Below are 48,071 nucleotides of genomic sequence, written 5' to 3'. Positions count from 1 at the left end.
TGTATGTTATTATGTTACCAGTAACAATTAATAAGTGATCATCAAAGATACTAATAATCTTTTTAATAATAAATATTTTCTATGTAATTATAATAAGGATCTAATTATACAGGAAATATGTTTTTTTACGACCGAAGTCCAGTCAATAGTTGACATTCCTTCTTTTAAAAAGTGTCCTTTTTATCCGGGTTTTCATAGAAATTGGAATGCTAGTGATTACTTTTTATTCAGACTTTTGTTCTTTGGCTTGAATATGCTGTTTAAATTCTTTACAAGTGACAAAAGAGTATTTTTTCTTTAGTAAAAAGGAAATCAAGTCGTCAAGTCGCCTAACCATTCCTTCTCCTGAATGGTTGGTCATAATAAACGGTAATTTCCATTCTTCTTTGTGGGCCTTCAGATTGGTAAACTCCCAAGGATGGAAATAGGTGATGGCGTATCCATCATGTTTTAATGTTCGATAAAACAGCCAGCGGTAAACTTTAGCAGGTAGATTATGATAAGTCAACCAAAACAACGGGAGGCGGAAAGCCGGAGTAACGGACGCTGGGAGCTGCAATACTTTTTCTTTATAAAAATATGTGCGTGGTTTATCCAGATGGTTGTATCTTCCAGGAATGAAAGTCGGATTCAAAGATGAATTGTATGTATAACCGGCGTTTTTAATATCCTTCTCATCGACCGGCATCATGCGTGCCATGCGGAAACCCTCTACTGGTTGTCCGGTCAGTTGTTCAAGAAATTCGCGGGAACGTTGCAGGTCGGTTTTCTCAAATGAAGAATGATAATATCCGTGTGAAGCGATCTCATGTCCACCCTGCAGTATATTCTGAATAATTTCAGGAGCATGGGTTGCAAAATTAGCTGTGCAGAAGAAGGTTGCATGTACCTGATATTTGTCCAGACAGGCTAATATTTTTCTGGTGCCTTCGATAGAAACCGCCATCTGTTGTTCGAATGGCAAGTTTATTCCATGTTCTTGAGGAACATCAAATTCTTCAATATCAAAACTGAGTAAAATCATTTGCTGAATAAAATTGAAAGAAAGTTTGCCATTTCACGCTTTAATACATTGAAACCCATATCAGAAACGGTTAATCCGTCTCTGATACGTGATTGTACGGCTTGTATGTTTATTTTTTTCTGTTGCCCTTTATATATAAATTCGGTATCGAACAGGAAACTGTTAACTTTTGTTGATAAAAAAACCGTTTTTCCAGTCTGGTTGAATCCTTTCAATCCTCCCTGCGTATCGCGTATTTTTAAGCGGAGAAAAATAGCATTGCACAGATGGGATGATTCAGAAAGGAACCGGCGGAAGGGCGGCAGGTTTTTCTGATAGTTCCTGTCTCTTGTAGCGACAACTATATCGGCACCTTTGAGCAGGCTATTGATTACCTCCTTAAAAGAGTCGTCGGTATAAGGAAAGTCGTAGTCTGTATATATGATATATTCAGACCGGGTCTGTTGTACCGCTTTGCGTAATGCGTATCCTTTCCCTCTGTTAGGGCGATAATCGATTATCTGGATGCCGGGGATTCCTTGTTCCAGCGCGGCAACGGTTTCCGGTTCATATCCACGTCTTGAACCGTCACTTACAATAAGCAAGTGGAAATCTATGGGACTAAATAAGGATTGTATCTCTTTGAATTTCCCTATAACCTTTTGTTCCCATCCTGGCGGTGGGTTATAGCATGGTAGAATAATATCTATCTCAGTTCTGTCATTCATCTTCTATTTCTTTGTCAACACATAGGTAAACAACCGTTGCTTGTAAATATCGGGTACAAAGATATGACAATTAATTATTTATATTTGCATTTAAACTAATTTGTACGCATCTTGACAGATCTTAGCAGTATTGGCCTATAAAACAATTTATAGAAATAAGTTGTATCTTTGTCAACCTTATAGAATAGAAAGGAATAATTGAGTAAATGGAAAATATAAAGCTCGGAATTATAGGTTTGGGATATGTCGGATTGCCGTTGGCACATTTGTTTGCAACCCGGTATCCGGTGATCGGTTTTTGATATCAGGCAGGATCGGGTAAATGCCCTAGAGAATTAGGTAGCTTAATTCAATTTTTGTAGTCTGTTGTATTGATATCATCTTTTTCTTAAACGACCTCTTATCCTTGATTGGAGAGTCTGAGTTTATAGTAACAGTGTTTACAAAACTAGATAAAGTTTTGAAACATTCCAATTAATTGAAATGATATTCCCTAAAAACAATGGAATATATTATCTTTGTTCCCTCTAGACTGCTTTCCTATAACTGGCAGTTTTTATAGGTATGGAAAAGAAATCAATTGTTTTGGTAACAGGTGGAGCCGGCTTTATCGGTTCGAACTTATGTGAGTTTTTACTGGATGAAGGTTCTCAGGTTGTTTGCCTGGATAATTTCTCTACAGGGAAACCGGAAAATATTCAGAAACATTTTACAAATCCCTCTTTTCGATTGGTAGTAGGCGATATACGGAACCCGGAGGATTGCCGGAAAGCTGTGGAAGGTGTCGACTATGTGTTGCATGAAGCGGCTCTGGGATCGGTTCCTCGGTCCATTAAAGATCCGGTTACTACAAATGCTGTAAATATCAGTGGTTTCTTGAATATGCTGGTAGCAGCCCGTGATGCAGGGGTTAAACGTTTTGTTTACGCTGCAAGTTCTTCTACGTATGGTGATTCTGCATCATTGCCAAAGGTGGAAGAGGTTATAGGAAAACCGCTGTCACCCTATGCCGTGACTAAATATGTAAATGAATTATATGCGGATGTATTTTCCAAAACCTATGGAATCGAATGCATCGGACTGCGATATTTTAATGTGTTCGGACGGAGACAGGACCCGAATGGAGCTTATGCTGCCGTTATTCCTCTTTTTGTGAAACAACTGATCGATCATCAGTCGCCTGTGATCAATGGAGACGGTGAATATTCCAGGGATTTTACCTATATTGAAAATGTAATCCTGATGAATAAGCTGGCATTGACCACTCAGAACAAAGAGGCTGTAAATACGGTATATAATACGGCTTTCGGTGAGCGGACCACCTTGAATCAGTTGGTTGGTTATCTGCAGGAATATTTGAGTGAGTTTGATCCGGAAATAGCGAAAGTAGAAATTAAACATGGTCCGAATCGTTTGGGAGATATTCCACATTCGCTGGCCTCTATCGATAAAGCTAAAAGATTGTTGGGATATCAGCCTTCTTTCAGTATGAGAGACGGCTTGAAGGAAGCTGTTCGTTGGTATTGGCAAAATCTGAAGTAATCAGCAGAAAGGAAGAAATTATGGGAAATATAAAAATAGCAGTAATCGGATTGGGTTATGTCGGTTTGCCGTTGGCACGCTTGTTTGCCACCAAATATCCGGTGATCGGTTTTGATGCGAAAGAGAGCAGAGTCGTTGAGCTAATGTCCGGTCATGACTCGACATTAGAAGTGGATGATGCTATACTGCAATCAGTGCTTGTGAATGATTTGCAAAGTATGACCGGGAACGGGCTGTATTGTTCCAGTAAACTGGAAGATATTGCGTCCTGTAATTTTTATATCGTATGTGTACCGACCCCGGTCGACCGTCATCATAGTCCCGACCTGACACCTTTGTATAGAGCCAGTGAGACTGTAGGAAAGGTGATCGGTAAAGGTGATATAGTCGTGTTTGAATCGACTGTTTATCCAGGTGTGACGGAAGACGAATGCGTGCCGGTTATAGAGAAAATATCCGGTCTGAAGTTCAACGAAGATTTCTTTGCCGGTTATTCTCCCGAACGTATCAATCCGGGTGACAAAGAACATACTGTCGAGAAAATAAAGAAGGTAACTTCCGGTTCTACTCCGGATATAGCTATCGTGATCGATGATGTTTATCGTTCCGTTATTACAGCAGGAACTTTTTGTGCCTCCAGTATAAAGGTGGCAGAGGCAGCTAAGGTGATAGAAAATTCACAACGTGATATCAATATTGCTTTTGTGAATGAACTATCGAAAATATTCAATCTGATCGGTATCGATACCAGTGAAGTCCTGGCTGCTGCTGCGACAAAATGGAATTTTCTACCTTTTAAACCAGGTCTTGTCGGTGGTCATTGCATTGGTGTCGATCCTTATTATTTGGCGCAGAAAGCCCAGGATTACGGATATCATCCGGAAATCATATTGGCTGGCCGTCGTATGAATGACAGTATGGGAGAATATATTGCCAATCAGGTTATCAAGGCTATGATCCGGAAGGATATACCGGTACGTAATGCCGAAGTGCTGGTATTGGGGATTACCTTTAAAGAAAATTGTCCTGATGTACGCAATACCAAAGTGTTTGATGTTGTGAAAGCGCTTCAGGATTACGATATCCGGGTTACTGTATACGATCCCTGGGCAAAACCGGAAGATGTACGACGGGAGTATGGTTTGGAAGTAATGAATACTTTACCCGGTAAAAAATTCGGTGCGGTTGTCCTGGCTGTGGCACATAAAGAGTTTATGAATCTGGATATTCATTCTTTGATACAGGAGAATGGTGTGGTTTATGATGTAAAAGGTTGCATCGACCCGAAATTGGTAGACGATCGTTTATAAGGGGAAAAATATGGAGTACCAGATTAATCCGAAGTATGCCTATTTGGAAAAAGAGATATTGTCTGTCCCTATACGCTTTGACAAGGAAGGAGAATTGATCTATAAGGGACGAAATATACTTAAGGTATTAAATATAGGAGGGATACGTATGTGTATTAAATCCTTTAAATATCCCCATATCATCAATAAAGTGGCTTACGCCTATTTCCGGAAGTCGAAGGCTGAACGTTCCTATCTGTATGCCAATCGTTTTGTTGAACTGGGTATTGGGACGCCTGAACCGGTCGCTTATATTCTTTTCCGGGACAAGGTGGGATTGACATATAGTTATTACATCTCTCTGCAATTGGATGATGTATCTACTCTGCGCGGACTATTTTTGCTACCGAAAGAAGAGCAGATAGAGGCTTTCCGGGCTTTTACTCGCTTTACTTATGATTTTCAACAGAAAGGGGTCTATTTTATTGATCATTCTTTAGGTAATACATTAGTTAAAAAAGATGATGATGGAGTATACCATTTCTGGTTGGTTGACCTCAATCGTACGCAGTTTGAAGTTGTTTCTTCCTGGAAAGGATTAAAAAATCTCTCAATGCTGGAACTACCGGAGTTTTTATTGCGGACTATCGGTGAAGAATATGCATTGCTCAACCATGAGGATAAGGAGGAAATGGTGAAAAGATTGATCCTCTTTACAAAAGCTCATAACGAGCATGTAAAGAGGAAAGGTTTTATTCGGAATACACGTCGGATGATCAAACGTCGTTTGTTTTCATAAGGTACTCCTGTATCCGTAAAGCCAGCTGATGCCAGTCAAATTTCTGTACATGTTTATAAGCATTTTGTCCGAGGCGAGTACGTAATGCTTCATCTTCAATCAGTTTCTTTATTTTTCGACGGAACAGGAATACATATCGTTTGGTAAGTAGACCGGTTTCATTATCGATCAGTAAATCCTTTGTGCCAGCTTGGGTTGCAATTACCGGTAGCCCACAAGCCATAGCTTCGCAGACTGTGTTTGACCAGCCGGCGTGACGTTCTGCTGCTACGAACAAATCCCCCCGGTTGAATAATTCACTGTTCTTTTCAAAAGGATGATTTTGTATGAATTCAAAAGGGACAGTAGTTGAAAAGTTATCTATCAACTGTTGGGCTTTTTCGTTGACTGCCGTATCAAATAGCAGCAAACGAATGTTATATCCTTTCTTGTAGAGTTTCTCGCATGCTTTGATAATATATTTGGTACCTTTCACTCGTTCAACCAAACGTCCATATGCGACAATACAGAAAGGACGGCCTTTTACTGTGTAGCTTGTTTTCGAACTATAATTAGCAGTGTTTACCCCTCCCAAAGCCTTGAATGCTTCAATACTGTATTTCTTTTTATCGTGTAGATAAATATTAGTAGAGCAAGCAAATATCTCAATATTCTTCTGTTTTAAGATTGGACGGAGATTTTCAGTGATCCGGACATGGTAGAATATTCTGCGTTTTGTGTTCGCATTGATCAGCTCATTTAGAAACTTCGTTTCAGTAGTGAACAAGGCATCGATTTCATCTTTTTGTAAATCGGCAAAAGTTTTCGTCTCTCCTTTGAAATCATACCAGTCGGGTGACTTTCCTTCGATGGTATAAACAGTAAAGCTGTGTCCGAGTTCAATGAAAATATTTCCTAATTCCAGAAAACGTTTTACACCTCCGTATAATTTTGTATGGGGTAAAATAACTCCTAGATTCATATTTGTATAGTTAATTATATTTTATTTCCACAGTTTTTTAGCATGCCCGTTGTCTTTAAAAGCGGAAAGTGCTTTTTTCAGGCGACTACGGAAAATATCTTTTTGAAGTGATATTATATGGGGCTTCCCTACTAATTTTGGTTCAAAAGGTTCACCTCGGCGTAAAATATTCCGTATGAAAGATGCGGAAGTAATACCCCATTTAGAAAGGAATTGCTGACTTCCATTATTTTTCTTTACCCGACCGGTTGAAACCGATTCGAAATGATAAACACGACTTGCGGATAATCCTTTGAATAACCGGATACCAGCCATCCATAATTTAGCTGAAAAATCAGGGTCACTGTACATACCCGGTGAAAATTCAATGCTGTAACCGCCGACCAGGTCCCAGATATCTTTGTGTACAACATTGGGTGGCCAGGTAGAGCCAAACCAATCAGAGTGTGGTAAAAGTTGATATTTATCCAGCAATTCCTGTTCCTTAAATGTCTCTACGTTTTCTCCGAAATTGGCAGGAGCTATCACGCTTTTACAAAAGAAAGGACGAGGTTGGATCAAAGTAGCCGAAAGAAAGAATTTGTTATCCGGAAGTTGTTGTATTTCTTCCCATAGAAACTTGTCCCAATCAGGACACGCGTACATATCGTCATTCATATAAAGAATGTAGTCGGTTTTGACTTTGGCTCGTAATGAGTTTAGTGCCCAACAAACTCCGACATTTTCTTTATTATGTATATATTCGTAATTTTGTGTCTCTAACCAATCGGTAGTGCCGTCGGACCCTTCGTTGACATAAATCAGTATTTGATGCCTGTAAGTCGAGTTCTTTTCAATACTTTTCAAGCATAGTTTCAGATAGGCAAGATTGTTCCAGGTTGGAATAAGGATTGAAAAGAGTTGATCGTTTGGAGCCATAGATTCATGTACATAAGTTATTTCCTTCATTTCTGTTCACAAAGATAGGACATTTATCTTGAATCATATTTGAAAATATATTGTACTTTTGTTCATTTGATAAAAAGATATGATAATTTGAGGAAAATATATTGATGAGAATAAGCTTTTTTTAGTTTATGTTTATGCATACCAGGCCATGCCAATTTTTTACTGACCCATTATCAGGTGCTGGACGGTGGAAAATGGGCGGATGATTGCCTGTAAATGAAAGATTGATAAATATATTTATATGATTAGATGAATTCAATAAGGATATATGAATTGTTTGAGAAACTTCGTTATCATTATGAAGATGAGGTGATTGAATTTAAAAAGGCAGAGAATAATTTTGACTTTGATGATCTTGGTAAGTATTTTTCGGCTCTTAGCAATGAGGCGAATCTAAGAAACCAAGAATTTGCCTGGCTCGTTTTTGGAGTTCATGATAAAACCCGTGAGGTGGTAGGTACATCTTATAAAAATAGTTCAGTCTGTTTACAAAGGTTGAAACAAGATTTGGCGCAACATACAATTGGAAATAATACATTTCGTGAAATTTTTGATCTGCAAATAGAGGGAAAACGGATATTGTTGTTCCAAATACCAGCAGCTCCTAATGGTATTCCAATTGCATGGAAAGGGCATTTCTATGGCAGGCATGGGGAAAGTCTTGTCGCGCTTGATATGAATAAATATGATGAAATTCGTCGCCAAACTATTGTTGAAGATTGGTCCTCAATTATTATACCAGAAGCTACTATTGAAGATCTGGATAAAGCTGCTATTGTTAAAGCTCGCATCGAATTCAAAAAGCGAAATCCAAAATATAATGAAGAGGTAGACGAATGGTCTGATGCAATGTTTCTTAATAAAGCAAAGCTGACAAAAGGAGGGAAGATAACGAATGCGACCATTGTACTTCTAGGTAAAGAAGAATCCGAACATTTTATTAATCCCGCAGTGGCAAAAATTCGTTGGAACTTAAAAACATTGGATAATCAGGATAAGGATTTTGAGATTTTTTCTATTCCATTTTTACTGGCAGTAGAAGAAGTCTTTAAGAAAATTAGAAATTTAAAACTTCGTTATATATTAGATGAGAAAAGTTTGTTTCCGGAAGAGTTGTTGCGTTACGAACCTTTCAATATCAGAGAGCTGATTCAAAACTGTATAGCTCACCAAGATTATACAAAAGGAGCAAGAATAAATGTTGTGGAATTTGAGGATGATCATTTAGTCTTTTCCAATTATGGAAGTTTTATTCCTTGCTCAGTAGAAACTGTTATAGAAAATGATTCTCCGGAGGAGTATTATCGTAATCCATTTTTAGTAGAGGCTATGAGAAATTTGAATATGATAGATACACAAGGTGGCGGAATCAGAAAAATATTCAATTTCCAACGTAGCAGGCTTTTTCCTATGCCGGATTATGACTTATCTAATGATAAAGTGAAGGCGACTCTTACAGGACGAATTATTAATGAAGATTTTGCTCATATTTTGTATAACAACCCTAAGCTGTCTTTATCGGATATCATGGTACTTGATAAAGTACAAAAGAAACAGCCTGTTTCAGTAGAAGAATACAAAAAGTTTAAAAAGATGGGATTTATAGAGGGGCGTAAGCCTAATATTTACCTTTCCTCCAAAGTGTTGGCTTTGACTGATGATGAAAGATTAAAAGCTCAGTATATAAAGAATAAGAGTTTTGATGATAACCATTTTAAAGAGTTGATATTATCTTATTTGAAAGCTTATCATATCGGGACAAAAGCTGCTTTAATTGAATTATTAATAGATAAGCTATCAGATAGTTTGAGTGAGGAACAGAAAGTTAAGAAAGTGACAAATTTGCTTTCTGCCTTAAAGCGTGAAGGTAAAATCAAAAGTCTAGGATATTCTAAATGGGGTTTAGATTAGAATTCTAAATGATACTTGATTAAAAGAAACTTCTATTTAATTTATTGAATTTCAATTAGTTGGTGCTAGGATGTGAGTTGGTGATTTAGAATTCTGTTAGAATTCTTATTTCTTTAATAGACTGAGTTAATAATTAAAAGATTTTATGAAATGAAAACGAACATACTTTTTATTCTTCTGGGCTTATGTTTGTGTATGCCGGCTAATGCCGATGATTGGCGGGATAAAACACCTTTGTTGAAATATGCTCCCCGATATTTTGGACCGAATGCATTCCCATTTCCTGAGTTGATGGGGGGGAAACTTCCTTCACGGTGGGAGGTGGAATTGAGAGGTGAATATCATAAAATGACGGGTGATAAAACGAAAGATGTTTTTGCCCGTTTGTATATTCCAATAGCCAAAGGACGTGCAGGTGTATCGCTTTACGGAGTGATACAGGAATGGTATGAAACATCGCCGGAGGTTCGGGATGAGCGTAATGCGGTGGATGTGAAATCTCCGATTCCCTGTCATGGCGATTTTATATTAACCTGCCATTATCAGGTACTGAGCAGCGAGAAATGGGTGGATATTGTAGCAAATGCAACATTGAGAACAGCCAGTGGTGGCCGTCTGTGCGATGCCCGTTACACTGATGCAGCAGCTTACTGGTTCGACTGTAATATCGGACGTACGTTATGGCAGGATCCGGAAACAGCAGCTTCGATCCGTGTACAGGGGATGGCAGGTTTTTACTGTTGGATGACGAATGACCTGGTGCATCGTCAAAATGACGCTTTCACATATGCGATCGGGGCACAGGCTACTTTTCGTGGTTTTACTCTGAATTGCGACTATACAGGTATAAAGGGTTATAGAGGTGACGGGGATAAGCCGATGATTCTTCGTACAAAGTTGAATTATGAGATCAAGAAAAATATAATCTCTTTCGGCTACAAACATGGCATACAAGATTATCTGTACGACAGTTTTTCGTTGGCCTATATTCGCTGTTTCTGATGGAATAATAAAAATAAAGAACTAATAGCGAATATTTTATCTCATAGAAGGAATTTTTACCTAACTTTGTTACGCCCGTAACTGTTACGGGCGTAACAAGAAGTGATAAAGATGAAGTTTTATAATAGAACAAATGAATTAGCAGAGCTGCAGCGAATACAGGATTTATCGTTCAGCGATCATTCCCGCTTTACGGTAGTTACCGGACGGAGGCGTATAGGTAAAACAAGTCTTATAATGAAGGTGGTAGAGGGGTTGCCGACGATTTATCTTTTTGTCGGTCGTAAAAGTGAAGCAACGCTTTGTTCGGAGTTTATTCCGGTTATATCCCAATCACTTGATACTTTTGTTCCGGCAGAAATTCGTACGTTTCGTTCGTTGTTTCAATACTTAATGGAGTTGGCTTCTTCCCGGTCGTTTAATCTTGTGATCGATGAGTTCCAGGAATTTTATAATATCAATGAATCGGTATATAGTGATATGCAAAATATCTGGGATTCGTATCGGAAAAAGTCCCGTATGAATTTGATCGTTTCAGGTTCGATTTATTCATTGATGGAGAAAATATTCCGGAGTTCCAAGGAACCGTTGTTTGGCAGGGCTGACAATATTATAAAATTATCAGCATTCGATCTGTCTACCTTGAAAGAAATTATGTCTGATTACCGGCCGGAATATACTCCGGATGATTTGCTTGCCTTGTATACTTTTACGGGTGGAGTTCCCAAATATGTCGAACTATTCTGTGACAACAGGGCTTTGAGTGTAGATGAAATGATTTCATTCATGGTTCGGGAGAATTCCTCTTTTACGGATGAAGGGAAAAATCTGTTAGTAGAAGAGTTCGGGAAAAACTATGCCATTTATTTTTCTATTTTAAGTGCTATCTCCGGAGGAATCAATACACAGCCCGAAATAGAAGCGGCATTGGGAGACAAAAGTATCGGGGGACAAATCAAGCGGTTGATTGAAGATTACAATATCATCGTTCGCCAACGACCTATATTGGCTAAAGAAGGAAGCCAAACTGTAAGATACGAAATACAGGACAACTTTATCCGGTTTTGGTTCAACTATTTCGATCGGTACCGTTCATTGATAGAGATAAAGAATTTTGTTGGTTTGAGAACTATTATTCAATCAGATTATCCGACATATTCAGGTAAAATGTTAGAGAGATATTTCAAAAAACAATTTGCGGAAAGTTTTCAATACCGCGCAATTGGTTCGTGGTGGGAGACAAAAGGCAACCAATATGAAATAGATATTGTCGCTTTGAAACTGGAAAAGAATCAAGCTGTGGTGGCAGAAGTGAAACGTCAGAAAAAGAACTTTAAACCAGAGTTATTAGCTTCAAAAGTTGAACATCTGAAAAATAAACTTCTGCCTGGATATAAGATTGAAACATATTGTTTGTCATTGGATGATATGTAGGGAACGTTTGCATTGATTTTACGAAATACTTTCATCATTTTCGTCCGAAATCCGCCGGAATCTCTCCCCATTCGGATGTTTCCCATTTTAATATGGTGGTTGTATATGTGTTTGTATTCAGCCATTTCTCAGCTCGTTCGATCAGGTCGAAGATCTGTTCATTGACTGGTTCGCGTTCCAGCAATGTTTTGCATTTTTTCTTTTTTACCCAACTGATCGCATTACGGCTGTCCGAATAAATAGGAAGGTTACTTCCTTTCTGCTTTAACAGGGCCAGACCATGTACGAGCGCAAGGAATTCACCGACATTATTTGTTCCTTTCTTGAGAGGACCGATATGAAAGATTTCCTGCCCGGTTGCTGTATAAACACCCCGGTATTCCATATCCCCCGGGTTACCGCTGCAGGCAGCATCGACGGCGAGACTCTCATTGATCGGTTTCCCGACAGGAGCTTTCGGTGCCAGATTGGCGGCAGCTTTGGCTGACGAAGCGGCTTTCAGGTAATGAGTATATCCCTTCTCGAAAGCTTCGACGGCTTCTTCGCGAGTCTCGAACGATTTGTATTTTGCGCCTTCCTGCCCTTCTACCTGCATTTTGCACTCCGCCCAGTTGTCGTAAACACCCGGGTTTAGTCCTTTCCAAACTACGTAATATTTATTTTTCGCCATCTCTGTTTTCTTAGGATATGAATTGCAAAGGTAATATTTTGTTACTTTTCTATTGAAAGAAAAGTAATGAAGAAAAAAAACTTTACATTTGCGGTAAACAATCATATACGAAATGAAGCGTATTTTTTTGATAGGTTATATGGGAGCCGGAAAGACAACGGTCGGTAAAGACCTCGCCAAACGAATGGGACTCTCTTTTATAGACCTGGACTGTTATATCGAAGCCCGTTACCATAAAATAGTCGGGCAGATATTTGCTGAAAAAGGGGAGGAGGCTTTCCGTGATATCGAACGGCGGATGCTCCATGAAGTGGCCATGTTTGAAGACGTATTGATCTCTACAGGCGGCGGCGCTCCCTGTTTTTTTGATAATATGGAGTTTATGAACGAGACAGGGACCACTGTTTATCTGAAGGTCTCGGTGGAAGAACTGGCAAAGCGGCTTGAAGTCTGTAAATCGACCCGGCCCGTGCTGAAAGGACGTTCCGGCGATGACTTGATTGCATTTATAGCCGAAAGCCTGGAGAAAAGAACTCCTTATTATATGAAAGCTTCAGTCGTATTTGATGCCGAAGTGATGTTGACGGAGACGGATGTACATGAAATTTCGGAAGCATTGGAAAAAATATTATAACCTAATAACGTAAGTCAGTTGTCGGACTTGCCGACCGTAAAATCGTATTATGGAAGCAACAGGAGGCAAGCAGCCCCAGGGTGCGTATATTACCCAGGAGTTGTTGAAAGAATTAAATAAGATAAGTAATCGGTTACTGATTGGTATCCCTTGTGAACGGAAAGAAGGAGAAAAACGCTTGGCGCTTACTCCCGAGGCTGTTGACATGCTGACCGATCGCGGACATCGCGTATTGGTAGAGTCAGGTGCCGGTCTGGGAATCAATTACTCCGACAATCATTATTCCGAAGCTGGTGCCGAAATCGTCGCTACCCCGGCGGAGGTTTTCCAGGCGGATATAATTCTGAAGATACTCCCTCCGTTGCCGCAGGAGATCCTGTTGATGAAGCCCCGTTCAACTGTCTTTTCTATGGTTCAGCTGAATCTCTTTGCTCCGGAGGCCTTTGAATTGATGATGGCTAAGCGGATCACGGCTATAGCTTATGAACTGATGTCGGACGATCAGAAAAGGTGCCCTGTCCTGAATGTGATCTCAGAGATAGAAGGGACCGCTTCCATTACCATTGCTTCTGAATTACTCAGTAATACCCAGGGAGGAAAAGGGATTCTATTGGGAGGTATTCCCGGTGTATCACCTACTGAAATCGTGATCGTCGGGGCCGGAAATGCCGGAACTGTTGCTGCCCGGGCGGCATTGGCACTGGGGGCATCCGTCAAGGTGTTCGATGACGATATCAACAAGCTGCGTACTATACAGCAGGTGTTGGGGCAGGGATTGTTTACTTCCAATTTCCATCCGAACGTATTACATAATGCTTTCCGCACCGCCGATGTTGTGATCGGGGCAATGCGTTATATCAATACACGTTACCGTTATGTGATCGCGGAAGAACTGGTCCGGACCATGAAACGGGGATCGCTGGTGATCGATCTGCGTATCAGCCAGGGGGGGTGTTTTGAAACGACCTGTTGCCTTGCAAAATCCGATCCGACCGTGTTCGAGCAATACGGTGTATTGCATTATTGTATGCCTAATATCAGCAACCGGGTGGCACGTACCACTTCGATGGCTTTCAGTAATATATTTATACCCGTCTTCCTCGCTTTGGGAGATGCCGGAACAGTCCAGAATATGATAAAGGCAGATGATGGCTTTCGTTCAGGGGTTTACATGTATTGTGGAAAACCTGTAAACAATTACGTGTCTAATCATTTTAATTTATCATCAAATAACCTGGATCTATATCTTTCTGCTTTTTAAGTCTCAAAAGTTTTGAACTAGCCAAGTTTATTCTTTACTTTGCGGAAATCTAACTACAAACAAGCGATTAAGCTAATATAAGTAATTATGGCAGAACAAACAAAAGTAACAACGTTGGAAAAGGTTGTAATCCGTTTTTCGGGGGATTCCGGGGATGGTATGCAGTTAACCGGAACGATCTTTTCTAATCTGTCGGCTATTTTCGGAAATGAGATCTCTACATTTCCCGACTATCCGGCGGAAGTACGTGCTCCTCAGGGAACACTGAGTGGTGTATCAGGATTCCAGGTGCATCTGGGATCACGGAAGATCTTTACACCTGGTGATAAGGCGGACGTCTTGGTTGCCATGAACCCCGCCGCTTTGAAAGTGAACGTGAAGCACATCAAACCAAATGCAATTGTCATTATCGATACCGATTCATTCAAAAAGAGTGATCTGGACAAGGCTTTGTTTACAACTGACGATCCGTTCAAGGAATTAGGACTGAACAGTGTACAGGTTGTTGCTGCTCCGATCTCCACGATGGTGAAAGACGGATTGGCAGAATTTGGTCTGGACAACAAATCGGCTCTCCGCTCAAAGAATATGTTTGCTCTGGGACTTGTTTGCTGGTTGTTCGACCGTCCTCTGGAAGAAGCCATGCACATGCTCCAGAATAAATTCGCCAAAAAGCCGGTGATTGCACAAGCCAACATCAAAGCGTTGACAGACGGTTATAATTATGGTCATAATATCCATGCGTCGGTTTCTACTTACCGCATTGAAAGTAAGAAGGCCGAACCGGGATTCTATACAGACGTAAACGGAAACAAGGCTACATCCTACGGGTTGATCGCTGCCGCTGAAAAAGCAGGTTTGCAACTTTTCCTGGGTAGTTATCCTATTACTCCGGCTACTGATATTTTACATGAATTGTCCAAACGGAAAGATCTGGGTGTGATCACGGTACAGGCGGAAGACGAGATTGCCGGTATCTGTACGGCTATCGGCGGAAGCTTCGCCGGTTGTCTGGCTGCTACATCAACTTCCGGTCCCGGTTTGGCGCTGAAGAGTGAAGCGATCGGTCTGGCTGTAATAGCTGAGTTGCCGTTGGTTATCATCGACGTACAGCGCGGCGGCCCTTCAACAGGTATGCCGACCAAGAGTGAACAGACCGACCTGATGCAGGCTCTTTACGGACGTAACGGTGAAAGCCCGCTGGTGGTTGTTGCCGCATCTACTCCGACAGATTGTTTCGATGCTGCTTACTGGGCAGGTAAACTGGCTGTCGAACATATGACTCCGGTGATCCTAATGACAGATGCCTTTATCGCAAACGGTTCGTCTGCATGGAAATTACCTGATCTGGAAAATTATCCGGAGATCAAACCGAATTACGTTTCTAACTACCACGAAGAAAAACCGTGGAAGGCCTATCGTCGTGATAAAGAAAGCTTGGTTCGTTACTGGGCTATTCCGGGAATGGAAGGTTTCGCACACCGTTTGGGTGGTCTGGAAAAAGACTACGAAACGAGTGCTATCTCGACCGATCCGATCAACCACCAGAAGATGGTTACCACCCGTCAGGCTAAGATCGATAAGATTGCCGACTTTATCCCTGAACAGGAAGTGATCGGAGATGCCGATGCAGATCTGTTGCTGGTAGGATGGGGTGGCACATACGGTCACTTGTATGAAGCGATGGAAACGATGCAGGAACAAGGAAAGAAGGTGGCATTAGCTCACTTCAAATTCATCAGTCCGCTCCCGAAGAATACGGCAGAAATACTTTCCAGATATAAGAAGGTGGTTGTTGCCGAACAGAATAACGGACAGTTTGCCAACTATCTGCGTGGTAAGGTTCCCGGATTTAATCCGTACAGATTTAATCGCGTGAAAGGTCAGCCTTTCGTTGTTGCGAGATTAGTTGAGGAATTCACTAAAATATTGGAGGCTTAAAAAATGACAGATATAAAATTCGAACCGAAAGATTATAAAAGCGACCAGTATGTTCGTTGGTGTCCGGGCTGCGGAGACCATGCCGTATTGAACTGCTTACACAAAGCGATGGCGGAAGTAGGAGTGGCTCCTCATAATATGGCCGTTATCTCGGGTATCGGGTGTTCTTCCCGTTTACCTTATTATATGAATACATACGGTTTCCATACCATTCACGGACGTGGTGCTGCGATCGCAACTGGTGTGAAAACTGCTCGTCCCGACCTGAGTGTCTGGTTGATCACCGGTGACGGTGACTGTCTGGCTATCGGCGGTAACCATTTCATCCATGCCGTACGCCGTAATGTCGACCTGAACATAGTCCTGTTCAATAATAAGATCTATGGTCTGACTAAAGGACAGTATTCACCGACGTCCGATCGTGGTTTCGTCTCCAAGAGTTCTCCTTACGGAACGGTGGAAGATCCTTTTGTTCCTGCTGAGCTGGCTTTGGGTGCGCGCGGAAACTTCTTTGCCCGTGTGATCGATGTAGACCTGAAGAATACGACTGAAGTGCTGGCTGCCTCTGCCCGCCATAAAGGTGCTTCTGTTACGGAAGTATTGGTGAACTGTGTAATTTTTAACGACGGTATACACAAAAGTATTGTCGATAAGGAATACCGTGCCGACCGTACGATCTTCCTGCGCCACGGCGAAAAGATGATCTTCGGTAAGGAAGGTAATAAAGGTCTTGTCCTGGACGGACTGAAACTGAAAGCTGTCACGATCGGTGAAGATGGTTATACGATGGATGATATTCTGGTTCATGATGCCCATGAAAAGGATAGTACGCTTCATCTGATGTTGGCTATGATGTCGGATGATATGCCGATCGCCCTGGGGGTTATCCGCGATGTGGATGCTCCGGTGTACGATGAGGCCGTTCATCAGCAGATTGAAGAAGTGCAGTCAAAGAATCCTACCCGTACACTGAAAGACTTCCTGATGAAAGGGGAAGTTTGGGAAGTAAAATAAGAATTTACTGTTATACTGAAACAGGAGGGATGATCGTACGATCATCCCTTTTTTGTTTTATCCATCTTCGTCCATAGGAAAATGAAAAAGTTGATTTTTATCGGAAAAAAGTGAGTATAAATGATCGAAACCTGTGTTTTGAAAGAAAAACGTTATTGGAACAATGAATAAAGATTATACGAAATATACCACGGAAAAGCTGTTGGAAGATGATTTCTTTATCGAATCAAACACTTCTCCGACGCTGGATACGATCAATTTCTGGAAAGGACAGATCGCCGGCGGACTGGATGAGCAGGAATACCAGTTAGCAGTATTCTTTTTACGTTCCATCCGTGTAAAGAAAGAGCAAATGAGTAATGAACGACAGGATTTATTATGGACAAGGATCAAGGATTCGAACAAGATCCTGCAAATGCAACGTAATCGTCGCTTTCGTTCTTTTATATGGATGGTTGCTGCCAGTGTCACTGTTTTGATTATATTCTCTATTTCATATATATATACCAATGTAAACAAAACTCCGGATGTAGAAGCCATTGCCCGGGAAATGGCTGTTACTCCGGAAGCGGATGATATACAATTGGTTTTACCCGATAAGCAGATTCCGATCAGCGGACAGGAATCTCAGATCGAATATGATGCAAAAGGGACGGTGGTCGTTAATTCGGAAAAAATCGCAGATGCGTTTCAAAGCTCTGCTAACTCCTCCAAGCGATCATTGGAGTTTAATCAATTGATTGTTCCGAACGGAAAACGTTCTACCTTGATTTTAGAGGATGGAACCAAAGTCTGGGTGAATGCCGGTAGCCGGATCGTGTACCCGGTGGCATTCGCAGATAAAAAAAGAGAAATCTATGTAAATGGCGAGGTTTTCCTGGAGGTAGCACCGGATAAGAACAGACCTTTTGTCGTAAAAACGAAGGAGATGGATGTACAGGTTCTGGGTACTTCTTTTAATGTAATGGCATACGAAACGGACGAATCGGCATCGGTAGTCCTGGTGACGGGGAGCGTGCAGGTAGATACCAGGGATGATGAAGATTTCCGCCTGGAACCTAACAGGATGTTCTCTTATCATAAGGGAGAATGTGATATAAAGGATGTCAATGTAAATGATTATATCTTATGGAAAGATGGGTTATATACATACAGAAGTGAACATTTGTCGGTAATCCTGGATCGTTTATCCCGTTATTATGGGAAAAAGATCAGTTACAAGTCTGATGTGGCAGATTTAAGATGTTCAGGAAAGCTTGATATGCAGGAGGACCTGGAGGTTGTTCTGGATGGGTTGAGTCAAACAGCTCCGATCCTCTACAAGAAAATAGGTGAGGAGTATATATTAGTCAAAGTAGGTAAATAAATGATTGTGTATTAGGTTATTGTTTTTTGAAGCATATATGTTAACAACTTAAATTTGAAAGCCTATGGAAAAAGTTCGAATGGAATAATAATAGATCTGTAAATGTTTACAAAACCGGATAACACTGCCATGTTATCCGGTTGGATCTTTAAATTAACTAGTTGAAAATAACCATTTAAAAATCAATACAAAGATATGGTAAATAAACGATTCTCCAATTACTGGAGTGTTAAATATCGCATTATGAAAATCGCCGCTATATTCCTGATCTTGGGAATAAATGCAAGTTTGGCTAATGATACTTATTCGCAATCGACGACATTGTCTTTGAAAGCGAACAATAAGACTGTACAGGAAATCTTCTCTGAAATAGAAAAGCAAAGTGAATATGTATTTTTCTATTATGATGGTGTGTTGGATATTAACCGGAAGGTGAAATTGGATATCACTGATCAGACTGTGGAAGTTATATTGAAACAGTTGTTCGAGGGTACGGATAATACCTATGTTATAAAAGACCGTCAGATATTTATTTCTAAGAAAAAGGATACAGGTTTAATTGGTCCGTTGCCACTGAAAGCCCAGAACAAAAGTACTTTTCGGGGTAAGGTGCTGGATGACTTTGGTGAACCGTTGCCGGGAGCTGCTATCCTGGTTGCGGGAAGTACCCGTGGTGTGACGACTGACCTGGACGGCTCTTTCGAACTGGAAGTGAACAAATCGGATAAGTTAGTCATTTCTTATCTGGGAATGGAAGATCAGGAAGTAGTTATCGGTAACCAAAATGATGTTGTGATCAGAATGAAACCTAAAGTAGATGAATTGGAAGAGGTTACCGTTGTTGCTTACGGTAAGCAAAAGAAGGCTAGTGTGATAGGTGCTATATCTACCATTACTTCTGAACAGCTTCAGGTACCTGTGGCGAAGCTGAGTACAAGTCTGGCCGGGCAGATGGCAGGTATTGTAGCCATACAACGTACGGGGGAACCCGGTGCCGGAGCCGACTTCTGGATACGGGGTATCAGCTCTTTCGGGGCAAACAATACACCGCTTATCCTGGTGGACGGGATAGAACGATCGATGGATTTGGTCGATCCGGAAGATATTGCGACTTTTTCTATCTTGAAGGATGCGACAGCTACGGCATTGTATGGAGTGCGTGGTGCAAACGGAATTGTCCTGATCACGACAAAACGGGGAAGGGAAGCAAAACCGGCTATCAATGCCCGGGTGGAATATGGGATTTCCAATCCGACCGTAACACCTAAAATGGCGAATGCCTCCCAATGGATGGACTATTATAATGACATCACATTACAGGGAAATGGTCAATTGGCTTATCAACCGATGAAATATGATAAATATGTCAATCATACGGATCCGGATTTGTATCCGAATGTGGACTGGTGGGATACGACGTTCCGCAATATATCGAATAATATCCGTGCGAATGTCAATGTTTCGGGAGGAGGTAAAAGTGTCCGCTATTATGTTGCCGGTTCGTTTTATAGTGAGAATGGTATTTTTAAACCGGTGAAGAACCCTCAGTATGATCCCCAGGTCGGATACAAAAAAATCAATTTCCGGGCCAATGTCGATATTAATGTGACCCGGTTGACGGAACTGAGTCTTTCGTTGTCGAACCAATATGAAATTAAGAACCGTTTAGGGGTTGCAATGGAAAGTGTTTATGAGAATACATTGGCCGTTCCTTCCGTTGCTGTTGTTCCCGTATTTTCAGATGGTAGCTTGTCCCGCCCTATTGTAGGGACTAATCCTTATCTGGATCTGAACTATACAGGTTATTCTGCTGATTTCTGGAACAATGCTCAATCTTTGATCAGCCTGACACAGGATTTTTCATTTATTACTCCCGGTTTAAAAGGGAATGCAAAATTCTCATGGGATGCCCGTAATGAATCGACTCTGGATAAACGTAAGTCGCCGGTTACATACGATGCTCTGGGAAGGGATAAGGAAGGAAATCTGATTTTACATCAGAACCGCGACGGTAATGATTTTCTTTCCCTGGCTCGCTCTAACAGAGGGGCACAGACCTGGAACTTTGAAACATCGCTTACATACGATCAGTTATTTAATGATGACCATCGGGTGAATGGCCTGTTTTTATTCAATATCCGGGAATATACCAACAACTTCCCGACTGATTATATTGCAGCTTTTGCCAATAGAAATATCGGTATTGCGGGCCGTACAGCTTATTCTTTCAGGGATAAATATTTTGCAGAATTCAATTTTGGTTATAATGGTTCTGAAAACTTCGCTCCGGGAAAACGTTTCGGTTTTTTCCCTTCCGGTGCTTTGGGTTATATGATCAGCAATGAAGATTTCTGGAAACCCCTGTCATCTGTGGTCTCCTTATTGAAGATTAAGGGTTCTTATGGAGAGATAGGAAATGATAAGATCGGCGGTGATCGTCGTTTTGCGTATAATACCGAGATGCAGTATACGGGAGGTTGGAATTTCGGACGTGATCAGGCAAAGTGGATCGGAGGTATCGCAACCGGACATCCCGGTAACCCGAATGTATCCTGGGAAACTGCCAAGAAGACGGATGTCGGTTTTGAATTGGGACTGTTCCATCGTATTAAACTGAGTGCCGATTATTTTAAAGAAAAACGCGAAGGTATTTATATTCAGCAACAAAGTATTCCTTCGGTAGTCGGTATTAACGTGACGCAGTATGTGAATTTAGGTAAGATGCAGAATCAGGGGATAGATATGACGCTGGAATATGAACAGCAGGTAAATGATGAGTTATATATATCCGGACGTGGAAACTTTACCTTTAACCGTAATAAAGTATTGTATGATGATAAACCGAGTCAGCAATGGCCTTATTTGAATGATGTAGGTTTTCCGATGGATCAACATAGGGGGCTGGTTGCTATTGGTTTGTTTGAGTCGGAGAAAGATATAGCGAACAGTCCGACACAAACTTTCGGTCCGGTACGTCCGGGAGATATCAAATACCGGGATATAGACGGGAACGGGATTATCGACTCAAACGACCGGGTTCCGATGGGATATACGACAATCCCTGAGATCAACTATGGTTTCGGTGTGAGCCTGCGATGGAGACGTTTTGATTTATCCGTATTCTTTCAGGGAGCTACCCATGTAGGGCGTATGATCGGAGGAAGCCAGGTGTACGGTAGTGACGGCAGTATTCTGTCTCTTGGAAACTTCTATGAAGAGGTAGCAGAGAACCGTTGGACTGAATGGAATCCGGATCCGAATGCGAAATATCCTCGTATGTGGATGTCGGCCTTTGACAATAATAAGCAACAGTCTTCCTTTTGGTGGCGCGATATGAGCTATATCCGTTTGAAAAATGCGGAGATAGGATATTCATTACCTAAAGAACTGATACAAAAGATAGGTCTTTCGACGATACGTTTTTATATACAGGGTGTCAATCTTCTGACGTTTAGCGGATTTAAATTATGGGATCCGGAACTGAATACCGGAACCGGAGGACTATATCCCCAAATGCGTACGGCTGCCATAGGAATGAATGTTAACTTTTAATTATTAAGCATATGAAAAAATATAAGCATAGATATACAGTAATCAGTCTGTTATGCATGATCGGCATGTTGTTTACCGGTTGTGATGGTTTTCTGGATGTAGAGTTGGATAATCAGATTAAACTGGAGGAAGTATTCAATAAACGTTCCACAACCGAACAATATCTGGCACAAGTGTATGGCTTTGTTCCCCAGACATATAATTGGCATGAAAATGCTGTCGGTGCCAATATCCCCATGAGTGATGAAGCTCTGTTTTCCTGGATGTCCGGATTGGGGTATCATAGTTTTTTGAATGGGACATGGAGTGTCACGACTACCTCCTATGCGATCTGGAAAAATATGTATCAGGCCATTAATCAGGCTACCGTATTTATGAACCACGTAGATGAGTGTGTGGAATTGACCCAGAAAGAAAAAGATATAATGAAGGCGGAGGCTCGTTTTTTGAGAGCTTATTTCTATACACTCTTAATAGATCGGTACGGACCGGTTTATGTTTGGGGAGACCAGGATTCTGATTCCAGTATTCATGCGGAAGATGTTGATCGCCATCCGCTGGAAGCAAATGTGCAGTTTGTGCTGGAAGAATATGATAAGGCCGCAGAGATTTTACCTTTACAGATTACGGATCTCAGTTGGTACGGGCGTGTAACGAAAGGAGTTGTGTTGGCTGCTAAGGCCCGTTTCTTGTTGTATATGGCAAGTCCGCTGTTCAATGGCTGTTCTCTGTATAAGGGAATGCAGAATAAAGACGGAGAATTATTATTCCCGCAGTCACCGGACCTTGAAAAGTGGCAAAAGGCGGCTGATGCAGCTAAGGCTGTTATTGATCTGGGAATTTATGATCTGGTACGGAACACGACAGAAACAGATCCGTTTAAACGGGCAATCCGTTCGTATATGGCGATAACATTGGAAAAATGGAATAAAGAACTTATTTGGGGACAATGGCAAACTGATGGAATGTTCATTGTTGTTCGTTGTAATCCTCCCCAGTTCTGTAAGACCGGTTATGGTGGATATTGCCCTTCTATCCGTTTGGTCGATACTTATCCTATGGCTGCTTCAGGGCGCTTCCCTGTCACGGGATATAATGCGGATGGTTCTCCGGTTATAGACTCGAAATCCGGTTATGTGGAAGATGGTTTTAAGGATAGTTATAAACATCCGTTGGATACTTTCCTGCTTGTAAAAGCACATAACAGTTGTGTCGGGCGTGACGCTCGTTTTTATGCTTCTGTTTTAGCGAATGGATTCCCGTGGCTGAATCCGGCGATGAGAAAAGAGGCTGTTACATTTTTTGATGGAGGTACTTCTTCCTATTCAGGTAGTGGCGATTGCGTGAAGGTCGGATATTCCTGGCGCAGAATGACCGACCCGACTTTGAATACGGACCAGGGGAACTGGGGGCAATTGGTCGCTCCGATCTTTCGTTTAGGTGAGATTTATCTGAACTATGCGGAAGCCTGTAACGAAAAACCGAACCGGGATGAGGCCGAAGCTTTGAAGTATATCAACCTGGTCCGTGAACGTTCCGGTTTGAATAAACTGGAGGATGCTTATCCGGAAGTCAAAGGAAATAAAAACTTACTTCGTGAGCTTATACAGAAAGAACGTATGGTCGAATTGGCATTCGAGACACTCCGGCTACCGGACCTTCGCCGGTGGATGACCGCTAAAGATGTTCTGAACGGAAAAGTATGGACAAGGAATGTCGCTGCGAAAAATTATGAAGACTCATGGCACAGGACAACGTCTATCTGGGCTTCAGGAGACAGGGTATTCACAGACAAAAATTATCTGTTCCCTATTCCTCAGGAGCAATTGAATGAAATGCAGAATTTGACACAAAATTATGGTTGGTAATAAAAAATGAAGAATATGAAATTCAAATATAATATATTTCTGATGGCCTTATCGGTATTCTCGTTGTGGTTTGTTTCATGTGACGAATACAGGGATGCGGATGAATTGGATGATCAGCTTTATCTGCAAAAATCAGGGTTGCTGGAAGCTAAGGTCTTTAATTGGGGTACTTTTACCTATGAACTGCCTGTGATAAAGAGTGGTAAAGGAAATCATTCCGCAACCGTCCGCCTGTCGGTGGATGAATCCATTTTGGCTGCTTATAACGAAACGAACGGTACCGATTATAAACTGATGCCGGATAATTGTTATTCGCTGAAAGAGGGGAGTTTATCTTTTACGGAAGATGATTACAGAAAGTTCTTTCTGATTGATTTTGATCCCGCCTCCCTGACTGATCTGGGCAACGATGGTTTGCAATATGTACTGCCCTGTTTGTTGGTGACCGATAACGCGGATATTCGGATCGCAGAGGAGGATAAGGCGCAGATTCTGATCAAGCCTTCTGTTTATCAGCCTTATATCGGTTTCGAAACTCCGGGTATATACAGGACGGGATCTGAGTTCAGTATAAAAACGGATGATGATGATGTTCTGGTCATTTATCCTAAGGTACAGGTCAATTATTATAATGACTGGGATATTTCTTATGATGTTGAGGTCAATTCAGCTGCACTGGATGAATATAACGGTTCCCTGAGTGCAGGTGCCCGAAAATATAAATTACTGCCGGAAGGTGCGTATACGATAGATCGTTCGACTTGTATCCTGAATAAGAACCGGGATTATGAATATCTAAAGATCACATTGGAGGAGAAAGCATTTAAAGTAGATGAAAATAATTATGCTTTCGGGTACTATGCCCTTCCTCTCAAAATAGCTTCTGTCTCAAAGTACGGAATCGATCCGGAGGCGGATGTTACAATCTATCCGATCTCTATCCAGCCCCCGGTTATGGAGAAAACCGACTGGACGATAGAAGAGTGTAATTCTATTATTACGGATGAAGTCGAGAACGCTTCGTCGATGGATATACCGGATAATCTACTGGATAATAATAATAACACTTATTGGTGTACAAGGGCTATTAAGCCGATAGAATTTCCTTATTATGTCACTATAAATTTGCAGGAGAGTTGTAGTTTATATCGTTTGGGATTCCAGTTGCCGGAAGATGAATCACTGGGAAATATCAAATCAGGCTATTTTGAAGTTAGCACAGATGGTGAGACTTGGACAAAAATTGTAGATTGGAGCCGCAAAAGCAATCTGGAGAATCGTTCAATGGAACTGGATTTCTCAATGCAACAAGCCAATTATATCCGTTTTGTTATTACGGATGCATTTGAATATGCAGATCCGGCATTGGGTAAAGCAAGTGGTGCGGTTTGCCAGGTTGCAGAGATTAATGGTTGGGGTATTTAATAACAGATGTTATGTCAAATAGAAGAACTTTTATTAAACAAATGATGGCTGGAGGTATATTATTACCTTCAGCTCCCCAACTCCTGGCGGAGGGAAACTCTTCCGGAGTGGTTGGAAATGGGGAATCTGTCGGTTCCCGCGAGATACGCATTGCTTTAATCGGTAAAGGCGGAATGGGGACTGCTGATGCGAATTGTGCTTTACGGGTACCAGGGGTAAAGATCACGGCCGTATGTGATGTTTATGAAACGCGTTTGGAGGATGCTAAAAAACAGTGGGGAAATCATATTTTCACAACAAAAGATTATAATGATATTCTGAAACGCAGTGATGTCGATGCCGTACTGATCGGAACTCCCGACCATTGGCATCAACCCATTGCCATTGCTGCCATGAAAGCTGGTAAGCATGTATATTGTGAAAAACCGGTTATCCATAAAATCAGTGAGGCAGAAAAACTGATCGATGCGCAACGGGTAAGCGGTGTGTATTTTCAGGCCGGGAGTCAGGGTATGGCTTCTTTAGGGAATAGAAAAGCCCGGCAACTGTTGCGATCCGGGGCTATCGGCAAAGTCAATTTTATAGACGGGCAGTTTACGGGTGCTCCGGGAACATTGGGATATTATCCGGTAGCTGATAATGCTTCTGAAAAAACAATCTGGTGGAAACGGTTCTTAGGAAATGCACCTAAGCATAAATTCGATCCCCAACGTTTCTTTTATTGGAGGAACTGGAAAGATTACGGAACCGGCATTGCCGGAGATCTATTCGTGCATGTGCTGGCAAGCCTTCACTATATAACTGATGCTATTGGTCCGGAAAAAGTTTATACGACAGGTGGTATCCGGCATTATACAGACGGATACCGGGATACTCCTGATGTGATGCTTGCTTATCTGGATTATCCGGACAGGGAGGATCTGGGAGCATTCACCGTACAGTTGGGTGCAAACTATGTCGACGGTGTTTCCCGTAAATGGGGAAGTATGGACTTTCGTATTGTCGGTTCGGAAGGAACTCTCGATGTGGCATGGGATAAGGTCACTTTAAAAACGTTGCATAAGGCTGATACGGCCTTCTTGCAAGCATTGGAGCCGATAGGACAGGGGATCGATACGCCGGTTGTCAAATCGGAAAAGGAGATAGAATTCATTGCTTCATCGGATTATAAGGGTGGGCATTATGATCATTTTGAAAACTTTTTTACGGGTATCCGTAATAAAACCCCGCTTATTTGTGATGTCATGTTTTCTGTAAGATCTGCTGCTCCGGCTTTGTTAAGTTATGAAAGTTATGAACGGGGAGAGGCTGTTTATTGGGATGCTGAGAATCTGAAAGAAAGAAAAAATAAACTTTAAAAGGAGATTTGTCTATGAAAATTATAGGATATGCAGTCTTGTTGTTGCTAATAAGCTGTCCTTTGTTCGCATCGAATCCGGTTCTTCCATCGACAGCGGAAACAGTTGTTCCATACCGGTTATCGGAGCAGGAGAAGAAGGATGGTTACCGGTTGTTGTTTGACGGAACTACTCTGGATGGATGGATTAACAACTCTGATGAGTATATATTGGAAAACGGTTGTATTGCTAAAAAAGCCTCGGGATTCGGTAATCTTTATTCGGAGGATAGTTACTGTAATTTCGTATTGAAATTTGAATTTCAACTGACACCCGGAGCTAATAACGGATTGGGTCTTCGGCATATCATAGTTCCGGAAGGTTATTTGGGTATGGAACTTCAGATACTGGATAATGACGATCCTCAATATAAGGACCTGAAGCCCTACCAGTATCACGGAGGTTTATATAATTATGCTCCGGCCAAGCGCGGGTATTTAAAACCGGTGGGCGAATGGAATCAACAGGAAGTGATAGCCCGGGGAGCCAATATTAAGATCATATTGAATGGGACGGTCATTCTCGATACGAATATCAAGAAAGTGATTAAGGATATTCCGTATGATAAGGTACAGTCCGGATTGCGTAATTCATGTGGTCACATCGCTTTCTTGGGACACGACTCGGTAGTCAGATTCAGATATATCCGTATAAAAGTTCTCGATTGAGAACCACGCAATTGCTTATAAAACAAACGACAGATTACTGATGAATTGTTTTATAGGCAATTGTAAATTATATACTGATAAGAAGGAACAGGACAAATTGCATTTCTGCCCGTGAGAAAGTGGTACGCAGCTTTTTTAAAGACCTTTGTATCAGATTCTGGGTAGATTGGTAATTCATATCCATGATCTGGCAAATCTCTTCATAAGATAATCCTTCTACAAAACGATAATAGATGATTTCCTTCTGGCGTGGCGATAAAACCTCGAGCATCCGGATCATTTTCTCATTCAGGAATTGTTCTTTTTCATTTTCGATAATCTCATCCTCAATCGTATATTCTGCTGCAAAAACAGGTTCCAGCGAATCGATCTGACTGTATTTTATATCTTTTCTGAATATGTTGAATAGCTTGTTTTTCAAGGCAATGAAAAGGTATAGTTTGATATTGTCCGTAGACTGGAGATGTTTGCGGTTCTGAAATATCTTTACGAACACATCCTGTATACAATCTTCTACCAGCCCTTTATCAGAGGTAAAATGCATGCCATAAGCATATAATGCCTGCGAGTACTCTCTATAAATATATGTATAAGCTTCATCATCTCCACAAAGAAAATTCTCCCAGATTATCTGATCTGAGTATCTTTCTTTTGCAGTCACGGGGGTTGACTCAGTGTTTTTTCTCATAAGAATGCTACGTGGTTAGACCTTGTTCAGAATCAGAACACAAAAATTGGAAAAAACTACTCATCTTTTTCTGTAAATATATTCACTTTTTTCCAAGTGACTACTTTGGTTGACACTTCTGACGCAGATTGTAAAGTGTAGTTGACAAATAGACTACCCTGATTGTTAATTGCATGGAAAAGAGCAATTATTACTGAAAAATTTCCTTAATAGAGTATCAGCTATAAAAAAAAATATTACTTTTGTACCGGTCTTAACAAGGCGGGGTAACAGCAGGTTACAAACAGGTATTAGTTCTATTATTTTTTAATTTCGAGAGAGAGAAAAGTTATATAAAGTCAATCATTTAAATTATTATCAAGAATGGCTAATTTAGATTTAAGCAAGTACGGAATCACAGGTGTGACAGAAATTGTACACAATCCGTCTTATGAAGTTCTGTTCGCAGAAGAAACAAAACCAGGTCTGGAAGGTTTCGAAAAAGGTCAGGTAACTGATATGGGTGCTGTAAACGTTATGACTGGCGTTTATACAGGACGTTCTCCTAAAGATAAATTCTTTGTTAAGGATGCTACCAGCGAAAACACTGTATGGTGGACATCTGAAGAATATAAAAATGATAACAAACCAGTAGACGAAAAATGCTGGAAGGCTTGTAAAGAATTAGCAACAAAAGAACTTTCTAACAAGAGATTGTTCGTTGTTGACGCATTCTGCGGTGCTAACGAAAACAGCCGTCTGAAACTGCGTTTCATCATGGAAGTAGCATGGCAGGCTCATTTCGTAACAAATATGTTCATCCGTCCTTCTGCTGAAGAATTGGCTAATTTCGGTGAACCTGATTTCGTTATCATGAATGCTTCTAAAGCTAAAGTTGAAAACTATAAAGAACTTGGCTTGAACTCTGAAACTGCTGTTGTATTCAACCTGACTGAAAAGATCCAGGTTATCCTGAATACTTGGTACGGTGGTGAAATGAAGAAAGGTATGTTCTCTTACATGAACTATCTGTTGCCTCTGCAGGGTATGGCTTCTATGCACTGTTCTGCTAACACAGACAAAGAAGGCAAGAGTTCTGCTATCTTCTTCGGTTTGTCAGGTACAGGTAAAACTACATTGTCAACTGACCCGAAACGTCTGTTGATCGGTGATGACGAACACGGATGGGATAACGACGGTGTATTCAACTTCGAAGGTGGTTGCTATGCTAAGACTATCAACTTGAGCCAGGAAAACGAACCGGATATCTGGAACGCTATCAAACGTGACGCTCTGTTGGAAAACTGTACAGTAGACGCTAACGGCGCTATCGACTTCTCTGACAAGTCTGTTACAGAAAACACACGTGTTTCTTATCCTATCTATCATATCGAAAACATCGTTAAGCCGGTTTCTAAAGGCCCGCACGCAAAACAGGTTATCTTCCTGTCTGCTGATGCATTCGGTGTATTGCCTCCGGTATCTATCCTGACTCCGGAACAGACTCAGTACTACTTCCTTTCTGGTTTCACAGCTAAATTGGCTGGTACAGAACGTGGTATCACTGAACCGACTCCTACATTCTCAGCTTGTTTCGGTGCAGCATTCTTGTCATTGCACCCGACTAAATACGGTCAGGAACTGGTTAAGAAAATGGAAATGACTGGTGCTAAGGCTTATCTGGTTAACACAGGTTGGAACGGTAGCGGCAAACGTATCTCTATCAAAGATACAAGAGGTATTATCGATGCTATCCTGGATGGTTCTATCGACAAAGCTCCGACAAAGACTATTCCTTATTTCGATTTTACTGTTCCTACAGAATTGCCGGGTGTTGATCCGAAGATCCTTGATCCTCGTGACACTTACGCTGATCCTGCACAGTGGGATGAAAAAGCGAAAGATTTGGCTGCACGTTTCCAGAAGAACTTCGCTAAGTTTACTGGTAACGAAGCTGGTAAGGCTTTGGTTGCTGCTGGTCCGAAATTGTAATTTATTTGCCCGAGGTATTTCCTACCGAAGGTTAAGTATAAAAAATCAAAAAGCGCAGAACATTTTGTTCTGTGCTTTTTTTATATATCTATATTAATTTTATCATAAATGTTAGTTTGTTTTAAAATCTATTATTATCTTTACCCCAAATTATCCGTTATTGTGGGGTTTAAAGGTATAATGATAAAGCATTTATTATTGATTTTCGGAGTCGCATTGTTTTTGTCGTCGTGCGGCAAGGACGTTTCTTACCGAATAGAAGGCAAATTGTCTAATTTGGAAGATGAGACGTTGTATGCCGTTTTTGAAAATGACAATAACAAAGTCGTCGATACCATCACGTGTGAAAAACCCGGACAATTTTCTCTGAAACGGAACGAAGGCGACTTCAATACAGTTACAATCTTCTTCGATCATAAAAAAAGCTGGACTACCGCTTACCTGATAAAAGGGGAGAAAGTGACAATAACCGGTGATGCTCTTTATCCGGCCCTGTTACAGGTAAAAGGCGGACGGATCAACGATCAGTTGAACTCTTACAGGAAGAGTGTCAGTCCCTTACTGAAGGAACAGGCTGATTTGATAAAGATACTGACCAATAAGGGGAGTTATACAAATACGACAGAAGAGACAGATATACCGTCACGCCTGACAAATGTAAATCATACCTTGAGTGAGCGGGCGATGGAGTATATTCAGGAGCATCCGGATGAGGAAGCTTCAGCTGTTTTACTGCAATATTATTTCATGAATCCGGATGATACCCGTAAAATGGATGAATTGCTGGCCGTGTTGAGTCCGAAACTGAAAGATTTCTATCTGATACGTAAACTGCAGGAGTATAGTGCCAAGGCACAGCGTACTTCACTGGGTGCCGAAGCTCCCGGATTTAATGTAAAGAATGTATACGGACATACTGTGAGCCTGGATTCATTCCCTCAGCGGTATCTGTTACTTGCTTTCACAGCTCCTTGGTGTGATATGTGCCAGACGGAAGATCTGTTCCTGGATAAAGTTGCTATGAAATATCCGAAGGAAAAAGTGGATATGTTGCTGATCAGTTTGGATGACGACCCGCAGGAAGTTCGTAAACTGCTGTCAAAAGATAGTATCGACTGGAACCTGGTGACCGACTCTGCCGGACAGGCTACGATGCTGGTCGATTTATATAATGTAAATACACTTCCCCGCTGTTTCCTGATCGATGAAGACGGAAAGATCATCATGAAAACGGACAATGGTGTGGAGATTCAACAAACACTGGAAAAACTGATAGAGAAATGAGATAACAAATTATAAACATCCAACCAAAATCATTAATTATGTTAGTAAAATCTTATGCAGCCGCGGTGCAGGGCATCTCTGCAACTATTGTCACCATTGAAGTAAATTGTACGAAGGGGATCCAGTTTTTTCTGGTAGGTCTTCCTGACATAGCCGTCCGTGAAAGTCACGAACGTATAATTTCTGCGCTTCAGGTAAGTGGATACAAATTCCCTCGTAATCGTATTGTGATCAACATGGCACCTGCCGATATCCGGAAGGAAGGTTCTGCCTATGACTTGCCGCTGGCAGTCGGTATATTGGCCGCTGCTGAAGAGTTGGATGCTTCCCGGTTGGATAAATTTATTTTGATGGGAGAACTTTCGCTCGATGGGAGCCTGCAGCCGGTGAAAGGTGTGTTACCTATTGCTATCAAGGCGCGGGAAGAGGGATTCAGAGGATTTATTCTTCCTAAACAAAATGCGCGTGAGGCAGCGGTGGTCAATAACCTGGAAGTATATGGAGCTTCAACTATCAAAGAAGTAATCGAGTTCATGAGTGGAAAACGTGAACTGCAGCCGACTATTGTTAATACGAGGGAGGAATTTTATGCTCTTCAGGAACAATTTGAGTTTGATTTTTCAGATGTACGTGGGCAGGAAAATGTGAAACGAGCTTTGGAGGTGGCAGCTGCCGGCGGTCATAACCTGATCATGATCGGCCCTCCGGGAAGTGGTAAGTCAATGCTGGCGAAACGGTTATCGACGATCCTTCCTCCATTTACTCTGCACGAATCACTGGAAACGACCAAGATCCATTCTGTAGCCGGAAAGATAGGGGTAGAAACTTCCCTGATGATACAACGGCCGTTCCGCTCTCCGCATCATACTATTTCGAATGTGGCGATGGTAGGAGGGGGAGCTTATCCGCAGCCGGGAGAAGTAAGTCTGGCGCATAACGGGGTATTGTTCCTCGACGAATTGCCGGAATTTAACCGGAGTGTACTGGAAGTAATGCGGCAACCATTGGAGGATCGGAAGATCACGGTTTCGCGTGCTCGTTTTTCTGTCGATTATCCTGCCAGCTTTATGCTGGTTGCTTCGATGAATCCTTGTCCGTGCGGCTACTATAATCATCCGGATCGGCCTTGTCTTTGTCCGCCGGGAGCAGTGCAGAAGTATATGAATCGTGTTTCCGGGCCGTTACTCGACCGTATCGACATACAGGTGGAGATCATTCCTGTTCCTTTTGAAAAGATATCCGAACAACATCCTTCCGAACCCAGCATTGCCGTTCGTGAGCGGGTCGTTAATGCCCGTGCTATTCAGGAAAAGCGTTTTGCAGAATACGAAGGTGTTTATTGTAATGCTCAGATGACCACACCACTTCTGCATAAATATGCGGTACCTGATGCTTCCTGTCTCTCTCTTCTTAAAGCGGCTATGCAACGCCTGAGTCTTTCTGCCCGTGCTTACGATCGGATTCTGAAGGTCTCCCGTACCATTGCCGACCTCGATGCTTCCGAAAACATAGAGACCCGCCATCTCGCCGAAGCTATCAATTACCGGAATCTGGATAGGGAGAGTTGGGGATTATAGGGATGTCGTTGGTTTTATTAGCAGGAATTAATGGAGGGATAATCGGGTGAACTTGCTATTTATTTCTACCTGGATGTTACCTATGTACTTTTTTATTACCGGGTGGGCTGAAAATTTCCTTGCTAAATGCTACAACGAATGTATTTCCGGCAAGAATGTTCTTTCGTCGCGAGTTTTCACAGAACTTTAGTTATTTCGATATTCCTGCGGGCTGATACCGACATGTCGTTTAAAATATTTACCGAAAAAAGACATATTAGTAAAATTCAGCGAATAGGCAATGCTCTGTACGGAGGCTTCGGTTGATTTCAATTGCGCTTTGGCATCCATAATCACCATCGATGCGATAATTTCGAGGCAGGTTTTTCCTGTGACTTGTCGGATGGTGGTACTTAGATGTGCCTGTGTAATGCCTAGTTTTTCAGCATAAAAGGCTACGTTTCGTTCCTGGCTGTAATGTCGCATGACCAGTTGGGTGAAATCGTGTGTTATCTGTTCGCTTTTACACAGCACTGTTTTTTTTGTTCGGATATCTTTATATAAATCTCCCAGACCATAAACTAATGTAAGTAACATATGTTTGGTGACCTCTTTACTGATCTTTCCGTAAAAGGTAAGATATGTTTTGGCAAGTAAATCCAGGTGTTCCCGGATGATTTGAGCGACTTCGTCTTTTAGTGGGATAACAGGCGAGGTCTTTATTGTATAAAATATATCGACTGTTGCTTTAATGACGTTTGTCTCTATAATGAACTGGGAGGAATAACCTAAGAAATAGATATTTAACTCACCTGTCACTTTGAGGATCTGAAGGATGCTTCCCGGTAAAATCGTTACAAAATTGTTAGCTTTCACCCGATAGTTTGTCGTATCGATCAAAGCCTCAATTTCTCCCCCCATGCAAAGGACAAAAATTCCGGCTTTTAGCCGGCAAGGAAAATTGGTATACATATTCAGTATTTCACGACTGATATCTTTCCCGACAATCCAGTCTTCAGGAATATCGAGCTTCGGTAGCTCCTTGGGTATATTTGTATCCATTTGCCTGTTGTTTATATCGATGCAAATGTATTCATTATTTTTCAAAGGCTGATTCGTTTTCTTAAAAATAGAACACTAGAATAATATCTTTTTCTCCAATAATGTATATAATAAAGCGTGTTAGTTAATATGTTTTAAGACATATCTAAAAAAAAGAACAGTAAATCGCATAAATAGACCTTGTAAGGTTTTGTAATTCAAGGTTACTTTGCACCCGATAAAAAATGCATATAACACTAGTATTATATAAGGTTGTGAAAACAACCATAAAATTAGGTAGATGAGGGAAATAGAAATGAAGAGAAGGCTTAGTTCTGTGAGAACTATGGCGTTATTGTTTGGTATTTCCATATTATCTGCATGTACAGCAGATGATATGGGTACTTCGGGCAAAAAAGAAGGGAGTGGATTTGTTTCGTTAGACTTAAATGCCGATGCTACTTACAGTAAAACGAAAACTGCATCCGATCCGGAGAATGTCAATGACTATATTGTAAACATTCTTCAGGATTCAGAAATTGTTACCTCTTTCCTTTTTGGAGAGAAACCTGAAAAATTGGCATTGGATGCAGGTGATTATGTGGCTCAGGCAACATGGGGGACGCTGGTCCCGGCCGCTTTCGATTCTTTGTATGTGGAAGGAATAACAAACTTTTCAATTGAAAATGGTGAGACTACTCAGGTTAAACTGGATTGTCGTCCGGCTAATGCCAAAGTAACAGTCGATTATGCAGACGATTTGAAGAAAGCATATAGCGATTATACCGTATCGATGAGTACCTGCCACACCGGTGAATCTCCTCTGGTATATAAAAAGGATGAAACTCGTGCCGGATATTTCCAGGTGGACAAAGAAGGGGAGAAACTGAATCTGAAAATGCTGTTTTCTACTTCCAGTAAGGAGTATACCTTTACTAATTCGGTCGATATTTTACCTCGCGACCTGGTTCGTCTGCATTTTAAACTGGGAAGTAATGAAGGAGGAGGAAACACGCCAGATATACCGGATACACCGGATGTCCCGGATACTCCCGATGTTCCTGCGCCACCCTCTACGCCAGACCCTACACTTACAGTCGATGTCGCAGGTTTGTTATTCGAAGCGAGCGATAACCTGACGCAAAGTGTTACTGTCACTTCGAATTCAGAGTGGACCATCGTAAAGACAGCCAATTGGCTTACTGTGGAAAAGCAGAACGGAAAAGCTGTTTTTACAGCCAAAGAAAATAATACAGAAGAGGTTCGTAAGACAACTGTTACAGTGGTGGCTACCAGTGGAAACAAGTCGCTATCAGCTGATATAGAGGTGTCACAACAGGGGAAAGTTATCGACAATATGCCGGATCTTGCCGTAGATATTGTCGACCTGATCGTTTCAAACGATGCATTCGAGCAGACAATCACTGTAAGAAGCACGAAAGACTGGAGTTATACAAACAATGCTGAGGAGTGGTTGAAAGTGACTCGTACTGATGGAGATGCAACAACATTGACTTTGTCGGCCGAAGCAAATGCAACCTCTCTGTCCCGTAAAGCAGAGGTAGCTATTACAGCCGGTGAGGGAGATAAAACAACGACTGTAACTATTCGTCTTGAGCAAAAGGCAAAAGAGGAAGACCCTTATATCCATGTCGACTTCTCGGATCTGAAGTTACCAGCAGCCGGTGTTACAGCTAAGGCCTATAAAGTGGAAACAAACCAGAAAGACTGGACTATTTCTTCGTCTGCCGACTGGCTGAAGGCTGAGAAACAAGAAGGAAGTATGTTACTGACAGTTGCCCCGAATGATAAGAATGAAGTGCGTAGTGCGGACCTTTTCTTAACAGCGAGTCAGGATGTCCGCAATATAATGGTGAAGATAACGGTCACGCAGGAAGCGAAACCTTTGGATGTTCCGCCTTTGAAGATTGAGATAACGATCAATCGCGATTTGGTTGAAAAACCGATAATATATGAGATTGAGAATAAATTCTCGACGGATAAAAGGTTTACCCTGTCTTTCTCTACGGAGAATGGTAGTTTCCCCGGTATAAAGAAAGGGACGGCTCCTGATGATTTTTATCTGAATATATTGGGACTGAACGGTGCGAAGATACAGAAATGCGAATGGGCAGAAGTGACGGGATTTGAAGAGAATAAGATTGATCTTGTTCAAACGAAACGTAAAGAGACATCGGAGTTTGACGGTTTGATTTGGGACGATGACCTGGCTGGTAGGTCTTTGGCAACGATCTATCTGGAGAATTTTGTGAAGAAACTCGCAGTCGGTTACCATGAGTATAAGATAAAAGTAACAGGAGACGATGAGGGCGGCATGTCTTATTCTTCGGAAACTCAATTGAAAATTCAAATAACGGAATAAATCATGAGATATACATTATATATTATATTGGCTTTAGCGGGAATAGCGAATCTGTTTACTGCTTGTTCGAAGGCAGAGGAGACTGTTCAGCCGGAAAGTGAGTACGGTTATTTCTCACTGGATCTGGAAGTGGCTCAACCTAACCTGTCGGTTATAACAAAGGCTATGGGAGTCGACGTGAATCAGTTTTCCGTAGTCATAACAGGAAAGGATAATGGCTATAAAAAGGAATTTGCTACTTTTCAGGAGCTGAAAGAGGGTGGAACGTTGCGATTGGAAAAAGGAAATTATACAGTTGCTGTATCTTCGGAAAAGACTCAAATGCCGGAAGTCGCAACGACTCCTTTCTATGCCGGAAACAAAGATCTGACGATTCAGGCAAATTTCTTTTCAAAATGTGAGGTGACTTGTCTGATGCAACAAGTTCGTGTAAAGGTGAAGCTGGAAAAAGAGTTGATGGATGCTTTAACCGGAGTAGGTGTTTGTCTTACAAATGGAAATGCCGGAGGAAGTCATAATTTTACCTTATTGCCAACTGGAGAAAGTGATGAGATTTATATAAAACCAACAGACGCTCTCCGGTTGTCTTTTACTGCAACAGAGAAGGAATATCAGGAACCTATCAGTTACAATGAACTATTAAAATACAAGGATGAGAGATTTCCGGTTGCAAACGATTATGTAACTGTTACTATCGGATTAGCAACGGATGGCACAAAAGCTCTTTCTACCCGTTCTGCAGATAGGGCGTTCACTATTAAAATGACTGTTCAATGAGAAAAAATAGAATGTTTATAAGTAGGTTGTTTTTGGGTATTTGTCTTCTGGGAACAGTCTCTTGCGAAATGCGGGATGAATTACGGAACCGCATGCCGGGTAAGACGGACGTAGAAGCTGTAGGCGGTTTTTCTTTGGATCTGTTGTCGAAAGAGACAGCGACCCGTGCTGAAAATGTGGTCGACCAATATACTGTTCAGATCGTGAATACAAATGGAGAAGTTGTTCGCGAATACGATTCTTATACTCAGCTTCAGGAAGCAGGTAGTGTTATTGAATTGCCGGTGGGTACTTATAAGGTACGTTCCGCTTCTTATGCCGGGGATGAGGAAGAGGCTTCTATAAATAAACCGTATTATTTCAGTGAAAAAGAGTTTTCGGTGAATGCCGGAGAGGTAACAAACTTGAAAGATACCTGCAAGCTGAATAGTGTTGTTGTGAATGTCAACTATGATGAGAGTTTCCTGAGTGAGGTAGAGGATAATTATGCCGTTACCTTCACGAATGGTACGGGTGTATTGACAATGAACAAGGATGTGAATGGAGTGGCTTACTTTCGTACGGCTCCATCGATGTTGATTGCTGTCCGTGCCACCACAAAGAATGGAACTGAAGTTTACAAAGCTCAGAGCATGGCGAGTAAGGATGGTAGTTCGCTGAAACCGGAAGATAAATTCGAGATCAATCTGGGTATTAAAGATACAATTCCTGCTAATCCCGGAACTCCGGATAATCCGAATAATCCCGATAACCCGGACAATCCTGACGATCCGAATAACCCTGATAATCCAGATACTCCCGATGTTGGAGGAGATAGTCATTTCGATATAACGATCGATGTGACCCTGAATGGTAAGGATGTCGACATAACAATCCCTTCACCCGATCAACCGACCCCCGATCCTGATCCAACACCAAATCCTGATCCCGATCCGACTCCTGACCCGGGACCGTCTTATGCGGCTCCTACTATCGTTGGAAGAGGATTTAATTTAGGAAGTACATTGATCGATCCTACAACCGTGCAAGTCGATATTACGGCGGAAGCTGGTATTGCAAATTTGATCGTAACGATTGACTCACCAATCCTTTCGGATGAGCTTCTAGGTGTAGTAGGATTGGAAAAAACGTTCGATTTGGCTAATCCGGGCAAGAATGAGGAAGGCTTAAAAAGTTTAGGTTTATTAGGGAATGAACCTGTTGCAGGAAAAACATCCCAGTTGTTTGATGTGAGTCTGTTTATGGGTGTTCTTTCTGAATTAGGTGATCCCGGACCTCATAAATTCCATTTGAAAGTGGTAGATAAAAAAGGTCGGGAAGTGTCTAAGACGCTATCTATACAGTTTTCATTATAATGTAATAAGCAATGAAAAAAAATAGTTTATTTTTAATAGTAGCATTGTTAACCACTTTGTTCTCTTGCAATTCGGATGAAAAAGTGAACAGTAATGGTTTCATACGGATTGGTGTTGTTACCAATACTTCCGTTATAACAAAAGCTGAAGAGGATGTGGAGATCAAGAGCATTCGTTTGGTTATCTCCAATATAACGGAGAATTCATCTGACAAAGATTGGTCAAAAGAGTATAATTTTGCTCCGAATGAATCTATTGGAGATATTGAACTGGCACCTGGAAAATATAAGTTGGTCGCTATAGCAAGTAACGGAAGCGAAACGTTAAATGGTTTTAATCCTGTTTATAGGGGAGAAACTACTGCAGAGGTTATAGCCGGTGAAACAAGATCTGCTCAGCTAGAATGTAAACTGACGACTGTCAAGGTGTCGGTTGAATATGATCAGAATCTGAAGGATACTTATCAAACTGAATATAAAACAGTCGTAGGAGGTGTTACTTTTTCAAGTGATGAAGAAGGGCGTGCCGGATATATTACTCCCGGTGACCTTTCTGTTGATTTTATGTTCAAAAACAATGCGGGAAGCTGGCAGACTATTTCTTTGGAAAAAATAGCAGAAGCAAAAGCTCGTGAATATTATAAGATCAAAATCTCTATGAAATCCATGGAGGGTGGAGAAGGAGAGTCTTCTGAAGGTGCAGCGAATGTTACGATTCAGGTAGGTGAAGAGAATCCGAAAGATATAGAGATTGGGATTGAATTGCCCAAAGTGATCGTTACTACTCTTAGTGCAGAGAATGTAGAATATGCTAGTGCAACATTGAAAGGAAGTTACTTTTCTCCTTCTGATATAGCTCCTAAAAATCCGGAGTTTAAATACAGAGTGAAAGGTCTTGAAAATTGGTCTTCTATTACAGCAACGGTTATGGGGGCAACCAATGAGTATACTGCCTCTGTAACTCTTGAGCCGGGTACGACATACGAATATAGTTTTATGGGAAAAGGCAATGTATTGGAACTAACTACAAAGGATTTTTATACTACATTGGAAGAAAAGGTAGTAGGTATGGATGTTGCCTATGTTTATGGTATATTAAATAAGGAGACGACTGACGCGAAAGTTTTTGAATATCAATTGGCCTCAGAATCAGAGAATTCTATTTGGAAATCAGTAAATGCTACGAAGAATGGAGAAGGCAAATATGAAGCGATTTTTCCTGATCTGGAAAAAGGGAAAGAATATCGATATCGGTTTTCAAAATCAAAAACAATTCAAACATTAACAACTTGTTCGTCTATTACTGTTCAATCTGTAACGGCAGGTGCAGATTATGCGAAGATAAAATGGGATATAGAATCCCCTGTAAATTTATCTGATACAGATCAGATTATAGTTAGTTATAAGTATAAGAAAGAAGGAAATATTTGGGGAGAAGCTCAAGTGTTGACGCTGACAATGCAAGAAAATGGGAATAAGATTATTTTAGCAGGATTGGAGCAGGGTGGAACTTATTACGTTGATGATGAGACAAAGTTATTTACAACATTGAAAAATGCTAATTTTGATACTTGGAGTAGTAAAAAGGTCGGTTTTATCTCAAAAAAGACTTTGTGGTTTGCAAATGAGACAACTGATTATGTCTTCTGGGCTACAGGCAATGAGGGGGTCACTTCTGCTATAGAATCTAATACTTATCCAATAGCAGGTAGGGATGGAATGGGGCAACACGCAGCAAAGATGGAATCAGCATCGGCTCTTGGAGTTTTTGCGGCAGGAAATCTATATGTTGGAAGATTCGATTTTAATCTAATGGATATAGCAAATAAGAAAGAGTTTCCTAAGTTTGGCCAGACTTTTGGAGCAAGACCTACAGGATTAAAGGGGTGGTATCAATATACATCAAAAAATATATCAGATTCTGAAAAAGACAAGTGTGAGATTTATGTGAAGTTGTTTACTGGAGAAAGATATAATGCGAATACGATGACCTCAAAAACATATATTGCTGAGGGAGGCTTCAACTCTGATGCTGACATTAGTTCTTGGACCTCATTTGAATTTGATATAAAATATAATGATACAATAACTATGCCTACTATGATTTCGATTGTTGCCACATCAAGTATTAATGGAGGTGATTTTGTTGGAGCAGTAGGTAGCGCTTTGTGTATAGATGATTTCGAACTCATCTACGACTATACCAAACCTCCTTATACAAATTAATTAAAAATACTGAGCCAGGCTTCACGCCTGGCTTTCAAACTCAAATATGAAAAATAAAATAACAATCTTATTAGCAATAAGCCTTCTCTTCCCTCTCTTCCTGCAAGCCAAGAAGAAACGTGAACAAGTAGACCGGGGCATTCAATCATCTACCTTTATCCCGAAAGGGCAGTGGATGGTGGGAGGTAGTTTCTCCTATACAGAAAGCAGTTCTGACGATTACAAGTTCTTGATCCTGAAGAATGTCGAAGGAAAGAACTATTCTTTCAGTGTTAGTCCTAGTTTCGGATATTTCATTCGGGATAATGTTGCTGTGGGTGGCCGCTTTTCCTATACCCGCGATTATATCGATATAGGGAACCTGGATATCGATCTGAATGAGGACCTCTCGTTTAAGATCAATAACGCCTCCCTTTTACAACATATGATTTACGGAACAGGTTTCGTGCGTACATATATTAATCTGGGAAACAGCAAACGTTTCGGTCTGTTCAATGAAGCTCGCGTAACTTTCGGTGCCGGACAGGGAAAAACCTATTCCGGCGAAGGTGAGACACTCGATGGCGTCTACGAAAAGATCAAACACTTGCAAGTCGGTATCGCTCCCGGTATGACCGCTTTCATTACCAATAATGCGGCGGTGGAAGTTTTGGTTGGTGTGATGGGTTTCGACTCCAAATGGATCGAACAGGATCATAATAAAGTAATCGAGGGGTCACGGCGGGAAACTTCTGCTAAGTTTAAGATCGATCTCTTTTCTATTAACCTGGGTATGACCTATTATTTTTAATCGCCATGAAAAGAAATATACTTTTAAAAATGACCGGTTGTTGCCGTTTGTCTTTGTTGATGGCGGCTTGTTGCCTGTTAAACAGTTGTATAGAGAATGATGTGCCCTATCCTTATCTGGTGGGACAGATCACCGGCATTACCGTGGATGGAATGAGCGGGAACCCGCAGATACAGAACAACAACCGGACAGTCAGCATCGAAGTGAACGACCAGGTAGATATACAGGCACTTCGCATTACCCGTTTGCAGGTAACGAACGATGCTTCGGTCTTTCCCGATACCCTGAAATGTCTCAATGTGGAAGCTTTTCCGGAAAAAGGGTTTCCTTCTTTGGATAGCGTGCCGTCGTCAGCAGATACCCGGATAGACTTTTCTGCTCCGGTACACATTATGTTGAAAACTTACCAGGATTATCTTTGGACTGTTTCGGTAACACAGGTGTTCAACCGTAGTATAAAGCTGTCTAAGCAGGTAGGAGATGCCGTTTTCGATGTGAAAAACAAGCAGGCTGTTGTGTATGTGACCGAAGATCAGTCGTTGAAAAATATTACAGTGGAGTCTATGCAGCTAGGGAGTTCGATTGCCGTTACTACCCCCGAACCTACGGAAGTGAAAGACTTTTCCCGTCCGGTCATATTTGAAGTGAAAGCGTTTGGTCGGACAGAAAAATGGACAGTCAATGTACTTTACACGGATAACACATCTTCGGATATCTCTGTCTTTCCGCGGACGAAGCAAGCTATTGTAAGCGGTGGTATCCAGAGTGGTGCTTCCGTTGCTGTGGAGTATAAAGAAAAAAATGCAGCGCAATGGATTGAACTTGCTACTGCAAACGTCAACGTTGACGGTACTAATTTTACAGCCGATATAACCGGCCTGACTCCTGCAACAGCTTACCAATGCCGTGCCAATATCAATGGGGCTGCCGGAGCTACGCTTGATTTTATAACGGCATCGGCTGAAATGATAACCAACGGTAGCTTCGATGAATGGAGCCAGGATGCGGCAAAGCCGAAATTATGGTATCCGTGGGCCGATGGCGGTACTTCTTTCTGGGATACCGGAAATAAAGGAGCTACCCTGGTAGGAGGCGACAGTAACTCAATGCCTACCGAAGAAACCAGTAACGGAAAAGGACGTGCAGCCAAGCTCGAATCCAAATATGTACTGGTGAAGTTTGCTGCCGGCAACATTTTCAGCGGAAGTTATCTCAGAACCGATGTCACTGATGGCGTGCTTAGTTTCGGCCGTCCGTTTAGCTCTTTTCCGACAAAGCTGAAAATACATTATAAATACAATCCGAAACCGATCGATAAGACAAGTGCATCCTATGGAGATTACGCCCATTTGCTGGGGCGTCCGGATTCCTGTTTTATCTATTTGGCATTAACGGATTGGGATGCTCCGCTGGAGATACGGACTCGTCCGGCTAACCGTCAGTTGTTCGATAAGAATGACAAAAACGTGATAGCATATACAGAACTGATAAGCGGTACGGAATCTTCTTCTTATCAGGAAGTGGAGCTTCCCATTACTTATCGCTACACCAATCGTACTCCGAAATATATGGTCCTGGTGGCTACTTCCAGTAAATACGGAGATTATTTTACCGGAGGTGAAGGCAGTACCCTCTGGATAGATGATTTCGAATTAATATACGAATAAACCAAATAATTCCGTACCTTTGCCCCTCAAAAAGAGAACACAAGGTATGGAAAAACATTTTAAGAGAACGCTGATAACTACGGCGTTGCCGTATGCGAATGGTCCGGTACATATTGGTCATCTGGCAGGTGTGTATGTGCCTGCCGATATATATGCCCGCTACCTTCGTCTGAAGGGGGAAGATGTATTGATGATCGGAGGATCGGATGAGCACGGTGTGCCTATTACGCTCCGGGCTAAGAAAGAAGGTGTAACACCGCAGGATGTGGTGGACCGTTTTCATGGTATCATCAAAAAGTCTTTTGAGGAATTCGGTATCACGTTCGATATCTATTCCCGTACTACTTCGCCTACACATCGTCAGGTAGCGTCGGATTTCTTCCGGACACTGTATGAAAAAGGCGAATTCATCGAGAAGACCAGCGAACAATATTACGACGAGGAAGCCAAACAGTTCCTTGCCGACCGCTATATTACCGGAACATGCCCGCATTGCGGTAACGAAAAAGCTTATGGCGACCAATGTGAAGCCTGCGGTACTTCGTTGAGCCCGACAGACCTGATCAATCCGAAGTCTGCCATCAGTGGCAGTGAGCCGGTTATGAAGGAAACCAAACACTGGTATCTGCCGCTGGATAAACATGAACCGTTCCTACGTAAGTGGATACTGGAGGATCATAAGGAATGGAAGCCGAATGTATACGGACAGTGTAAGAGCTGGTTGGATATGGGATTGCAGCCACGTGCCGTAAGCCGTGACCTGGACTGGGGTATTCCTGTCCCGGTGGAAGGGGCAGAAGGCAAGGTGCTTTATGTGTGGTTCGATGCCCCGATCGGTTATATCTCCAATACGAAAGAGCTGTTGCCGGATAGTTGGGAAACCTGGTGGAAAGATCCTGAAACAAAGATGGTACATTTCATCGGAAAGGATAACATCGTATTCCATTGTATCGTATTCCCGTCGATGTTGAAGGCTGAAGGTTCTTTCAACCTGCCGGAGAATGTTCCTGCCAATGAGTTCCTGAATCTGGAAGGCGATAAGATCTCTACTTCCCGTAACTGGGCGGTGTGGTTGAATGAGTACCTGGTGGATATGCCGGGCAAACAGGATGTATTGCGTTATGTATTAACAGCCAATGCTCCGGAAACAAAAGACAATGACTTTACCTGGAAAGATTTCCAGGCACGCAATAACAACGAACTGGTCGCTATTCTGGGGAACTTTGTGAACCGTGCTTTGGTTCTTACGGAGAAATATTTCGACGGAAAAGTACCGGCTGTAGGCGAACTGACAGATTATGACCGTCAGACATTGAAGGATTTCGAGGACGTGAAAGCAAATGTGGAACGTCTGCTGGATATCTATCATTTCCGTGATGCCCAGAAAGAAGCCATGAACCTGGCCCGTATCGGTAATAAATACCTGGCGGATACAGAACCCTGGAAGCTGGCGAAGACGGATATGTCGCGTGTAGCTACGATCATGAACATTGCTTTACAGATCACTGCTAACCTGGCTATCGCTTTCGAACCGTTCCTGCCGTTCAGTATGGAAAAACTGAATAAGATGCTGAATGTGGAACCGTTGGGTTGGAACCGTCTGGGAGCGACCGACTTGCTAGAAGCCGGTCATCAACTCGGTAAATCGGAATTGTTGTTTGAGAAGATTGAAGACAGTGTGATCGAAGCCCAGGTTCAGAAATTGCTGGATACGAAGAAGGCGAACGAAGAGGCGAATTATAAGGCGAAACCGGTCCGTGAGAATATAGAGTTTGATGATTTTACAAAACTGGATATCCGTGTAGGTACTATCCTGGAATGTACGAAAGTACCGAAGGCTGATAAGTTGTTGCAGTTCCGCATCGACGACGGTCTGGAAAAACGTACGATCGTTTCAGGTATTGCCCAGCATTATGCTCCGGAAGACCTGATAGGTAAACAAGTTTGTTTTATTGCAAACCTGGCTCCACGTAAACTGAAAGGTATCGTATCGGAAGGTATGATCCTGTCTGCTGAAGACTTCGACGGTAAGCTGGCTGTTATCACCCCGGAGAAAGAAGTGAAACCGGGTAGCGAAGTAAAGTAATATGATTTTCCCGGTATTATGATGTATAAGAGTACCGGGAATATGAACGATAAGAAAGCCGGTATTCTTACCTGTAAGAGTCCCGGCTTTTTCATAGATGAGAGTCCCTAAGCTCTTATCTCTCATAGGAAAAATGTTAACAACCTTTCGTACAATAAAAGAATGACCGGAACGTTTTAATCTTCAAAAGATAAAAGCGGAATATAACAGAAAAGATGATTGAGAAACAGATACAAATGGTCGATTTGCAAGGACAGTACCATCGTCTGAAAGAGGAGATAGATGCTGCTATGCAGACAGTTATTGAAAGTAGTGTTTTCATCAACGGACCTCAGGTGAAAGCGTTTAGCGACCACCTGGCCAAATATCTGGATATTCCTTATGTAGTTCCTTGCGGGAACGGGACGGATGCACTTCTGATTGCCCTGATGGCTTTAAAGTTGCAGCCGGGAGATGAGGTGATCGTCCCTGCGTTCACTTATGTGGCCGCTGCCGAGGTGATCGCATTGCTGGGCCTGACTCCTGTTCTGGTAGATGTCGATCCGCATACTTATAATATCGATCCCCGTAAAATAGAAGAATCCATCTCCCGTAACACCAAGGCGATCATTGCCGTTCATCTATTCGGTCAGTCCTGTGATATGGAACCGATCCTGAAAATCGCGGGAATGTATCATCTTTATGTGGTGGAGGATAATGCCCAGTCGATCGGTGCGGAGTACACTTTCCCGGATGGACGTGTGAAAAAAACAGGAACGATGGGGATCATTGGTACGACTTCGTTTTTCCCGTCCAAGCCGTTAGCTTGTTATGGCGATGGAGGAGCATTGATGACTTCGGATGAAGAGCTGGCAAAGCGTATCCGTATGATTGCTAATCATGGGCAGGAACGTAAATACCATCATAAACTGATCGGGTGTAATTCAAGGCTGGACACATTGCATGCGGCCGTTCTCGATGTTAAGTTGAAACACATAGATGAGTTTACTGCTGCCCGGCAGGCTGTTGCTGCAAAATATGATGAAGCTCTAGCTTCATGCGGACAGTTGATTCTTCCGCGAAAAAGTACTTTTTCCACCCATGTGTACCATCAGTATACTGTCCGGTTGAAGCCGTCTGGCGATGTTACGGATACGGCAAAATACCGGGAGTCTTTACAGGCATCGTTAAAGGAAAAAGGTGTTCCGACCATGGTCTATTACCCATTACCATTACAAGCACAGGAAGCTTATAAATGGATGGCGCGTACGCCGGGAAATATGGATGAAGCCGCCCGTTTAAGTCAATGTGTTTTATCTTTGCCTATCCATACGGAGATGACAGGCAAAGAGTTGGAATATATAATAGATACATTATTAAAGGAATTACAAGATAGAAAAATGTGAAACATTTTTCAGTTGACAGTTGACAGTTGACAGTTGACAGTTGACAGTTGACAGTTAGGCTTCACTATCGAATATAGAAAAATAGAAAAAAGGAGTCTATCCGTCTATCGGCTATCTGTCATCAATAAGGTATGCTTGGTTACAGGTTCATTTGCCGTCAGTTTTAACTGACGGATTAGTAAATGATCTATCTTTTGGACTTTAGTCCCATTTTGAAACAGTCTCTCTATTTGAGGGAAATGTGGCTAAAGCCCAAAAAGAAAAATAACTTGTAAACCGTCGGTTAAAACCGACGGCAAATGAACCGGTAATAGCGAAGTCACTTTGATAAAAGGATAGCTCAATTCTGATAATTATTGAGACATTCAAAGCGGATAAAAATATGAAAGAGAATAAAATAAAGTTTGCAGTAGTCGGCTGTGGTCATATCGGGAAACGCCATGCGGAGATGGTAACCCGTGATCCGGGAGCTGAATTGGTAGCCTTATGTGATATCCGTCCTCGTGAAGAACTAGGAATAGATACTTATGCTGTGCCTTTCTTTGCAGATTTGACGGAACTGTTACAGAGTGGCATTCATATAGATGTCGTTAACATCTGTACGCCGAACGGTTTGCATGCTTCTATGGCCGTGCAGGCAATAGAGGCAGGTTGCAATGTGGTCGTCGAGAAACCGATGGCATTGACATTGGCTGATGCAGAAAAGGTTGTGTATGCTTCCCTGAAATATCGTAAGCAGGTTTTCTGTGTGATGCAAAACCGTTATTCTCCTCCTTCGGTATGGATCAAGGATATGATCGATTCCGGTAAACTGGGAAAAATATATATGGTCCAACTCAATTGTTACTGGAACCGTGACGAGCGTTATTATAAACCCGGTGGCTGGCATGGTGATGCTGCACTGGATGGCGGAACACTTTTTACCCAGTTCTCTCATTTTATCGATATCATGTACTGGTTGTTTGGCGATATCTGTAATATCCAGGCTCGTTTTGCTGATTTCAATCATGAGAAGCTGACCGCTTTTGAGGATTCAGGTTTTGTGAACTTCAATTTTGTAAACGGAGGAATGGGCAGCCTGAGCTATTCGACTTCTGTTTGGGACAAAAATATGGAAAGCAGTATGTTGATCGTTGCCGAGAACGGTAGCGTCAGGATTGGCGGACAATATATGAACGAAGTGGAATATTGCCATGTGAAGGATTACGAGATGCCCGAGCTGGCTCCAACCAATCCGGGTAATGATTACGGCCCTTACAAAGGATCGGCTCAGAATCATAACTTCGTGATCCGTAATGTGGTCCGTGTCCTTTCCGGTTCCGGTTCGGAATGTATCACAACGAACGTATTGGAAGGTATGAAAGTTGTGGACATTATACAACGTATCTATGCCCAAAAGTGACTTGTACTGAAAAAAGTTTACACAATCACAAAAAGAAAATGTGTAAAC

35 protein-coding genes are annotated in these 48,071 nt (G+C 41.8%); 28 read left to right on the top strand and 7 right to left on the bottom strand.

The window, feature by feature from the left end; genetic code table 11:
- Window positions 1-223 precede the first annotated feature (223 nt).
- Together DWW23_RS11695 and DWW23_RS11690 are read right to left on the bottom strand one after the other, a co-directional pair.
- The gene (locus DWW23_RS11695) at window positions 224-1,024 is read right to left on the bottom strand and encodes a polysaccharide deacetylase family protein (RefSeq protein ID WP_122353466.1); all 801 of its coding nucleotides are present in this window, start codon (window positions 1,022-1,024) and stop codon (window positions 224-226) included.
- Window positions 1,021-1,731 carry a glycosyltransferase gene (locus DWW23_RS11690; RefSeq protein ID WP_122353465.1) on the bottom strand — a complete coding sequence of 237 codons (711 nt, stop codon included), beginning with the start codon at window positions 1,729-1,731 and terminating at the stop codon, window positions 1,021-1,023. Before DWW23_RS11690 ends, DWW23_RS11695 begins: the two co-directional genes overlap by 4 nt.
- Before the next feature lie 564 nt (window positions 1,732-2,295).
- On the opposite strand from DWW23_RS11690, the gene DWW23_RS11685 reads away from it, so the two are divergent.
- Genes DWW23_RS11685 through DWW23_RS11675 form a run of 3 tightly spaced genes read left to right on the top strand, consistent with a single transcriptional unit; the run spans window position 2,296 to window position 5,361 of the window.
- Window positions 2,296-3,273: an SDR family oxidoreductase gene (locus DWW23_RS11685; protein ID WP_122353464.1), complete on the top strand. Its 978-nt coding sequence runs from the start codon at window positions 2,296-2,298 to the stop codon at window positions 3,271-3,273.
- A gap of 20 nt (window positions 3,274-3,293) precedes the next feature.
- A complete protein-coding gene (locus tag DWW23_RS11680; protein ID WP_122353583.1) occupies window positions 3,294-4,583 on the top strand; it encodes a nucleotide sugar dehydrogenase in 1,290 nt (429 codons plus the stop codon).
- Window positions 4,584-4,593: 10 nt separating this feature from the next.
- Window positions 4,594-5,361, top strand: a complete 768-nt coding sequence (locus tag DWW23_RS11675; RefSeq protein WP_122353463.1) for a lipopolysaccharide kinase InaA family protein — start codon at window positions 4,594-4,596, stop codon at window positions 5,359-5,361.
- Here the strand turns inward: DWW23_RS11675 and DWW23_RS11670 are convergent.
- Window positions 5,339-6,322 carry a glycosyltransferase family 4 protein gene (locus DWW23_RS11670; protein ID WP_122353462.1) on the bottom strand — a complete coding sequence of 328 codons (984 nt, stop codon included), beginning with the start codon at window positions 6,320-6,322 and terminating at the stop codon, window positions 5,339-5,341. The genes DWW23_RS11675 and DWW23_RS11670 overlap by 23 nt on opposite strands.
- A gap of 21 nt (window positions 6,323-6,343) precedes the next feature.
- Window positions 6,344-7,270, bottom strand: a complete 927-nt coding sequence (locus DWW23_RS11665) for a glycosyltransferase family 2 protein (RefSeq protein ID WP_122353461.1) — start codon at window positions 7,268-7,270, stop codon at window positions 6,344-6,346.
- Window positions 7,271-7,519: 249 nt separating this feature from the next.
- On the opposite strand from DWW23_RS11665, the gene DWW23_RS11660 reads away from it, so the two are divergent.
- From DWW23_RS11660 to DWW23_RS11650, 3 genes are all read left to right on the top strand, one after another.
- Window positions 7,520-9,181, top strand: coding sequence for an RNA-binding domain-containing protein (locus tag DWW23_RS11660; protein WP_122353460.1), 1,662 nt, complete (start codon window positions 7,520-7,522; stop codon window positions 9,179-9,181).
- A gap of 150 nt (window positions 9,182-9,331) precedes the next feature.
- Entirely contained in the window at window positions 9,332-10,183 is an 852-nt protein-coding gene (locus DWW23_RS11655; protein ID WP_122353459.1) for a hypothetical protein, read from the top strand.
- A 111-nt stretch (window positions 10,184-10,294) separates the two neighbouring features.
- On the top strand, window positions 10,295-11,617 hold the full coding sequence (locus DWW23_RS11650; protein ID WP_122353458.1) for an ATP-binding protein: 1,323 nt from the start codon (window positions 10,295-10,297) through the stop codon (window positions 11,615-11,617).
- Between the two features lie 34 nt (window positions 11,618-11,651).
- Here DWW23_RS11650 and DWW23_RS11645 read toward each other — a convergent pair whose 3' ends face one another.
- Window positions 11,652-12,287, bottom strand: coding sequence for a viroplasmin family protein (locus DWW23_RS11645; RefSeq protein ID WP_122353582.1), 636 nt, complete (start codon window positions 12,285-12,287; stop codon window positions 11,652-11,654).
- A gap of 112 nt (window positions 12,288-12,399) precedes the next feature.
- On the opposite strand from DWW23_RS11645, the gene DWW23_RS11640 reads away from it, so the two are divergent.
- The 10 genes from DWW23_RS11640 (at window position 12,400) to DWW23_RS11595 (ending at window position 27,413) form a co-directional block, all read left to right on the top strand.
- On the top strand, window positions 12,400-12,921 hold the full coding sequence (locus DWW23_RS11640) for a shikimate kinase (protein WP_122353457.1): 522 nt from the start codon (window positions 12,400-12,402) through the stop codon (window positions 12,919-12,921).
- Window positions 12,922-12,970: 49 nt separating this feature from the next.
- Window positions 12,971-14,182, top strand: a complete 1,212-nt coding sequence (locus tag DWW23_RS11635; RefSeq protein ID WP_122353456.1) for an alanine dehydrogenase — start codon at window positions 12,971-12,973, stop codon at window positions 14,180-14,182.
- An 87-nt stretch (window positions 14,183-14,269) separates the two neighbouring features.
- Window positions 14,270-16,123 carry a 2-oxoacid:acceptor oxidoreductase subunit alpha gene (locus DWW23_RS11630; RefSeq protein WP_122353455.1) on the top strand — a complete coding sequence of 618 codons (1,854 nt, stop codon included), beginning with the start codon at window positions 14,270-14,272 and terminating at the stop codon, window positions 16,121-16,123.
- Between the two features lie 3 nt (window positions 16,124-16,126).
- Window positions 16,127-17,137, top strand: coding sequence for a 2-oxoacid:ferredoxin oxidoreductase subunit beta (locus tag DWW23_RS11625; RefSeq protein ID WP_122353454.1), 1,011 nt, complete (start codon window positions 16,127-16,129; stop codon window positions 17,135-17,137).
- Between the two features lie 163 nt (window positions 17,138-17,300).
- Window positions 17,301-18,503, top strand: a complete 1,203-nt coding sequence (locus DWW23_RS11620; RefSeq protein ID WP_122353453.1) for a FecR family protein — start codon at window positions 17,301-17,303, stop codon at window positions 18,501-18,503.
- Between the two features lie 195 nt (window positions 18,504-18,698).
- Window positions 18,699-22,055, top strand: coding sequence for a TonB-dependent receptor (locus tag DWW23_RS11615; protein ID WP_122353452.1), 3,357 nt, complete (start codon window positions 18,699-18,701; stop codon window positions 22,053-22,055).
- A gap of 11 nt (window positions 22,056-22,066) precedes the next feature.
- Window positions 22,067-23,923: a RagB/SusD family nutrient uptake outer membrane protein gene (locus DWW23_RS11610; RefSeq protein WP_122353451.1), complete on the top strand. Its 1,857-nt coding sequence runs from the start codon at window positions 22,067-22,069 to the stop codon at window positions 23,921-23,923.
- A 15-nt stretch (window positions 23,924-23,938) separates the two neighbouring features.
- Entirely contained in the window at window positions 23,939-25,348 is a 1,410-nt protein-coding gene (locus tag DWW23_RS11605) for a BT_3987 domain-containing protein (RefSeq protein ID WP_122353450.1), read from the top strand.
- An 11-nt stretch (window positions 25,349-25,359) separates the two neighbouring features.
- Entirely contained in the window at window positions 25,360-26,706 is a 1,347-nt protein-coding gene (locus DWW23_RS11600; RefSeq protein ID WP_122353449.1) for a Gfo/Idh/MocA family protein, read from the top strand.
- A 14-nt stretch (window positions 26,707-26,720) separates the two neighbouring features.
- On the top strand, window positions 26,721-27,413 hold the full coding sequence (locus DWW23_RS11595; RefSeq protein WP_122353448.1) for a DUF1080 domain-containing protein: 693 nt from the start codon (window positions 26,721-26,723) through the stop codon (window positions 27,411-27,413).
- 67 nt (window positions 27,414-27,480) lie between these two features.
- On the opposite strand, the gene DWW23_RS11590 is transcribed toward DWW23_RS11595, so the two are convergent.
- Complete coding sequence (locus DWW23_RS11590) at window positions 27,481-28,101, bottom strand: RNA polymerase sigma factor (RefSeq protein WP_122353447.1); 621 nt, start codon at window positions 28,099-28,101, stop codon at window positions 27,481-27,483.
- Window positions 28,102-28,464: 363 nt separating this feature from the next.
- Between DWW23_RS11590 and pckA the strand changes: the two genes are divergently transcribed.
- From pckA to DWW23_RS11575, 3 genes are all read left to right on the top strand, one after another.
- A complete protein-coding gene (pckA, locus tag DWW23_RS11585; RefSeq protein WP_122353446.1) occupies window positions 28,465-30,072 on the top strand; it encodes a phosphoenolpyruvate carboxykinase (ATP) in 1,608 nt (535 codons plus the stop codon).
- A gap of 180 nt (window positions 30,073-30,252) precedes the next feature.
- The gene (locus DWW23_RS11580; protein ID WP_122353445.1) at window positions 30,253-31,356 is read left to right on the top strand and encodes a TlpA disulfide reductase family protein; all 1,104 of its coding nucleotides are present in this window, start codon (window positions 30,253-30,255) and stop codon (window positions 31,354-31,356) included.
- Between the two features lie 38 nt (window positions 31,357-31,394).
- Window positions 31,395-32,933, top strand: coding sequence for a YifB family Mg chelatase-like AAA ATPase (locus DWW23_RS11575; protein WP_122353444.1), 1,539 nt, complete (start codon window positions 31,395-31,397; stop codon window positions 32,931-32,933).
- Window positions 32,934-33,119: 186 nt separating this feature from the next.
- Here DWW23_RS11575 and DWW23_RS11570 read toward each other — a convergent pair whose 3' ends face one another.
- Window positions 33,120-33,962, bottom strand: coding sequence for an AraC family transcriptional regulator (locus tag DWW23_RS11570; RefSeq protein ID WP_122353581.1), 843 nt, complete (start codon window positions 33,960-33,962; stop codon window positions 33,120-33,122).
- Window positions 33,963-34,269: 307 nt separating this feature from the next.
- Here DWW23_RS11570 and DWW23_RS11565 point away from each other — a divergent pair, with 307 nt between their 5' ends.
- From DWW23_RS11565 to DWW23_RS11525, 9 genes are all read left to right on the top strand, one after another.
- Entirely contained in the window at window positions 34,270-36,336 is a 2,067-nt protein-coding gene (locus DWW23_RS11565) for a DUF4493 domain-containing protein (RefSeq protein WP_158583176.1), read from the top strand.
- A gap of 3 nt (window positions 36,337-36,339) precedes the next feature.
- Window positions 36,340-37,113 carry a DUF4493 domain-containing protein gene (locus DWW23_RS11560; RefSeq protein ID WP_122353442.1) on the top strand — a complete coding sequence of 258 codons (774 nt, stop codon included), beginning with the start codon at window positions 36,340-36,342 and terminating at the stop codon, window positions 37,111-37,113.
- Entirely contained in the window at window positions 37,110-38,468 is a 1,359-nt protein-coding gene (locus tag DWW23_RS11555) for a DUF4493 domain-containing protein (RefSeq protein ID WP_122353441.1), read from the top strand. The genes DWW23_RS11560 and DWW23_RS11555 overlap by 4 nt, the downstream gene beginning before the upstream one ends.
- Window positions 38,469-38,479: 11 nt before the next feature.
- The gene (locus tag DWW23_RS11550; RefSeq protein WP_122353440.1) at window positions 38,480-40,693 is read left to right on the top strand and encodes a PCMD domain-containing protein; all 2,214 of its coding nucleotides are present in this window, start codon (window positions 38,480-38,482) and stop codon (window positions 40,691-40,693) included.
- A gap of 46 nt (window positions 40,694-40,739) precedes the next feature.
- Window positions 40,740-41,483, top strand: coding sequence for a hypothetical protein (locus DWW23_RS11545; protein ID WP_122353439.1), 744 nt, complete (start codon window positions 40,740-40,742; stop codon window positions 41,481-41,483).
- 5 nt (window positions 41,484-41,488) lie between these two features.
- Window positions 41,489-43,150, top strand: a complete 1,662-nt coding sequence (locus DWW23_RS11540) for a PCMD domain-containing protein (protein WP_233564318.1) — start codon at window positions 41,489-41,491, stop codon at window positions 43,148-43,150.
- 46 nt (window positions 43,151-43,196) lie between these two features.
- Entirely contained in the window at window positions 43,197-45,236 is a 2,040-nt protein-coding gene (gene metG / locus DWW23_RS11535; RefSeq protein WP_122353438.1) for a methionine--tRNA ligase, read from the top strand.
- Between the two features lie 215 nt (window positions 45,237-45,451).
- A complete protein-coding gene (locus tag DWW23_RS11530; protein ID WP_187576533.1) occupies window positions 45,452-46,621 on the top strand; it encodes a DegT/DnrJ/EryC1/StrS aminotransferase family protein in 1,170 nt (389 codons plus the stop codon).
- Window positions 46,622-47,003: 382 nt separating this feature from the next.
- Window positions 47,004-48,023, top strand: coding sequence for a Gfo/Idh/MocA family protein (locus tag DWW23_RS11525; RefSeq protein ID WP_122353437.1), 1,020 nt, complete (start codon window positions 47,004-47,006; stop codon window positions 48,021-48,023).
- The last annotated feature ends 48 nt before the right edge of the window (window positions 48,024-48,071 follow it).

The organism is Parabacteroides sp. AF14-59 (genome assembly GCF_003479515.1).
In the GTDB taxonomy this organism is placed as follows: Bacteria; Bacteroidota; Bacteroidia; order Bacteroidales; family Tannerellaceae; genus Parabacteroides; species Parabacteroides faecis.
The sequence above is the reverse complement of the archived record's forward strand: the minus strand, read 5'-3'. Positions and strand labels throughout refer to the sequence as shown.

Coding starts and splice junctions, on each gene's coding strand:
- DWW23_RS11695 (WP_122353466.1), bottom strand. CDS start 1,024: ATGATTTTACTCAGTTTTGATATTGAAGAATTTGATGTTCCTCAAGAA.
- DWW23_RS11690 (WP_122353465.1), bottom strand. CDS start 1,731: ATGAATGACAGAACTGAGATAGATATTATTCTACCATGCTATAACCCA.
- DWW23_RS11685 (WP_122353464.1), top strand. CDS start 2,296: ATGGAAAAGAAATCAATTGTTTTGGTAACAGGTGGAGCCGGCTTTATC.
- DWW23_RS11680 (WP_122353583.1), top strand. CDS start 3,294: ATGGGAAATATAAAAATAGCAGTAATCGGATTGGGTTATGTCGGTTTG.
- DWW23_RS11675 (WP_122353463.1), top strand. CDS start 4,594: ATGGAGTACCAGATTAATCCGAAGTATGCCTATTTGGAAAAAGAGATA.
- DWW23_RS11670 (WP_122353462.1), bottom strand. CDS start 6,322: ATGAATCTAGGAGTTATTTTACCCCATACAAAATTATACGGAGGTGTA.
- DWW23_RS11665 (WP_122353461.1), bottom strand. CDS start 7,270: ATGAAGGAAATAACTTATGTACATGAATCTATGGCTCCAAACGATCAA.
- DWW23_RS11660 (WP_122353460.1), top strand. CDS start 7,520: ATGAATTCAATAAGGATATATGAATTGTTTGAGAAACTTCGTTATCAT.
- DWW23_RS11655 (WP_122353459.1), top strand. CDS start 9,332: ATGAAAACGAACATACTTTTTATTCTTCTGGGCTTATGTTTGTGTATG.
- DWW23_RS11650 (WP_122353458.1), top strand. CDS start 10,295: ATGAAGTTTTATAATAGAACAAATGAATTAGCAGAGCTGCAGCGAATA.
- DWW23_RS11645 (WP_122353582.1), bottom strand. CDS start 12,287: ATGGCGAAAAATAAATATTACGTAGTTTGGAAAGGACTAAACCCGGGT.
- DWW23_RS11640 (WP_122353457.1), top strand. CDS start 12,400: ATGAAGCGTATTTTTTTGATAGGTTATATGGGAGCCGGAAAGACAACG.
- DWW23_RS11635 (WP_122353456.1), top strand. CDS start 12,971: ATGGAAGCAACAGGAGGCAAGCAGCCCCAGGGTGCGTATATTACCCAG.
- DWW23_RS11630 (WP_122353455.1), top strand. CDS start 14,270: ATGGCAGAACAAACAAAAGTAACAACGTTGGAAAAGGTTGTAATCCGT.
- DWW23_RS11625 (WP_122353454.1), top strand. CDS start 16,127: ATGACAGATATAAAATTCGAACCGAAAGATTATAAAAGCGACCAGTAT.
- DWW23_RS11620 (WP_122353453.1), top strand. CDS start 17,301: ATGAATAAAGATTATACGAAATATACCACGGAAAAGCTGTTGGAAGAT.
- DWW23_RS11615 (WP_122353452.1), top strand. CDS start 18,699: ATGGTAAATAAACGATTCTCCAATTACTGGAGTGTTAAATATCGCATT.
- DWW23_RS11610 (WP_122353451.1), top strand. CDS start 22,067: ATGAAAAAATATAAGCATAGATATACAGTAATCAGTCTGTTATGCATG.
- DWW23_RS11605 (WP_122353450.1), top strand. CDS start 23,939: ATGAAATTCAAATATAATATATTTCTGATGGCCTTATCGGTATTCTCG.
- DWW23_RS11600 (WP_122353449.1), top strand. CDS start 25,360: ATGTCAAATAGAAGAACTTTTATTAAACAAATGATGGCTGGAGGTATA.
- DWW23_RS11595 (WP_122353448.1), top strand. CDS start 26,721: ATGAAAATTATAGGATATGCAGTCTTGTTGTTGCTAATAAGCTGTCCT.
- DWW23_RS11590 (WP_122353447.1), bottom strand. CDS start 28,101: ATGAGAAAAAACACTGAGTCAACCCCCGTGACTGCAAAAGAAAGATAC.
- pckA (WP_122353446.1), top strand. CDS start 28,465: ATGGCTAATTTAGATTTAAGCAAGTACGGAATCACAGGTGTGACAGAA.
- DWW23_RS11580 (WP_122353445.1), top strand. CDS start 30,253: ATGATAAAGCATTTATTATTGATTTTCGGAGTCGCATTGTTTTTGTCG.
- DWW23_RS11575 (WP_122353444.1), top strand. CDS start 31,395: ATGTTAGTAAAATCTTATGCAGCCGCGGTGCAGGGCATCTCTGCAACT.
- DWW23_RS11565 (WP_158583176.1), top strand. CDS start 34,270: ATGAAGAGAAGGCTTAGTTCTGTGAGAACTATGGCGTTATTGTTTGGT.
- DWW23_RS11560 (WP_122353442.1), top strand. CDS start 36,340: ATGAGATATACATTATATATTATATTGGCTTTAGCGGGAATAGCGAAT.
- DWW23_RS11555 (WP_122353441.1), top strand. CDS start 37,110: ATGAGAAAAAATAGAATGTTTATAAGTAGGTTGTTTTTGGGTATTTGT.
- DWW23_RS11550 (WP_122353440.1), top strand. CDS start 38,480: ATGAAAAAAAATAGTTTATTTTTAATAGTAGCATTGTTAACCACTTTG.
- DWW23_RS11545 (WP_122353439.1), top strand. CDS start 40,740: ATGAAAAATAAAATAACAATCTTATTAGCAATAAGCCTTCTCTTCCCT.
- DWW23_RS11540 (WP_233564318.1), top strand. CDS start 41,489: ATGAAAAGAAATATACTTTTAAAAATGACCGGTTGTTGCCGTTTGTCT.
- metG (WP_122353438.1), top strand. CDS start 43,197: ATGGAAAAACATTTTAAGAGAACGCTGATAACTACGGCGTTGCCGTAT.
- DWW23_RS11530 (WP_187576533.1), top strand. CDS start 45,452: ATGATTGAGAAACAGATACAAATGGTCGATTTGCAAGGACAGTACCAT.
- DWW23_RS11525 (WP_122353437.1), top strand. CDS start 47,004: ATGAAAGAGAATAAAATAAAGTTTGCAGTAGTCGGCTGTGGTCATATC.